Source organism: Agrobacterium radiobacter, from assembly GCF_040801995.1.
GTDB lineage: Bacteria > Pseudomonadota > Alphaproteobacteria > Rhizobiales > Rhizobiaceae > Agrobacterium > Agrobacterium radiobacter.
The window spans coordinates 1,092,501-1,150,171 of record NZ_JBEGHX010000002.1 but is presented as its reverse complement, the minus strand read 5'-3'; the positions used below and the strand labels follow the sequence as shown (position 1 = coordinate 1,150,171).

Sequence of the window (57,671 nt, the reverse complement as noted above, 5' to 3'; positions counted from 1 at the left end):
GGTTTTCGCGCCGGACCGAAGATCATGAAACTGATGGCGGCAAGGAACCAGACGCTGATGCCGGCATAAAGCATGACCAGACCAAAACCGTCCGCAAGCGCCTGATGGACGAGCTCTTCCGAAACACCCTGCGCCGCGCCGGCGGTGCCCGCCGCGATCTTTTCCGCAAGCGACTGCAACGCATTGATGTCAGCACCTGATGGCAGGTTTGCCAGAAGCGAAGCCCGGACGCCCTCGACCAGAATAAAGCCCATGATCGGGATGTTGATGGCGAGCGAGATCATGCGCGCGCTCATGTCGATACCCGAAGCCATGCCGGAACGAGCGGGGGAAACCGCCCCCGTGGTGGTGTTGGTAACAGGCGTATTGGTCAGTCCGAGCCCGATACCGGCAAGGATGCAGCCGGGCAGCATGGTGAGCCAGCTCGCACTTTCGATGCCGCTTCCCAATTTCATCAACATGAAACCGAGGCCGATGGTGAACAGCCCGGCCGGAATGACAAGGCGCGGCTGGTAGCGCAACGACAGGCGCTCCGCCAAAGGCGGCACCACCAGCGCCGGCAGCGTATAGGCAAGCAAACCGAGGCCGGCGGTGACGCTGTCATAACCGAGGCCTGCCTGAAACCAGATCGGCAGATAGATCATGAACGGCCAGAAGCTGATGTTCATCGCCGCCGAACCGATGATCGCCCCCGAAAATGGCCGGATGCGGAAGACGGAGAAGTCGAACATCGGTCTCGCGTTAAGCTTTTCAGCGATCACGAAGGCGATGAAGCTCGCAACCGAGACGCCAAGGATCAGAAGCGCCGCCGGGCCCACAAAACCGAGTTCGGGTCCCTGCGTGATGAAAAAGGCAAGGCAAAAAACGGCAACCGAGAGCGTGACCATGCCGGCAAGATCGAGACGCGCCGCTTCCGGATCTCGCGATTCTCCCACACCACCGGCGGCGAGCAGCCATGTTCCCACGCCAAGGGCGACGTGAACGAGGAACACCCATTCCCAGCTCCACAGCGCGACGATGGCGCCGCCGATGATCGGGCCGAAACCCAGCCCCACGCCCGAGACAATGCCCCACCAGCCGAACGCCATGCCGCGTTCACGGGCCGTGCGGAACTGATGCGACAGGATGGCGATCTGGCACACCAGCATCGCCCCGCCGCTCAGTCCCTGCAGGAAACGCGCGCCGATCAGCACCGAGACGTTTTCCGTCATTCCGCAGGCGAGAGAGGACAGCGAGAAAGCGGCGATGCTGGCGATGAAGACACGTTTGCGGCCGAAGCGATCGGCCAGCGCGCCCGTCGCCATCAGCACCATCGTCACGCCGATCGTATAGGCATTCATGATCCACTGAAGCTGCCGGAAATCCGCGTGCAGCACCTGTTCGAGTGTTGGCAGGATCGCCGGAACGCTGGAAATTTCCAGTCCGAACATCAGGGCGGAGAGACAGACGGCAGCGAGCGCCATGGCGCTTCTGCTGCCCGCTGGTGCGGTAACGGCAAGGGTCATTCTTCAGCCTTTCATGGGTCGGCACGCAATGGCGAAAACCGATCTGTGGAGGAGACAGGCTAGACAAAGCTTGACCATAACTGAATTGGATGATTGGCTATTTCAGAGACAACAAATCGGAATAATCGACATGAGCACGCTGGATGTTGAGGCCGTCGAGGCCTTCGTCACCATCGCCGATATGCAGAGCTTCACCCGCGCTGCCGAAGCGCTCGGCACCACCCAGGGCGCCATCAGCGTCAAGCTCAAACGGCTGGAGGACAGGCTCGGCCAGCGGCTGCTCGAACGCACACCCCGCTCCGTGCGGCTATCCGCACAGGGTGCGGTATTTCTGGCGCCCGCCCGCGAGTTTCTCGCCGCGCATGATCGGGCGCTGGCGGGTCTTTCCTCGCCGCGCCGCCGCTTCGGCCTTGGCATTGCCGCCCACGTGGCGGGACCGGAGGTTCCGACCCTGCTTGCACGTCTCAACGACCACGACCCCGGGCTTACGATTGAAGTACGCATGGATCATTCCAGATCCCTGCTTGACGCCTTCGACCGTGGGGAGATCGATGCGGCGATCATCCGGCGCGAAGACGACAGGCGCGACGGCGAGGTGCTGGGACCGGAACATTTCGGCTGGTATGCAACCCCGCAATTCGAACACCGTCAGGGTGAACCGCTGCGGCTGGCGGCGCTCTCACCCGCCTGTGGTGTGCGTGACATCGCCACCCGCGCCCTGGATGCGGCTGCGATTGCGTGGACCGAAGTGTTTCTTGGCGGCACATCGTCGATGGTGACCGCAGCCGTCTCGGCCGGGCTTGCGGTTTCCGCCTTCTCCTCCCGTCTTGCACCACCCGGCACGGTGGAGGTCAGCCAGCGTTTTGGCCTGCCGCCCCTGCCTTCTACCGAAATCATCATGTTCTCGACCCTGACGGACAGCAGATCCCGGGAGGCGTTACGCACGCTCGCCGCCGCCTTTCGCGAGCATCGGCCGGGATCGTGACCATGATCACACAGATTGACACCGTCCGCTTGTCGACAACTACCGGCGGAAAATCTAGCATCGGGCGAAAATGACCCGGCCGATGTCTCTCTCGGTCCAATCGCTGCAGTGGAGTCCCCTCATGTCCCTTCCCCAGAAAATCGGCTTTATCGGAACGGGTGCCATCACGGATGCGATGGTGCGCGGCCTGCTCGCCAGGCCTACCGCCTTGCCGCATGTCATGGTGTCCCAGCGCAGCGCGGATATCTCGGCCAGGCTTGCAGTCGATTTTCCGCAGGTGATCATCTCCGGCGACAATCAGGCGATCGTCGATGGCTGCGATACCGTCATGCTCGCGATCCGTCCGCAGATCGCCGAAGAGGTCATCCGGCCTCTCCGGTTCCGCGACGGGCAGAAGGTCATCAGCGTCGTGGCGGCAACCAGCCGCGAGTCGCTCCTGGACTGGATCGGCGCGGATGTGCGTCTCACCCAGGCAATCCCGCTACCCTTCGTCGCCCGGCGCAAGGGCGTCACCGCCATCTATCCCGCTGATACGGATACTGCCGCAATCTTCAACGTGCTCGGCAATGCGGTGGAATGCGAGACCAAGGCGGAATACGACCTTCTGGCCGCGGCCAGCGCTCTGATGGCCACCTATTTCGGCATCATGCAGACCACGACCGAATGGCTGGCCGAGAATGGTCTGCCGGAAGAAAAGGCGCGCGCTTATCTTGCCCCCCTCTTCGCCGGCCTCTCCGAGGTGGCGGTGCTTGCTGGAAGCAAGGCGGATTTCAACGAGATCAGCCGTGAGTTCGCGACAAAAGGCGGCCTCAACGAGCAGGTGCTGCTGGACTTCGACGGCAAGGGCGGCTCAAGGGCGCTGAAAGACGCATTGAGCCGCGTGCTGGAGCGGATTACGCAATAGCCGGACAGGTGCAACGGCAACAACAAAAAAGGGGCCTTTCGGCCCCTTTCTGTCTTATGCCTTCCCCGGACGGTTGATTGTTAGGAAGTGCCGCACGACAGGCTTTTCCAGTCCGGAATGGTAAGCCAGCACCTTGCCCTGCAAATCCGCGTCGGCATGGGAAACCCGCTTGTGCTGGCGCAGATGTTCAGCCCAGGATTCCACCATGAACCATTCGACAATCTTCTGCGGATCGGCGGAGTCTTCCGTCACGCCCCAGCCATAGGCGCCATCGCGGCGACGTTCCTGGGAGAGTTCGTCCAGCGCATGCAGGAAATCGGAACGGTGATGCTTTTCGACATTATATTCGATCAGGATCAGAACCGGGCCACGATCATGAGCCACCGGCTCGGCAACGAGCGGTTCGGGCCAATGGTTGGACGGCACCATATCCGCATCGCCCGCAGGCAGTTTCAGACGGTGCATGACGAGGCCCGCAACCAGCAATCCCGCAGCGCCGATCAGCAACGCACCCGGCACGCCTGTGGCTTCACCAACAGCACCCCAGCCAAGGCTGCCGGCCGTCATCGCGCCATTGAAGACGGTGAGATAAACGGCAAGGCCACGGCCACGCACCCAGTTCGGCAGAACTGCCTGGGCTGCGCCATTCAGCGTCGTCAGCGCCGTGATCCATGCCCCACCGAGGAACAGCAGGATGATGATGGCAAGCCACTTTGGCGGTGCGAAGGACAGTCCAGCCATGACGAGCGCAGTCGTGAGAGCCGCACCCAGCAACAGGGCATCGGCATCGAAACGTTCGCGCAGCTTCGGCATGACCAGCGCGCCGCAGATGGCGCCGGCACCGACGGCACCGAGCAGGATACCGTAGAAGCTCGCATCTCCACCGAGCAGTTGCCGGGCGACCAGAGGGAGCAGTGCCCAGACAGCACTGGCGAATGCAAAGAAGATCGCTGCCCGCAGCAGGACGACATGCAGCGGCTTGCTGGCGCGGGTATAACGAAGGCCCGCCCGGAATGCGCCGAAGAAACCTTCCGCCAGTGCATCATTGGCGTTCTTTGCCCGTGGCCACCACAGAAGGGCGGCGATAACCACGAAATAGCTGGCGACATCAGCGCCATAGGTAAAGGCCGCCCCGAAGGCCGCGAGCAGGATGCCGCCGGCGGCCGGGCCGATGGAACGGGCGATGTTGATGCCGAGCGAGTTCAGCGCCACGGCGCTCTTGATATCCTCACGTTTCACCAGCTCCGGCACGATGGCCTGCCAGGTCGGGCCCATCAGCGCGGCGCCGATGCCGCCGAGGAAGGTGAGACCGATCAGCGCGCTAACGGACAACAGGCCGGTTTGGGCCAGAACCATGAGGGTGACGCTGACGGAGGCCAGCAACAGCTGCACGGCGATCAGGAATTTGCGGCGGTCGAGAATATCGGTCAGCACGCCGGCCGGAATTGCCAGAAGAAAGATCGGCAGCGTCCCTGCCGCCTGAACCATGGCGACGGCCGCCGGCGAGGCCGAAAGATCGGTCATCAGCCATGAACTGGCGACATCGCGCATGAAACTGCCGGTATTGCCGAGCACCGTCGCGGCCCAGAGGACGGCGAAAACTGGTTGCGCAAGAGGAGCAAAGCTGCTCGCCGAGGATTTTGCGGCACTCATTTGCCTGTTCCTTTCGTGAGATCGATTGCGGCGACGATGATGAAGGCGCCGGCAAGGCCAAGATGCTCGAAGAAGGCGTTGGTGGCCATCATGCGGTCCATGCCGGGCGCCATTTCCCAAAAGCGGAGAGCGATGAAGGTGGCCAGAAGCGTGAAGCCCGCAAGTGCCAGAGCACCGGCCCAACGCAGGAAGCCCGACACCACCAATGCGGAGGCGGTGAGTTCGAACAGGATGACGACGACGGCGAATGCGGCCGCCGGCTGAAGGCCAAAATGGTTCATCTCGGCAATCGCGCCGGGGAAGTCGAAGATCTTGGTCAGCGGCCCCTGAATATAGGCCGAGCAAAGCGCCAGAAGCGCAAGGGTCTTTGTGGCGGGGGCGGCAACGACATTTGCGAGGAAGCCGCGAAGGCGAAGGGTTGAAGATGGCTCGGTCATTTTTTGCTCCTGCGATCTGGCCGGTCGGTTCGAGCGGCGCTGCGTTCATGTGATGGAGCGATATTGGCGCAAAGGATTACCGCCAACAATTGCATCAATAGTTTCTATATAATTGCGAATTTTGTAATATTCTTTTTATCGCCGGATCTTTCGCAGACAACGGGCAGCGGCAATCCACTGCCCGTTGGATTTATCTTGCCAATCAGCCTCAGACCGCCCAGCAGGAGCAGCCGAGAGCGCCGAAAAAGCCCTTCAGATCGGCAATCGGCAGTTTCGACGTCCATGCGCCGGCATGGTCGTGACCATGCACACCGCAATCACTGGCACAGCCGCAGGACGAGATCGCAGCCCGTCTGAGCGAGTTCTTTCCAGCACCCTGCGGCTCACCCCAGGCGGCATAACCGCCGAAGGTTCGCACAGGCGACCAGTCGGGCATCGCCGGCGGAATATTGCTTTCATCCAGCGTCCTGAAGTCGCCGGCGCCATAGACGATCTTGCCGCCGACCATGGTCAGTTCGGATGTAAGGAAGGAGATTTCATCCTCCGCGCAGGAGAAATAATCCTTGTCCGGCACCACGAGATCGGCGAACTGGCCTTTTTCGATGCGGCCCTTCTTGCCTTCCTCGTTGGAGAACCAGGTGACTTTTTCGGTCCACATGCGCAGCGCCGTCTCGCGGTCGAGGCAGTTGGCGCGCGGATAAAGCTGCATGCCGCCCACCGTCTTGCCCGTCACCATCCAGAACAGCGACACCCACGGATTATAGGAGGCGACGCGCGTTGCATCCGTACCGGCCGAAACGTTCACGCCCTTTTCCAGCATCCGCGCAATCGGCGGTGTGGCCTCCGCCACGCCCTGGCCATACCGTTCGACGAAATATTCGCCCTGATAGGCCATGCGGTGCTGGGTTGCGATGCCGCCGCCAAGCGCGGCGATGCGGTCGATCGAGCGGTCGGAGATGGTTTCGGCATGATCGAAAAACCAGTTCAACCCTTCGAGCGGGATATCCCGGTTGACCTTTTCGAAGACATCCAGCGCCCGCGAAATGGTCTCGTCATAGGTGGCGTGCAGACGCCAGGGCCAGCGGTTTTCCGCCAGAATCCGGACGACGCCTTCAAGCTCGCCTTCCATTTCCGGCGGCATGTCCGGCCGTGGCTGGCGGAAATCCTCAAAATCGGCAGCGGAAAAGACCAGCATTTCGCCTGCACCATTGTGCCGGAAGTAGTCGTTACCCTGCTTGTATTTGACCGATGACGTCCAGTTGAGGAAGTCCTCCTTCTCCTGCTTCGGCTTCTGGGTGAAGAGGTTGTAGGCCAGCCGAACCGTCATCTGGTTCTCATCCGACAGCTTCTGGATCACTTCGTAATCATCAGGGTAATTCTGGAAGCCGCCGCCCGCGTCGATCACGCCGGTCACACCCAGCCTGTTCAGCTCGCGCATGAAGTGGCGGGTAGAATTGACCTGGTAGTCGAGAGGCAGCTTCGGCCCCTTGGCGAGCGTCGAATAGAGGACGCCGGCATTCGGCTTGGCGAGCAGCAGGCCGGTCGGATTGCCATTCGCATCACGGGTGATCTCGCCACCGGGCGGGTTCGGCGTATCCTTGGTGTAACCGACGGCGCGAAGTGCTGCACCGTTCAGCAACGCCCGGTCATAAAGATGCAACAGGAAGACCGGCGTATCCGGCGCCACCGCATTGATTTCCTCGATGGTCGGCAGGCGCTTTTCAACGAATTGATGCTCGGTGAAACCGCCCACGACCCGCACCCATTGCGGGGCCGGGGTAATAGCCACCTGACGCTTCAGCATGTCCATGGCATCGGCAAGCGAGCGCACGCCATCCCAGCGCAGTTCCATGTTGAAGTTCAGGCCGCCGCGCACGACGTGGGTGTGGTTGTCGATCAGGCCGGGCAGAACCCGCTTGCCCTTCAGGTCGATGATCTTCGTATCCGGCCCGGCAAGGGCCATAACCTCGGCATCGCTTCCCACTTCCAGAAACAGGCCATCCTTGATGGCCACTGCAGTTGCATTCGGATTGCCGCGGTCGAGCGTCGTGACGCGGCCGTTGTGAAGGATCGTATCTGGGTGCATGGAAGAACCTCCGGTCTTGATGAGATCAGCGGCCTTAGCCGGTGAAAACAGATTCGGAAAGGCAAGGCTCGAAGCCGCGCCAAGAAAGGTGCGTCGTGTCGGCATCAGCTTCTCTCCCGGTTGATAGGCTGTTTGACCTCGGCAAGGCCAGTTGTTTCAGCGCCACCCTTCGGCATATGGCCGAACATATGCGGCTTGATCTGGTTGATCCACGAAACCACGGCCGGCTCCTTGCCGACGATCGTCTTCGCGAGGGGGATGATCTGCTCTCCAACCAATATGCCGAGCAGGCCGACGAGAGCAATGACGGGCGGTGCGGGAGAACGCACATTAAGCAGGCTGTAAACTATGCCGACCAGCAGACCGGCGCCAAGGGACAGAAGATAGACTTTCATCGAAACCTCCTCGATGGGTGAAAGCCGCACCGGACTGGATGGCGATCCTGCCGGTGCGGCGTGGTTGAAAGCTTATTTCTTGACCGGGTTGGGGCCGATGCGCTTGCCGTGCTTCACGCGTTCTTCACCGCCATGGACATGGGTGACGGCATAATCGATGCCCATGCCGTAAGCGCCAGAATGTTCCTTCACCAGCGCGGTGACGGCGTCATAGGTTTCCTTGCGTGCCCAGTCGCGCTGCCATTCGAGCAGCACCTGCTGCCAGGTCACGGGAATGATACCGGCCTGCACCATGCGGTCCATCGCATATTTATGCGCGTCGAGAGAAGTACCACCGGAGGCGTCCGCCACCATGTAGATCTCATAGTCCGCGACATCATGGAGAGCCGAGAGTGCGAAGGTGGTGTTGCAGACTTCCGTCCATAGGCCGGAGACGACGATCTTCTTGCGGCCACCGGCGGCGTTCTTGGCCAGCGCATCGCGAACATTCTGGTCGTCCCAGGAATTCATCGAGGTACGCTCGAGAATGTCGTTTTCCGGGAAGACCGCGAGCAGTTCCGGAAAGGTGTTACCGGAGAAGCTTTCCGTTTCGACCGTGGTGATGGTCGTCGGGATGTTGAAGATCTTTGCCGCCTTGGCGAGGCCGACGACATTGTTCTTCAGGGTCTGGCGATCGATCGACTGCACACCGAAAGCCATCTGCGGTTGCTGGTCGATGAAGATGAGCTGGCTGTTGGCGGGGGTAAGGACTTCGAGCTTGGACATTTTCAGTTCTCCGTTCAGGTGGTGATTGCCGATCTACGGCGGTGGAAACTAGGAAGGCTTCGCCGGTCGGCTGCCCGGCAGGGGCAGCCGCCTTGAAAAGTATAAATCTGTTTTGGTCAGTGGATGCGGATCAGAGACCCGCTTTATGCCGCAAGGGGAGCGAGGTTGGCCTCGATCTGGTTGCGGAAAGGCTCGTAGCGGCTCGGCAGCTTGAGCGCTTCGCCCAGATGCGCGGTATCCTCGTCACGGTCGAAACCGGGTTCATTGGTGGCGACTTCGAACAGAATGCCGCCCGGCGTGCGGAAATAGATCGCCCAGAAATAATCGCGGTCGATGACGGGGGTGACCTGATAGCCCGTATCCATCAGCGCCTTGCGCACTTCCAGCTGCTTTTCGCGGTTTTCGACTGCGAAAGCGATATGGTGGACCGAACCTGCCCCCGGACGGGCAAAGGGCGTCTTCGGCAGGGCCGCAAGATCGATCGTGTCGGCCCCGTTGCCGCCGGGAATGATGAAGCGCGTCACATTGCCTTCAGCATCAGCCCGTTCATAGCCCATGAAACGAAGGAGTTCCTCAGTCGCGGCCGTGTCGTTCAGATTGAAGCGCGCGCCGGTGAAACCACGTATGGCGCTGTCTTCGGAAATGCCCTCGGCCAGCCAGGGGGCACGGGCGTCATTGTCCGTTTCGATCAGCGCAAGGCCATCGCCATCGGGACCGGTGAAGCGCAGGCGCTCAGCACCGAAGACCGTGTCGGCCTGAAGGCCGGCGGCACCTTTGGCAAGCAGACGCTCTTTCCAGAAGCCCAGCGAACCCTCGGGGATGGAAAACTGCGTCTCGCCCACCTCACCGACGCCGGGACGGCCGGCCATCATGTTGGCGAAGGGAAAATAGGTCATGACCGTGCCGGGCGTGCCATTTTCGTCGCCGTAATAAAGGTGATAGACGCTGGGTTCGTCAAAGTTGACGGTTTTCTTGACCCGGCGCAGGCCGAGCGTATCGGTGAAGAAACTGTTGTTCTGCCGCGCATCCGACGCCATCGAGGTGACGTGGTGCAGGCCCTTGATATCCTTGATCATCGGCGGCGCCTTTCGTTGTTGGTGTGTCCGTTTCGATGGACAGAGATGTAACCCGCTTGATTGCATCGCGGAATTGCAATATTTCTCTCGAATGAATTGCGATTTTTGAAATAATAGAGATGAACGACCATAAAGCTCTGAAAACCTTTCTGATGGCGGCCGAAAAGCGCAACTTCGCGCAGGTCGCCCGTGAACTGGGCATGACGGCGGCTGCCGTCACCCGTGCGATTGCCGCGCTTGAAGACGATCTCGGTGTGCAGTTGTTTGTCCGCACCACCCGACAGGTTTCCTTGACGACGGACGGCGCCATCTTCGCCGCACAGATCCAGCCGGCGGTCGAGGCGCTTGAGAACGCCCGGCGCGATGTCCGCAACGCCCATAAGGCCGATGAGGGGCGCCTGAGGATCAGCGCGCCGACATGGCTTGGCAAGACGGTGCTGCCGCCGATCCTGTCGGGTTTCCGGGAACTCTATCCAAAAATGTGCTTCGAGATTTCCCTGTCGGACGGCCTGATCAATATCGTGGATGACGACTACGATCTGGCGATCCGCATCTCGTCCGCCCCGTCAGACAAATTCACCATCTGGCGCAAGATCAGGGCCGTGCCGCGAATATTGGTGGCGGCACCGGGCAGCCGCTTCACGCAGATGGAACATCCAAGCGAACTGACCCCTGACGATTGCCTTGCCTATAGCGGTGAAAGCCGGCGGGAGAACTGGGTCCTGTCAGACGGCGGATCGAGCATCGCCATCTCGGCCGGCCGCGCATTCAGCGCCAATAGCGGCGAGGTTCTGGCCGATATGGCGGCAGATGGCGCGGGCGTGGCCATGCTGCCGGGATTTAATATCGCCGAGCATATCCATAGCGGCCGGCTCGTTCATGTCCTGCCCGGCTGGGCGCCGCCCGAACTCTGGCTGACGCTCTATTATCCGCCCTATCAGACGCTGCCGCCCCGTATCGCGACCTTCTCGAAATTCTTCGAGGAACAATTGCCGGCGCATATGGTGATGCTGGACTAGAGCCGGCGACCTTGACCCCGCCGACGCGCACGAGCGCGTCGGCCTGATGCGTGGCTTAGCGTGGCGGCAGCAAGAAATGGCAATAGCCGGGGCTGCCGCAACGTTCTGATGGTCGGGCCTCTAGGCCAGATGCTGGCTGAAGAAGGCGGCGATCCGGTCGAACGGGATTTTGTCGGCGCGGTCATACAGGTCCGTATGGTTGGCGTCCGGAATGATCACGAGTTCCTTCGGTTCGGCAGCGGCAGCGAAAGCTGTCTCGCTGAAATATCGGGAATGCGCTTTCTCGCCATGGATGAACATCACCGGGCGCGGCGATATTTCGGCGATATAGGTCAGGATCGGCATGTTCATGAACGACAGGGGTGTCGTCTGCGTCCAGGAATTACCGGAATTGACAGCACGCGCATGATAGCCGCGCGGCGTCCGGTAGTAGTCGTGATAGTCGATCAGGAACTGCGCTTCGCCACCCTTGAGATCGTTATAAGGCGGCTGATAGGCGGGGCTTCCCTTTTCCGCATCCTGCCAGCGCTGCCGGCTCATCTGCTCCAGCGCCTGTGTGCGCTGTTCGAGGGTAACGCTGTCGTTGTAGCCTTTGGACATGGCCCGCGTCATGTCATACATGGTGCTGGCCACGACCGCCTTCACGCGCTTGTCCGCCGCGACAGCGTTCAGCGCCATGCCGCCCCAGCCGCAGATACCGATGACACCGATACGCTCGCGATCCACATAGGATTGCAGCCCGATGTAATCCACCGCGGCGCTGAAGTCCTCGGTATTGATATCCGGCGAGGCGACGTTCCGGGGCTCGCCGCCGCTTTCTCCGGTATAGGAGGGATCGAACGCCAGCGCGGCAAATCCACGCTCCGCCATGGTCTGCGCATAAAGACCGGATGACTGTTCTTTTACCGCACCGAAGGGGCCGCTGATGACAAGGGCGGCCAAAGGCGCACTTTCGCGGTTCTTTGGCAGGTAGAGGTCACCTGCCAGGGTAATGCCGTAGCGGTTCTTGAACGAGACCTTCTGGTGATCGACATTGTCGCTCTTCGGGAAGACCTTGTCCCATGAAGAGGTTTGGGCGAAAGCCTGCGTCGCGCTCGCCATCGGCACCATGCCCATTGCGGCGACGGCGATGCCCGTTGCCTTCATCAGGTTGCGCCTGCCGGTATTGCAGGTTTCATCAGTTTCGACTGGCTTGCTCATGCTGGGAACTCCTGTTGTGGTTCGGTTCATTGGACGCGTTCGATGCGCAGCGGAAATTCCCCGGGGATATGAAGCGCTTCATAGCCTTTATCGAAGCGTCCCAGCCGGATGAGGCCGGGATGCCTGTAGTCGGCATAGAATATCGCGAGATTGCCCCAGGGCATGTAATAACAGAGGTCGTAAGGTCGCTCGTTTTCGAACGGACCGTGGCCTTCGACCGTCAGCTTTCGAGGGAGATAGGCGATCTTCTCGTTGGAGCCGAAGTCAGCGATCCTGACGTCGAGCGGCAGCATGGACGCGAAATCGCGGGCTGACGGATTGTCGTAGAGCGTCGCTATCATCGTGTTTTCTGCGAAAATCAGCTTGATCTTCAAATCGGTCCTCTCCTGATTGTTAGGCCCGCTTTTGCTGAAAGCTCGCCCGGGCAGGATGAAGGCGGCGGCCATCGCCAGCAGGATGCGTCGGGCGAAAACCGCCGGGCGACCATTCACGATCGCCTCCGCGCCAGCCGCCAGGCGACAAAAGAGGCAAGCGAGGAACCGCAGAGCAACAATGCGCTCAGTGTGAAGGCCGACCACCAACCGAAACTGTCGAATAAAATGCCGCCGACCGAGGCCCCCGCCGTGATCGCCAGTTGAATGACGGCAACCTGCAACCCGCCGCCGGTCTCGGCATCATCAGGCAGAATGCGGCTCAGCCAGGTGCCCCAGCCAACGGGTGCGGCGGTTCCAACGAAACCCCAGCCGACAAGTGCGGCTGCGACAGGAAGTTTCGCGTCGCCAAAGGCGACCATGAAGAGCGCGATACCGGCCATCAACAGGGGAATGATCGCAAGAATGCTGAAGAGACGGTGTTGCAGCAGCCGGCCGACGACCCAGGTTCCGACCGCCCCCGCCAATCCCATGATCAGCAGCAGCAGCGACAGCATCGTGATTTCGACCCGCGTGACCTGCTCGAGAAAGGGCCGCAGATAAGTAAAAAGTGCGAACTGACCCATGAACAACAGCAGGATCGCGATCATGCCCGCCGTGACGGCTGGACGTCCAAGCAGCCTGAAGACATTCGCGGATACACGGGCGCGGCGCGGCGGAAGTTCCGGCAGGACGATCCATTGCCACAGGAGCGCAAGCAGGCCGATAGGCACGACCAGAAAGAAGGCGCCGCGCCAGCCGATATAGGCGCCCAGCAGGCTGCCAAGTGGGGCGGAAACCGTTGCCGCAACCGCGTTGCCGGCATTCAGCAGTGCAAGTGCTTTCGGCACCTGATCATGGGAGACGAGACGCATCACGATCACGGTGGACATCGACCAGAAGCCGCCGATCGAAATTCCGAGCAATGCCCGGCCAAGCATCAAGACCGGGAAAGACGGTGCAAGGGTGACCACGATGCCGGACACCATCAAGAGCGCCGTGAGGCCGAGCACGACAACGCGCCGGTCCAGCCGCCGGGTCAGGCCGGTAATCAACAGGCTGGTGATAACCGCAAAGATGCCGGAGATGGAGATCGCCTGCCCCGTATTACCTTCTGAAACGCCGAGATCGGCGGCGATCGGCGTCAGCAGACTGACGGGCATGAATTCCGAGGCGATCAACACGAAGGCGCAGAGCGTCATGCAAAACACGGCGCTCCATGCCGCATGTCTGCTGCCCATCTTTTCGTCATAGGTGAGAGTCATTCGCCAGATCCCACTAAAATCCCGGTTTCTTTCGATGGCGGGAAGATATTGCCGGGCGACTTTGCGGACAATCCGTGCTAATTCGCATGGACTTATCGAAATTCAATATTAATTGGAGGTTTTTGATGCAGCGAGAGGATATGAAGGATCTCCTCTGGTTCATGGAGGTTGCCAAAGAGCGGAGCTTTACGAAGGCTGCGGCGACGCTCGGAACATCGCAATCGACATTGAGCTATACAATCAAGCAGCTTGAAGCCCGGCTGGGCGTGCGCCTGCTGACGCGGACGACACGCAGCGTGGCCACGACGGAAGCCGGCGAACGCCTGCTTTTATCTATCGCTCCGCGATTTCAGGGGATCGAGGCGGATCTGGCGGATCTCGTCGCCTTTCGCGAAAAGCCCTCAGGCACCTTGCGCCTCACCCTGTCCGATCACGCCCTGCAAACAACCGTCTGGCCGAAACTGGGCCGCGTTCTGTCCAACTACCCCGACATTCGTATTGAGCTCTATAGCGACAATGGCATGCGCAATATTGTCGAGGAACGCTTCGACGCCGGCGTGCGACTGGGCGAGAGCGTCGACAGGGACATGATCGCCGTTCGGATCGGCCCGGACTGGCGTCTGAGAGCCGTGGCTTCGCCAGACTATTTCGTCAGACACGGCATCCCTGTCATACCCCAGGATCTGGTCGGCCATGTCTGCATCAATACACGTCAGGCAACCTGGGGTGGATTTTACGCCTGGGAATTTGAAAAGGACGGGCGGGAGCTGCGGGTCAGGGTTGACGGACAACTAAGCTTCAATTCCTCGATCTCCCAGATCGACGCCGCGATGAAAGGCTACGGGATCGCATACGTTCCGGAAGACCTCGTCGAGGCGCACATCGCTGAAGGGAGATTGCAGGCGGTTCTGGACAATTGGAGCAAGCCCTTCACCGGCTATCACCTCTATTATCCGAGCAGGCGTCAGATGTCTCCGGCGATGAAGGTGATCATCGACGCCCTGCGCCATCATGCCTGATACGGAGGGTTGACCTCCTATCGGAACAACCGCCCTGAACCCAAACCGGCCGGCATTCGTGGCGGATCATCGCGGCCCGCGTCTGCCCGCCTAAAGCATTGCCATATCCACGAAACGGGAAATCACAGCTTCCTCTCCCTAAAAATAAACTTCACGGCACCCGATATAAAGGAGACAAAGCAAATTATTGACTGCGGCTGACGCCCGTTACATCAGCGAATCAGCTTGCGACAAGAATTGTTGTTCCGTTTTGACCGACAATAAACATTAAACCCTTGCGCTCCCGCCTGCTCAAACGGGCGCTACTTATACGAGCGCGGACATATCTGGTTTCCCGCAGTGAAAACCGACCGACTGGGTAATTGGATTCGCAATTTTATACTCTATAAAGCTCTAAGATACGCAAACATCAAGAATAAACGCGCCCCCTCCAAATATTAACTAGGCTTTAAATGTTCGCCTGATATGACACGCACGTCGCGAAGATGTTAAGCGGCGGAAATTATTAAGCGGCATTCGCACAAGCTAGCGTGGAAAATCCGGGCCCCCTTCTCCGGCTCGAATTGCATGATGCCTTTCCAGCGCAGGTTCACATGAGCCATGTTCTCCACAATTTCGCTTTATTTGCGGATGTCGGACCGCTGTCATCATGGGCAGTGTCTGGCGGCAGATAGGCGTGACCAGTCGCCATTCGGTAAAGGACACGTTCATGACTTCGATTCTTTCCTCACTGTCTGCTGTGCAGATTTCCAAGCTTTCCACGTCCACCATTGCCAGCCTAACCTCAGAAGACGTGAATGCCCTTGACAGCACCAAGATCAAGGCCCTCTCGTCGTCTCAGATCGCCTCTTTGAGCACAGATAACCTTGCGCTTTTCAGCTCTGAAGACCTCCGGGCCATTTCGGTAAGCGCCTTTAAGGGACTGACCCTGACCCAGATCGCAAAACTGAGCTCAGCTCAGATCAGCGGCCTGTCGGCGTCTCAGGTTACGGCACTTTACACCAGCCAGATCGACGCCCTCTCAACCGACCAGATCAAGGCTCTTAACTCGGCTCAGGTCGCCGGTCTCAACTCCGCACAGGTTGCAACCCTGAACAGCAGCGAACTGGCTCTGTTCTCGACCGACGAAATCAAGGCCATTAGCGCCAATGCAATTGCCGGCCTTTCTGCGGCTGCACTTGCTGCCCTCAGCACCGAAAACGCCGCCGCTCTGACAAAGTCTCAGATCGCCGCCCTGTCTTCGACGCAGCTGAACGCCCTGTCCTCCGACAGCCTTGCCACCTTCTCCGCCGATGAAGTCAAGGCCATCAGCACCAAGCTCCTCGCCAGCCTCGACGTCACCAAGCTGAGCACTGGCAACATCGCCGCCCTGAGTAGAACGCAGATTTCGGCACTGTCCTCGGCACAGTTCGCAGCTCTCTCGACCGATCAGATCAAGGCCCTCAACTCCGATCAGATCGCCGGTCTCAGCTCCGCACAGGTTGCGACCCTGAACAGCAGCGAACTGGCTCTGTTCTCGACCGACGAGATCAAGGCCATCAGCGCCAATGCCATCGCCGGTCTTACCCTGGCTGGTCTCGGCACCGAAAACGCCGCCGCTCTGACAAAGTCTCAGATCGCCGCCCTGTCTTCGACACAGCTGAACGCCCTGTCTTCCGACAGCCTTGCCACCTTCTCCGCCGATGAAGTCAAGGCCATCAGCACCAAGGCACTCGCTGGCATCGACGTCACCAAGCTGAGCACTGGCAACATCGCCGCCCTGAGCAGAACGCAGGCCGCAGCGCTTTCCTCGGCGCAGTTCGCAGCTCTCTCGACCGACCAGATCAAGGCCCTTACCTCCGATCAGGTCGCCGGCCTCAGCTCCGCACAGGTCGCCACCCTGAGCAGCAGCGAACTGGCTCTGTTCTCCTCCGACGAAATCAAGGCCATCAGCGCCAACGCCATCGCCGGTCTTTCCGCCGCAGCACTTGCTGGCCTCGGTACAGAAAACGCCGCGGCACTGACCAAGACGCAGATCGCCGGCCTGTCTTCGGCACAGCTTGGCGCCCTCTCCTCCGACAACCTTGCCACTTTCTCCGCCGATGAAGTCAAGGCAATCAGCACCAGAGCCCTCGCCGGTCTTGATGCCAGCAAGCTGAGCACTGGCAACATCGCCGCCCTGAGCAGGACGCAGATTTCGGCACTGTCCTCGGCACAGTTCGCAGCTCTCTCGACCGATCAGATCAAGGCCCTCAACTCCGATCAGGTTGCCGGTCTCAGCTCCGCCCAGGTTGCGACCCTGAACAGCAGCGAACTGGCACTCTTCTCGACCGACGAGATCAAGGCCATCAGCGCCAATGCCATCGCCGGTCTTACCCTGGCTGGTCTCGGCACCGAAAACGCCGCCGCTCTGACAAAAACGCAGATCGCCGGCCTGTCTTCGACACAGCTGAACGCCCTGTCTTCCGACAGCCTTGCCACCTTCTCCGCCGATGAAGTCAAGGCCATCAGCACCAAGGCACTCGCTGGCATCGACGTCACCAAGCTGAGCACTGGCAACATCGCCGCCCTGAGCAGAACGCAGGCCGCAGCGCTTTCCTCGGCGCAGTTTGCAGCTCTCTCGACCGATCAGATCAAGGCCCTTAACTCCGATCAGGTTGCCGGCCTCAGCTCCGCACAGGTCGCCACCCTAAGCAGCAGCGAACTGGCGCTGTTCTCGACCGACGAGATCAAGGCTCTCAGCGCCAATGCCATCGCCGGTCTTACCCTGACCGGTCTCGGCACCGAAAACGCTGCGGCATTGACCAAGACGCAGATCGCCGGCCTGTCTTCGACACAGCTCAACGCCCTGTCTTCCGACAGCCTTGCCACCTTCTCCGCCGATGAAGTCAAGGCCATCAGCACGAAGGCACTGGCAGGCCTCGACGTCAGCAAGCTGAGCACCGGTAACATCGCCGCCCTGAGCAGAACACAGGCCGCAGCACTTTCCACGGCGCAGTTCGCAGCTCTCTCGACCGATCAGATCACGGCCCTCGGCTCCGATCAGGTCGCCGGTCTCAGCTCCGCACAGGTTGCGACCCTGAACAGCAGCGAACTGGCACTCTTCTCGACCGACGAGATCAAGGCCATCAGCGCCAATGCCATCGCCGGTCTTTCCGCGGCGGCGCTCGCGGGCCTCGGCACCGCAAACGCCGCGGCACTGACAAAGACGCAGATCGCTGGCCTGTCTTCGGCACAGCTTGGCGCCCTGTCCTCTGATAGCCTTGCCACCTTCTCGACCGACGAGGTCAAGGCCATCAGCACCAAGGCACTCGCAGGCCTCGATGCCAGCAAGCTGAGCACCGATAACGTCGCCGCCCTGAGCAAAGCACAGGCCTCAGCGCTCTCTTCGGCACAGTTCGCGGCCCTGTCGACCGACCAGATCAAGGCCCTCAACTCCGATCAGGTTTCCGGCCTCAGCTCCGCACAGATCGCGACCCTGAACAGCAGCGAACTGGCACTGTTCTCGACCGATGAGATCAAAGCAATCAGCGCAAATGCCGTCGCCGGTCTCTCCACAGCTGCCATTGGTGGTCTGAACAGCGCCCAGGCCGGCGCTCTCTCGCCCCAGCAGCTCAAGGTCATGAACGATGCACAGGTCGAGGCGGTCATCAAAGCCTACAAGGCAGTATAAGACTTAAACGACCAGAAAACCTACGACGCGGCTCAGGGCCGCGTCGTAACATTTTAATTGCAGAATGCCCCAGAAGGACATTCAGTCTCTGTCATGGCAAAAATATCCATCATCGTTCCGGCCTTCAACATGGCCAGTCTTATCGGCGAGACACTCGACAGTGTTCTGCGTAATGAAACCGAAATGGATATCGTCGTTGTCGACGATGCCTCCACCGACAATACCTGCGACATCGTTGAGCAATACATGGCGCGGCACGCCAATATAAGGCTGATGCGCAGCGAGACGAACACCGGCCCGGGCGTCGCCCGCAACAGGGCGCTGGCGACAATCGACAGCGAATATTGCCTGTTTCACGATGCTGACGACCTCCTGCATGAGGGAGCCGTCGATACCGTTCTGCCCCTGATGGACGAGACGAATATCGATGTCGCGGCATTCAGATATAGCGTGCTGAGAACGGCCGGTGGCGCTCCTGGCGAAATGGCGCCTATCGACAAGAATATCTGGGATAGCGTCCTCGGTAGTCGCGACAGCGCCATGATCGATCTCGACTCGACCGCGCAATTCCTGGTGACGATCAACTACCCGTGGAACAAGATACTGCGGACATCTTTCATTCACCAGACGAAATGGCGCTTCTCCACGGCGCGGATCAACGAAGACATCCTGCCGCATTGGGCGGCCTATATGAATGCCGGGCGCTTTCTGGCCATTAACAGCAGCCTGACAACACATCGCCTCATCCCGGGACGGGAACAGCATACGAGCACTTTCGACGAGCGCCGACTTGAAATGTTCGCGGCGCTGAAAGACACCGAAAAGCTTTTCCTGGAAAATCCGATCTTCAGGGCAAAATATTACCCGATCTTCATCGTCTTCAAGGCAGGTCTGCTGGAATGGGCGGCCAAGCAGATGCGGGAGGACCTGCACGGTCTTTTCCGGGAATATGTCGCACATTCATACCAATACTTCACAGACGAAGACTTCGACAGTGTCTATAGGATAAACCCGTCAATCGCTCTGGCGAGCTACAGGATGAAACATTCCCGTCGCTAGACATGTGAGTGATCCTTATTGCGGCACGACAGCATCAACGCCTCAGAAGCCGGCGCCTGACTGGGAGAAACCTTCGCCCCGCCGGGCCGCTGGCTGATCTGGACACGCAACCCCGCCTCAAACACATCCAGCCACGGGCAAGTTACCTGCGATAGCTAAATACGGCCCATCAACAGGCCGTTTTTATCTTCGACCCTTTGTCGCCTTGCCGCAGGATGTCATGACCGCCAACCACGTCTCTCCTTCAAATGACGACACCGCTCCCAGCGCACTTGATCTTGCGCGGAACCAACGGTTAAGTCTCATGGATCTGCTGAGCGTGACCGAGGCGCTCAATGCCGCCGGCCAACGAGCCGCTGCTGTGGAACTCTACAAGACCTGGGTCGCATTCAACGACAACAATCCCGTCATTCATCTTGCCTATTTCAACTATGCCGTCGCGCTCAGCCAGCTCGGCGACCGCGCGGGCGCCGTACAGGCATTCCGCGCCTGTTTGAAGGCCAATCCGCAATTCGCTCCCGGCCATATCAATCTCGGCCGTGTCCTTGAAGACAGCGGGTTGATCGGCCAGGCAGTGGAACAGTGGTCGCACTATGCGGAGATGACGAAACATCTCGACGCCGAAGCGGTGGGCCATCGGCATATGGCCCTGCAGAACATCGGCCGGGTCCTCGAAGGCGCTGGAAAGCTTGATGACGCTGAGACCGCCTTGCTGCAGGCGTTCGAGCTGCGGCCGGAATTGCCGGAAGCAGGCCAGCACTGGGTGTCATTGCGGCAGCGGCAGTGCAAATGGCCGGTGCTTGCGCCCTCGAACCACGTCCCTGCCCGCAAGATGCTCGACGCCATGTCGTCGCTGACGCTGAGCTGTTACGCCGACGATCCGATGTTCCAGCTGGCCAAGGCATATCGCTATAGCAAAACGGTGGTCGGCACGCGCCCGGACCTAAGCCGTTTTCCACGCAGATCACCGAAGCAGAAGTCCGGGACCGGTGAGCGGCTGCGCGTCGGCTACCTCTCGTCGGATCTTCGCGACCATGCCGTGGGCTTCGCTCTTTGCGAGGTTCTGGAGTTGCATGACAAGAACAGCCTTGAGGTTTTCGCCTATTATTGCGGTAACGTCCGCAACACTGACAGCACGCAGGAGCGGATCAAGGCGGCGGTTCATTGCTGGCGGGATATCCATGGCCTCGACGATGCCGCGGCGGCATCGCAGATCATTTCCGACGACATTGATATCCTGATCGACGTGAATGGCTACACCAAGGACGCTCGCACGAAGATCTTCGCCTATCGTCCCGCGCCTGTTATCGTCAGTTTCTGCGGCTATCCCGGATCGATGGGAAGCCCCTTCCATCAATACCTGATCTCTGACGGCTACATGATCCCGCCGGAGAACGACATCTATTACTCCGAAAAGGTCCTGCGCATCGCCTGTGACCAGCCGCTTGACCGCAAGCGCCTAATCGCCGCCCGGCCAAGCCGGGCCGAGGTCGGACTGCCGGAGGATGCATTCGTTTATGCCAGCTTCAACGGAATGCAGAAGATTACCGAAAGCTGCTTTGCGCGATGGATGACGATCCTGTCTGAAACGCCGGGCAGCCTGTTGTGGCTGCTGGCGGGCGATGAAGATGTCAATCAACGCCTGCAAGGCATCGCAGAAAAAAGTGGCATCGCACCGGAACGGCTCGTATTTGCGCCGAAGGTCCCGAACCCGCAACATATTGCCCGTATCGGCGTCGCCGATCTGTTTCTGGATACGTTCCCTTATGGCGCTCACTCCACAGCCGCGGATGCGATAACATCCGGCCTGCCCGTCCTCACCATGTCCGGCAAGACATTTGCTGCGCGCTTCTGCGGCAGCATCGTCACTGCTGCGGGTGTTCCGGAAATGATTTGTTCTTCGCCGGAAGATTATGTCGCCCGCGCCATCGGTTTCGAACGCGACCGGAAGAGCCTTCTGGAGGTTAGAGAATCGATCGCCCGGCAGCGCGACACCAGCGTATTGCGCGATATCCCCGCTCTGGCGCAACGTCTGGAAGAGCTGTTCTGGCAGATGCAGGGCGAATGTGAGCGCGGCGAGACACCGGTGCCGGATCTCAGCAATCTCGATCTCTATTACGAACTGGGCGCGGAAGCCGTATTCGAGAACATAGAGTTTGAAGACGAGCAGAGCTACCGCAACCGCTACCTCAAGAAGCTTACCCAGTGGCACGACTATGCGCCAATTCCCTATGACCGTCGCCTCTGGCAGAAACCGGATAACTGAGCGCGGACTATTCTCGACCGGCCGGGGCACGCGCTGCACGGCAGCTCTTCGATGCAAATCTTGACCGCCCGCCGGGCGACGTATGAACAGGACTGATTATCAATGTTCGCGGACGAAAGAATTGTCATTGTGGGCGCCGGGCTTTCCGGCGCAGTCATTGGCCGGGAGCTTGCACTGGCAGGCCATATGGTCGACATCGTCGACGCCCGCGATCACATTGCCGGCAATTGCCACACCGAACGCGACAGTGAGACTGGCGTCATGGTGCATGTTTACGGTCCGCATATCTTCCATACCGACGACAAGGAAGTCTGGGACTATGTGAACGGCTTCCAGACGTTCATGCCCTACAAGAACCGCGTCAAGACGACGAGCGGCGAGCGCGTCTATTCGCTGCCGGTCAATCTGCATACGATCAACCAGTTTTTCGGCAAGAATTTCCGACCCGATGAAGCCCGGGCCTTCATCGAGGAAAAGGCCGACAAGTCGATTACCGACCCACAGACCTTTGAGGAGCAGGCGCTACGCTTCGTCGGCCGCGATCTCTATGAAGCCTTCTTCAAGGGATATACCGAGAAGCAATGGGGCTGCTCGCCGACAGAGCTGCCTGCCTCGATCCTGAAGCGCCTGCCGGTGCGCTTCAACTATGACGACAACTACTTCTTCCACAAATATCAGGGCATGCCGGAAACCGGCTATACGGACATGATCGAGCGCATCCTCGATCATCCGAACATCACCGTCAGGCTTGGCACACATTTCCAGCGCACCGAGGCGCCCGCCTCCGGGCACGTTTTCTATTCCGGTCCGCTTGACGGTTATTTCGACTTCGAATTCGGCCGCCTGGCATACCGGACGCTGAACTTCGAACGCTTCACCTATGACGGCGACTACCAGGGCTGCGCGGTGATGAACTATGGCGATGTTGCGGTACCCTTTACCCGCATCACCGAACACAAGCACTTTTCTCCGTGGGAGGAACATGCAGGCTCCGTCTGCTACAGGGAGTTCTCCCATGAATGCGGCCCACAGGACATTCCCTATTATCCCATCCGGCTGGTCGAAGACAAAGAACAGCTTGCCGAATATGTGGCGCGTGCCGAACGGGAAGCGTCGGTAACCTTTGTCGGACGGCTGGGGACCTATCGTTATCTCGACATGGATGCGACCATTCGAGAGGCGCTCGATACCGCCCGCCTCTATCTCGCCAGACAATCGGAGGGCGCACCCATGCCGGCATTTCTGCATTCGCCCGTCTGAAACGGATCTGTCGCGTTCTTCTCCATAACACGCGCCGGCTTTACCGGAGCTCGCCGACGTTTTGCCGCGACGGCATAACGTCCCTCGCCGGCGGCGTTAAAGACAAGTATCGCAAAGGGAGATCGGCTGAGACGTAGCAACTTCAGGTTCAGGCAAGCCCGATTGCGTAATCAACATCTGAAAAATGGTGGACCCGAATAACCGATGCCCCTTTGGGGGGGCTTGGGCGGAAAATCCACCTGTTAAGCTTGGACTTTAGGATTTTTCAGACATGACGTCGATCATTTCTTCCCTGAATGTCAATCAGATCAGATATCTTTCGACAGAGGCGGTCGCAGCCTGGACAACCGACGACGTGGCGTCGCTTTCCACAACGCAGATCAAAGCGCTCTCGTCGGCTCAGATCGCGGCGTTGGATGTAGAGGATGTCAAAGTCCTCAACTCGCAACAGTTGAGCGCCATTTCGCAGGTCGCCATCGTTGGCCTGACGCTGGATCAACTCAATATTCTCGATCAATACGCCATTAAAAGTCTGAATTCGAGCCAGGTTTCTGCGCTCACCACCACCCAGCTTCAGGCCCTGACGACCGATCAAGCGGAGGCTTTGACCTCATCTCAGGTGCGCGCCCTCAGTGCGACGCAAATTGCCGCCCTGAGCGCGGAAGATATCGCAACATTCTCAACCGCTGATATGGCCGCGATCACGAACAGAGCCGTGCCGGGCCTGAGCACGGAAGTGATTGCAGGTCTGACCCCGGATCAAATCGCGGCCCTGAGCACAAGCGCCGTTGCAAGCCTGACAACCGACCAGATCGCGGTCCTGAGCCCGGATCAGGCCGAAGCCCTTACGCCGGCACAGGTCAGGGTGTTGAGCTCGATGCAACTCGCGGCCCTCGGCACAGATGACATAGCGACATTCTCCACCGCCGACATCGCGGCGATTACCGTCAAAGCCATGCCGGGCCTCAGCACCGAAGCAATCGCAGAGTTTGCGCCTGATCGGATCGCCGCCCTCAATGCAAGTGCGATTGCGGGTCTGACAATCGACCATATCGAAAGCCTGAGCACCGCCCAGATCGCCGCATTGACGACGGCTCAGATTGCCGCGCTCAAAACAACGCACATCGCCGCCTTAAGCACGAGCCAGGTCGAAGCCCTGTCACCGGCACAGGTGAGATCGTTGAGTGCGGCACAATTCGTGGCCCTGAGTGCGGAGGATATAGCGACATTCTCAACCGCCGATATCGCGGAGATTACCGCCAAAGCCATGCCACGTCTGGGCACGGAGACGATCGGCGCGCTTACCAGAGATCAGGTCGCCGCATTGACGACGGCCCAGATGAACGCGCTTGGCGTCGCGCAATTCCAGGCCCTGAGCGCTGCTCAGATCGAGGCCCTGTCAACCGCTCAGATTGCCGCCCTCAACACAGGGGTGATCGCAAACCTGATCGCCGATCAGATCGAAGCCTTTAGTACCCAGCAGGTCGAAGCCCTGTCCTCGGCGCAGGTGAAGCTGCTGAACTCGGTACAACTTGCGGCTCTGAGCGCGGAGGACATAGCAACATTCTCGACCGCCGATATTGCGGCGATCACGAGTAAGGCCATGGCCGGCCTCAGCACGGACGCAATCGCGGCGCTGACCACCGCCCAGATCGCAGCCCTGACCACCAGCGCCATCGCCGGCCTGACGGCCGATCAGGTCGAAGCATTGAGCACCGGCCAGGTCGAGGCCCTGTCGCCGACACAGGTGAAGTCACTGAGTTCAACGCAAATTGCGGCCCTGAGCATTGAAGATCTGGCGACATTCTCGACCGCCGATATCGCAGCCATCACCAATAGAGCCATGCCGGGCCTGAACACGGATGTTATCGCAGCCCTTACCACGGCTCAGATCGGTGCCCTGAGCACCAGTGCTATTACCGGCCTGACCTCCGACCAGATCGAAGCCCTGAGCGGCAATCAGGTCAGCCTTCTATCCGCCGCGCAGATCAAGGCATTGAGCGCAGCACAGGTCGCCGCTCTCGGCAACGATGTGACCGCCTTGTCCACCAACCAAACAGCCATGTTGAGTGCTGCGGGCGTCAAGGGTCTGACCACGGATCAGATTGCAGCCCTCAGCATCGATCAGTTCTCGGCCTTGACCACCGTCCAGATCGGAGCTCTCAGCTCGGGACAGATTGCGGCATTGAGCACGGACAATATCGCATCGCTTTCCGTCGCCCAGCTCGCGGCAATGAGCACCTCTGGCATCGTCGGACTTTCGAGCAGCCAGATCGCCGCCCTCAGCACCGATCAGGTTTCCAGACTGTCGACCAAGCAGATGGGGCGGCTGAGCGCGGCACAGGTCGCCACCCTTGGTACAGACGACATAGCCGCTCTTTCAACCGCCCAGATTGCCTCCCTGAGCGCTGCGGGCATTGCGGGACTTAGCTCGCAGCAACTGGCGACCCTCAGCACCAGCCAGGCTGAAGCCCTGACGAGTGCGCAGATCGTCAATCTCGGCTCCACACAGATTGCGCAGCTGGGAACGGACGATCTGGCGAAATTCACGACCAAGGACATCGCCGCGATCAGTTCAAGTGCGATCTCAGGATTGTCGGCGGAGACCATCGCCTCCCTGACGACAGCCCAGATTGCCGCCCTGAATATGCAAAGCATCGCTGCGTTGAGCACCGTGCAGATCGCCGCCCTGAGCATCGCCCAGGTCGAGGCCTTGACCACCGCCCAGGTCAGCGCTCTCAGCTCCAAACAGATAGCGGCCTTGAGCGCGGACGACATTGCAACATTCTCGACCAAGGACATCGCCGCGATCAGTCCGAATGCGGTCGCGGGTTTATCAACGGAAACCATGGCGTCGCTGACGACAGCCCAGATTGCAGCGCTGAGCACGGCGGGCATTGACGCACTGAGCACCGGGCAGGTCGCCGCCTTGAGTACCGCTCAGGTCGAGGCCTTGACCAGCGCCCAGGTCGGCGCACTCAGCTCGACGCAGGTAGCGGCCCTGGGCGCAGACGATATCGCAACGTTCTCGACCAGAGACATTGCCGCGCTCAGTTCGAATGCGGTCCCGGGCCTGTCAACGCAAACCATAGCGTCGCTGACAACAGCGCAGATCGCCGCGCTGAGTACGGCCGGCATCGGCGCGCTGAGCACGGGACAGGTCGCCGCCTTGACTGGCGATCAGGTGGACGTTCTGACCAATACCCAGATTGCTGCGCTCACCTCCAAACAGGTTGCGGCTCTCAGCGTGGCTGACATTGCCTCGCTTTCGGCGGCCCAGATCGCCGCCCTCAGCACCGGCGGTATAACGGGCCTGACCACTGATCAGATCGCGGCCCTCGACACCACGCAGGTCGAGGCCCTGACCGATATCCAGGTCGGTGCTCTCAGCTCGAAACAGATTGCAGTCTTGAGTACGGATGACATAGCAACGTTCTCGACCAAGGACATCGCGGCGATCAGTTCGAATGCCATCCCAGGTCTGTCAGCGGAAACCGTGGCGTCGATGACCACGGCTCAGATCGCAGCGTTGAGCACGGCCGGCATTGGTGGACTGAACACCGGACAGGTCGCCGTCCTGACCAGTGATCAGGTGGACGCCCTGATCAGTACCCAGGTGGGCGCCCTCACCTCCAAACAGGTTGCCGCTCTCAGCGTGGCCAGCATCGCCTCGCTTTCGGCAACCCAGATAGCCGCTCTCAGCACGGCGGGCATAACGGGCCTGACCACTGACCAGATCGCGGCCCTCAACACCGCTCAGGTCGAGGCCCTCACCAGTGCTCAGATCGGTGCTCTCAGCGCAAAACAGATTGCGGCGCTTAGCGCCGATGATCTTGATACATTCACCGCCGCCGAACTGGCTGCCATCAGCTCGAGTGCAATCTCGGGCCTGTCGACGGCTGCAATCGCTTCGCTGACGACAGCTCAGATCGCGGCCCTGGGCACGGCGGCGCTACCCGGCCTGACCACCGACCAGATCGCGGCACTCAGCATCACCCAGGTCGAGGCCCTCACCAGCGCCCAGGTCGGCGCCCTCACCTCCAAGCAGGTTGCGGCTCTCAGCGTAGCCGGCATCGCCTCGCTTTCAGCAGCCCAGATCGTGGCCCTCAGCACGGCGGGCGCGGCAGGCCTGACCGCTGATCAGATCACGGCCCTCAACACCGCTCAGGTCGAGGCCTTCACCAGCGCTCAGATCGGTGCTCTCGGTTCGAAACAGATTGCGGCCCTTGGCGCCGATGATCTCGATACATTCACCGCCGCTGAGCTGGCTGCCATCAGCTCGAGTGCGGTCTCGGGCCTGTCGGCAGCAACGATCGCTTCGCTGACGACAGCTCAGATCGCAGCCTTGGGTGCGGCGGCAATGCCGGGCCTGACCACGGACCAGATCGCCGCCCTCGGCACCGGTCAGGTGAACGCGCTGACCAATGCCCAGATCGCCGCCCTCACCTCCAAACAGGTTGCGGCTTTGGATACGGCCGACATCGCCTCCCTTTCCGTAAACCAGATAGCTGCTCTGGACGCCAAGGCGATCGCAGGCCTTGGCAGCGCGCAGACCGGCGCGTTGAGCATTGAACAGGTTCAGGCATTATCCACCCGTCAGATCGCATCGTTGAATTCGGATGCACTCAAGGGCCTGTCTGCGGAGATGCTGGAAACCTTCTCGACAGAAGAACTCGCCGCGATCGGCTCAAGCGCGATAAAGGGACTGTCCACGGGCTTTATCGCCGCTCTTTCCACCGCTGAGGTCGCAGCCCTCAGTACGGCTGGCGTCGCCGGATTGACTGGCGATCAGATCAACGCCCTTGGCAGGGATCAGATCGAAGCACTCTCTACAAGCCAGATCACCGCATTAAGTTCGGCCGGACTTGCGGGGTTGACGACTGAAGATCTGGCAACATTCTCGACCGGCGAGCTTGCTGCCATCAATTCGACGGCGATCAGGGGGTTGTCCACCGCCGTTGTAGCGTCCCTGTCGCCTCAGGAGATCGCCGCCTTGACGACAAGCCAGGTGGCCTCGCTGAGCTACGGCCAGATGGCGGCAATGGGATCTGCGCAAATCGGAGCGCTGTCACTGTCCCAGGTCAGCGCCCTCAATGCGATGCAGGCAGCCGCGCTTGGCGGCGACGACCTCACAACATTTTCCACCGAGCAGATCATTAGCTTGAGTTCGAGCGCGATCTCGGGATTGAGCACCGGTACGCTCGCTGCCTTGACAACATCCCAGGCGGCCGCCTTCACGCCAGGTCAGATCGCCGCCATGACCTCGGCGCAGGTTACGGCATTAAATAGCGCAAAGCCCACAAACAGCTCCGTGCAGGATATCGCCTCCTTCATCTCAACCACCGAGCAGCAGGCTGCGACCCCGGACAGTGCGGCCGGGACCGACACATCAGCGAACGCTTCGAGTGAGACGCAGGAGGCGTCTGACGTCGCTGCAACCATTTTGTCCTACCTGGACGTCTGACTTTCGCTCGCGAGCAGACCTGAAAACCGGTGAAGCCCCAGCCGGCTTGACCACCATGCAAGCGCATAGATGGATGGCAGTTCCGGGCTCATGTCGCCCAAAAGCAGAACACCGGGGATCAGGTTCCAAAACCTCCGATCCCCGGTGCCAATGTTCAAAGCGGTGCTTTCAGTCCCTCAGCTGAGGCCGGCATAAGAGCGGGACAGGGATCAAAACTCCTCCCAATTATCCGCCGCGGTATTCAGTGCCGCATTGCCGGAAAACGCAGCCTTGATCCTGCCGCCCAGGGCGCGGGCGGGAGAACGAGCGGGCCTGTCGGCAGGTGAAGCCGAACGCACTGGCGCAGCGGCCTCGCTGAACGAACCTTCCGACAGTTTGAACTGGGCGATGAGCCCGTTCAGCGAAGACGCCTCGCGCGCAAGGCCGTGGCTGGCGGCAGTGCTTTCTTCCACCATGGCGGCGTTCTTCTGGGTGTCCTGATCCATCTGGTTCACGGCCGTATTGATCTGCTGAAGACCTGAGGATTGCTCCTGCGCCGATTCCGCGATGGCCGCAACGTGCCGGTTGATTTCCTTCACCTCCGTCACGATCAGTTCCAGCGCCCTGCCGGTTTCGCCAACCAGCTGTACACCCTGCTGAACCTGACCGTTCGATGTCGTGATCAGGTTCTTGATCTCCTTGGCGGCACCGGCGGAGCGCTGCGCCAGTTCGCGAACCTCCTGCGCGACAACGGCAAAACCCTTGCCCGCCTCTCCCGCACGGGCTGCTTCAACGCCCGCATTCAGCGCCAGAAGGTTGGTCTGGAACGCGATCTCGTCGATCACGCCGATAATGTTGGAAATCTCATTGGCGGATGTCGCGATCTGCTCCATTGCCGCGACGGCCTGCTGCACCACCTCCCCGGACTTTTCAGCGCCGACTTTTGCGCGGCCGACGAGGTGACCCGCTTCCTGCGCCCGTTTCGTGGCGTCTTTCACCGTCGTGGTGATCTCTTCCAGCGCAGCCGCAGTCTCTTCAACGGCGGCGGCCTGCTGCTCCGTGCGTCTCGCCAGATCGTCTGCCGCAGACCTGATCTCGTTGGCGCCGGCATCAATGCCGCGTGCGTTCTGCGCCACCTGGCTCAAGGTCGACTGCAACTGCTCCGCAGCCCGGTTGAAATCACCACGGATACCGTCAAGGCCGGAGACGAATGGCTGAACGATCCGGTAGGTAACGTCGCCCTGGGCAATCTTCGAAAGGGCTGTGGCAAGATTGTCGACGGCAAACTGTACATCGGCAGCTTCCCTGGCCTTCTGTTTCTCGCGCTCGATCCGGTCCTTTTCCGAAGTCGACCGGTTGGCCTCCGTTTCATTCTCAAGCCGGAGGCGCTCGATTGCGCCTTCGCGAAATGCCTGAACGGCGGCGGCCATCTGGCCAACTTCATCCCTGCGATCCATTCCGGCGATTTCGCTCGCCGTATCACCCGCCGCCAGCGATTCCATGCGTGCACGAAGCCGCGCAATCGGGGTGGTGATGCCTCGGGAGGAAACAAGCAGGCCAAGTGCGATCACAGCCAGAGAAACGAGCGCGAGCGTAATCAAACCCGTCCAGATCGTCGTATTGGTGCTGGCTGTGAGGCGCTCTCTCCCCTCATTCATGACCTGGATGAGCTGCTCATTGCCAGCGCTGATCTTTGGCGAGACTTCGGCAATTTTTCGAAGCACGTTGAGCGCCATCTGCTGCGCTTCGGCGCGTTGCCCTGCCTGCATGAGGGCGATGACCTGATTGCCGATCTCTTCGACTTCGACAACACCCTTGAGGATATCGCGGGCGGCATCCGTGCGCGCCGGCACCAGCTCCATGATCTTGTTCTGGCGTTCCTCGAGCTGCTTCCGGTCGGCTCTGAAGGTTTTGACGGCAGCTTCGAAATCACCACTGGCCGGGTCGTTGAGGCTGGCGCGAAGCATCTGCATGCCGAGCGCATTGAGGTTTCCGCTGGTTCTGGCGTTCAGAACCGCAGCAAGGGCCTCATGGCCGATGAAGTCGCTATAGACGTTGTCGGTTTTTTGATATTGCAGGCTGACGTAGCTTATTCCGGAAAGCGACATTAGGCTCATCAGCGAGATGACAAAAACGACCTTCGTTTTTATCTTGGTATTCTTCAGGAAAGACATGAATGGCCTCAAGGCAAGCACTCCTCCAGCCGCCCTCGCGGGAGGCCGGGGAATATATGATGAAACATCGCGGGTAGCTGTTGCCCCTCCTCATAGGGCGACAAGCGAGCGCCATTTTCGAACCGCCGCCAGGCAGGTCGAGGAGGCTTCACTTGTTCTACCGGCTCCGCCGATGAAACCTTGGAACCTGCGTATTTTAGATTTCACAAAATCACTAAATGAAGTGTTACCCGGACTATGCAATTGCTGACAATCCGCTGCACCGCAAACCCGTTCAGGCATCATTTTCACGTGTAGCGGCGGCCTCTGCGGCTATGCCGGAAACCGACGCCGCAAGGCTGACCGACACCGCGGTGACTCAGCCCCGCAACGGATGATTTTTCGGATATTTCTCACGTCAGGTCATGAAGGGCTTTGCCGAGCGGAGGTCCAACACGGAACTCGGAAAACCTGACCTCCAGCCCCTCGCGCTCCGGTGTGCAGCACATGGGCCCGACCTGATAAAATTGCGATTTTGGAAACGGGCAAAGTTTCAGAAGAGGCCAGCGGATTCCATCAGCGGATGTTTGAACGCGCAGCACGCCATCCGCAACGGTGACGCGCAGATACAGATCAGACGCGTCGCCTGCGTAGGCAGTTGTGGACCAGTCCGAGCGACCCAGAGTCAGCACATTGCCGATGCAGGCAACACCGTCCGACAACTCGATGCCTGCCTTGATCCAGTGTGACTCATCGATCCGGACCATGATCCCTGCCTGATCGTACAGTTCCTCATAACGTCCATGGATCCGCAATGAAGCGGTGAAATCCCCCTGCCATTCCATTCCGAAGAAGTGCCCGCTATCCCGCGTAAAGCCATAGTAGGTCTCACGCCAGAAATCGGAGCCTTTATCAGTGGTTACGTAGAGGACCTGGTTATCGAGCGACCATTGCTGCGGCTCATTATGCCAAACACACCTCTCGAACATGGGTATCCCTAGCTTCGTTCATACGACGGAATCGGTGGAGTTATACGTCGAGAGAGGTTGGCTGGCCAGCACACACGCATCTGCGATCGGCAAGCTTAGAAGCCGCGAAGGCACCAGCAGCACAAGCAAAAGCAGCGTAAAGCCTCCGGCCAATAGGAGCATCTCGCCAAAGGCAAGCCAGAAGAGAGCTCGCCATCTGCCTTCACGCGTTACCTTTCAGAACATATTCGTTTATCAGGAGGATGTTCAGCAATATCGCGACCTGCGCGGGTTCAAGCAGCGCGTCGTCGAAGTAGCTGAGGTCCGCGCAAGCCTGCCGGCCCTTGTCGAACAGGGCCGCAAGCAAACGGTGCGCATCAAGATCGATGGAGCCGGCGAGTTCGAGGCAGCCCGAGTCCGGCGGCATGAAGGCGGTGTCGAAATCGGCGCAATAGATGTCCAGCATCGCAATTGGTCTAGCGGATGGAAGGATTTGAACGCCCTATTTTGCGTGCAAGGCTCAGGCATTTAAAAGGGGCGATCAAGGACCGCCCCCGACGGAATATTCCTGTTTCAGTCCGCTTACGCAGGACGCTCCTCGCCTGCATTCGGTCGCCAGGTAATCAACCTCTTCTCCGCAAAGTCCAGAATGAGGTCAATAACAAGAACAAAGACCGCGAGGATGATGATGCCCGCAAAAACGCCGACCGCATCGAAGTTTCCTTCCGAGCGGGCGATCAGGTAACCGAGGCCAGCGGAAGCTCCCAGATATTCGCCGATGATTGCGCCGACCACCGCAAATCCGACGGAAGTGCGCAACGACGATAAGATCCAGCTCGCCGCCGCCGGGAAATAGACATGACGCAGCAGATCCGAGCGCTTCGCACCAAGAATGCGGGTATTGGAAAGCACGACCGGGTTCACTTCGCGCACGCCCTGCATGGCGTTGAAGAACGTGACGAAGAAGACGAGCGTAACCGCAAGCGCAACCTTCGACCACAGGCCAAGACCGAGCCAGAGCACGAAGATCGGGGCCAGAACGACACGCGGAATGGCATTCACGGCCTTGATGAACGGATCAAGCACCCGGGCGACGAAGGGGCTGAGGCCCAGCCAGACGCCGGCGCCGACGCCGAGACCTGTTCCGATGAGATAGCCAAGCACCGTTTCGCTCAGCGTGATGCCGACATGCTTGTAAAAACCGGCATCGGCAACCCAGTCAATCACCTGTTTGACGATGTCATAGGGCGCGGGAAAGAAGAAGCGGTCGATGGCGCCCGAGGTGACACCGAGCTGCCACCCGCCCAAGAGCACGACCAGAAGAACGATCTGGATGATACGAACATTAGCGGCTTGCATAGCTTTTCTCCACTTCGCCACGCAGGGACGCCCATATATCGCGATAGAGCGTCATGAATTTTGGATCGAGTTTGATTTCCGCAACGTTGCGGGGCCGTTCAAGATCGACAGGGAAACTCTCGATGACTCGGCTTTTCGGGCCTGCAGCGAGAACGACAACCCGGTCTCCGAGCGCAATCGCCTCTTCCAGATCATGGGTGATCATCACCACCGCACGGCGATCCTCCTGCCACAGGCGCAGCAATTCGTTCTGCATGAGGTGGCGGGTATGAATATCCAATGCGGAGAAGGGTTCATCCATCAGGATGACCTTCGGCTCGGTAATGAGCGCCTGCGCCATCTGCACGCGTTTGCGCTGTCCACCGGAGAGCTGGTGCGGAAAACGGTCTCCGAAACCCTTCAGGCCAACCTTTTCAAGCCAGGCCTGAACCTTGGCGCGCCGCTCATTTTCGGGAACGCCGCGGAACATCAAGCCAAGCTCGACATTCTGAAACGCGGTCTTCCAGGGAAGAAGCGCGTCCTGCTGGAACAGATATCCGATGTTGTTCTGTACGCCCTTGACGAGCGAACCGTCGATGGAAACCTTGCCCTGCGCTGGCTTCAACAGGCCCGCGATGGCGTTGAGAATGGTGGACTTTCCGCATCCCGTCGGCCCAACGATGGAGAGAAACTCGCCATCGCCGACCTTGAGATTTACGTTTTGCACGGCAACAAACGAACCGAACGCCATGGTCACGTCGTCGATTGCCACCATCGGCTGGGGTTTGAGTTCCGTCACGGGTTCTAGCTTTCTGGCTGGCGAAGACATGGCGGCCTCTCAGTTTGCGGCCTTCGAGGCCGCGGCCTCGACGAACTTGTTGGTGTAGGTGGTGTTGAGGTCGATCGTCGCCTTTGCGACCGCATCGTTGAAGCTTTTCAGGACGGCCAGCGGCGTTTCGAGATCGGCAGGCTCAAACTTGCCATCTTCGGAGAAGATCGCCTTGGCCGCTTCAACTGCCTTGATATAGGTCTGCTTGTCTCCGGACACGAAATCATCGGGAAGCTTTGCGACGATTTCTTCCGCAGAATGCTGCTTCATCCAGTGCAGAGCCCGAACCGTTGCATTGGTGACCTTCTGGATCACTTCGGGATTGGCGTTGATATAATCCTGCGTCGCGTAAAGAACTGATGTCGGATAGATGCCGCCGTAGACATCCTTGGCGCCCTGATCACTACGGGCATCGATGAGGATCTTGCCGAGCCCGCGCTCCACGACGATGGTCGCGGCAGGGTCGTAATTGACGAGCAGATCGATCTTGCCCTGCTGCAGGGCTGCAACGGCCGCAGCGCCCGAACCGACACCGATGATGGAAATGTCGTTGTCGCTGAGATTATGCTGCTTCATGTAGTAGCGAATGAAGAAGTCCGAAGAGGAGCCGGGCGACGTGATGCCGACCTTCTTGCCCTTGATCGTCTCGGGCTTGGCCGGATCGAAATCGGTGTCGCTCTTGCCGGCGAGAACCAGACCCGAGTTACGGGCGAGCTGCACGAAGCCGACCACGTGCTTGTTCTGCGACTGCATCTGGATCGTATGATCGTAGAAACCCACGGCAACGTCGGTGGAACCGGCAACCAGTGCCTGAAGCACCTTCGAGCCGCCCTGGGCAAAGTTCTCGGTCGTTACATCAAGGCCTTCCTCCTTGTAGAAGCCTAGACTGGCGGCCACGGGGAAAGGCAGGTTGTTGAGGTTATACGAGCCAACGCTCATTCTGACGGATTCGGCATTGGCGGATGCCGCCAGCGCACAGAGCGCGGCGGTTGCAAGCAGATATTTACGCATAAGGGTCTCCTCCCGGTTTAACTATATTTTGCGCCACTATGGCCGCGTCTAGGCTGCGTCTTCAATCGCAGCGGTTGGTTTGGCGAAGGCAAAGCCTTCGAAAAGCCTGCGCGCCGTTCTTACAAGTCCGGCCGTTATTGCGCCGTTTCGCATTTCCAGCTGCACGTCGAGGCAGCCGGCGGGATGTTCGATGCGGATCTGGGTGGGCACCGAAAGACCTCCGGCCACATCATATGCGACGGAGCCTTTGGTGACAGCCGCCGTTGCGATGCCAACAGCACCGGTCGTCGCCAATGCAGGATGACACTCGTTGGGCATGAAGTACCGTACCGAGAGAGTGCCACCTTTACGGGCGGGCGCAACGAGCACCGGTTTCGGAATGACCATGTCTTTTACATCACCCATTCCCATCAACTTTCCAGCCTCAATGCGGATGCGCGTCATCCGTTCAATAAGGTCTTTGTTGGCGCTCAGGGTTTGCGGATCCTCGTAACCCGTCATGCCGAGATCTGCTGCGCGGATGAGAACCATCGGAATGGCGCAGTCTATGGCAGTCACGTTGACCCCATCGATCACGTCAACCGGCTTTCCGGTGGGCAGCAGCTTGCCGGTTTTCGCACCTGCTGCATCCATGAATGTCAACGCGATGGGCGCCGCCAGGCCCGGAACACCGTCGATCGAGGCGTCGCCGAGATAAATAACCTCGCGGCCGCGTGTCGGGACCTTCGCCTCGATCAGCTTGCCGGTATTCACGTTATGAATTCTCACAAGAGTATCGTTGCCCTGCGCTTCGACAAGCCCCGCTTCGATGGCGAAGGGGCCGACGGCGGCCAGCATGTTTCCGCAGTTTGGCGAATAGTCGACATACTGCCTGTCGGTCCGAACCTGTGCGAACAGATAATCTATGTCGGCGCCCCTGACCGTGGAAGGTCCGATAATCGCAACTTTGGACGTGACCGGATTGCCCCCGCCAATGCCGTCGATCTGCAACGGATGGCCCGACCCCATGATGGAAAGAAGGGCCGCGTCCCGGTCTGCTCGATCACGCGGAAGATCGGATGCAAGAAAGAACGGTCCACGCGACGTTCCACCGCGCATCAGCACACAGGGTATCTTCAGCAGATCGTTCATGGGTTGCCTCAATATTGCATTTGGCGGATCAATACGCCGTGTTGTTGCAATATGAGCAAAAGAGTCTAATCTGTTAAATGCAATGTTTTGGAGTTTTATTGCGTTATGAGCATCAATTGTGAAATTCTGGATCTGCGGGCATTTCAAGCGGTGGTTGAACTCGCCAGTTTCCACAGGGCCGCCGAGGCGCTGCACATCTCGCAACCGGCGCTCACCCGCCGCATCCAGAAACTGGAGCAGGCCATCGGGGCGCCACTTCTGGAAAGAACGACGCGCCACGTCGCGCCTACCGCCATGGGGCAGGAAGTCATGCCGCTCGTCCGGCGTATGCTCGAGGAATTTGACGGATCGCTTTTTGCCATGAAGGACGGCGCGCAAAGGCGCGGGCTTATTACGATGGCCTGCGTCCCCACTGCCGCTTTTTACTTTCTTCCGACCGTTATCAAGACCTTCAGCCAGCAATATCCCCACATAAGGCTGCGGATCAGGGATCTGACAGCCAATGAGGGTCTGCAGGCGGTCGCCAGAGGCGAGGTGGAATTCGGCATCAACCTGATGGGCAATTCCGATCCCGAGCTTTCATTCGAGCCACTCATCGATGACCCCTTCGTGCTGGCAATGCGAAAAGACCACCCTCTGGCAGCGTTCGAAACGATCGAGTGGGACCAGCTGGAGGCCTATCCGCTGGTCGTCGTGGATCGTTCAAGCGGCAACAGGACGCTTCTGGACAGCGCGCTTGCACGGCACAATCTGAAATTGAACTGGTTTTATGAGGTCACGCATCTCAACACATCGCTCGGTCTCGTCGAAGCCGGTCTTGGGATTTCAGTCCTGCCGCGGCTGGCAACGCCGCAGGACGATCATCCATTCCTCATCACCCGGCCGATCGTCAACCCGGTGGTCTCCCGTACGATCGGCATCGTGCAAAGGCGAAGCAGTGCTCTTTCCCCAGCCGCCGAAAAATTTGTGAGGATGCTGCTCGAGACCTGGAAAACACAATGATCTCTTTAGAAAATACCTTCTACGACATCCCGGCTGGTGGCGGCGCAAACCGTAGGTGCGCGGTAACAGCCTCTGATTTGCACCAGAAGCTACACCCGGGCCTCGATATCCAGCACCAGTTTTTTCAGCAGCGCCGCGAGGTTCTCGCGCTCGTCCGGAGTGAGGCCCTGCAGGAAATTCAGTTCGCTTCTCATGTCCCGGCGAAACGCCTTTTCCGCCAGCTCGATGCCGGCCGGCATAAGGCACACAACGACGCTGCGCCCATCAAGCTTCGATTTTCTGCGCTCGATGAGGCCGGCCTTTTCCAACCGGTCGAGCCTGTGCGTCAGGCCGCCTGAAGAGAGCATCAGCGTCGTGTACATCTCCGTCGGCGTCAGCTGGTAGGGCGGTCCCGACCGGCGCAATGTGGCAATAACATCGAACTCGCCGCGATCGAGACCAAAGCCGGCGAATGTCTCTTCTATTGACGGTGCCAGAAGGTTGCTGAGCCGTTTGGCGCGCCCGAAGATAGCCATCGGCTCGGTATCGATATCAGGCAGTTCCCGCACCCACTGGCCACGGAGACGATCCACATGATCTTCCCTGTCAGTTTCAATCGTCCGATCCGCCGTCGTGTCCGGCATCGCCTGCTTCATCTCATCACCCCATTACCACTCTGAAAACCATATACGGCTTTGCCTGCTCCGTGAATATATCTTTGCGAGAAGATAGATATCTTGACAGGAAGATAAATCGCACATATATCTTCTCGCGAAGATAGTTTTGTCTCAGGGAGGAGACCAGATGTTTTCCATACGCCGTCATCACGAGCCGAAGCCCGGCGAGAGCCGGACAGTGCGTTATGAAGGATGCGAATACGGAAGCGCCGTATCCATCTTTCTCGTCAATGCCGATCCGGGTCGCGGCCCTGATCTGCATGTTCACCCCTATGCCGAAACCTGGGTGGTGCGCAAAGGCGAGGCCGAGTTCACAATCGGCGATCAGAGGGCGCGGGGCTCGTCGGGAGACATCGTCGTCGGGCCTGCCAATATCCCCCATCGCTTCGAAAATATCGGTACGGACCGGCTGGAGATCATCTGCATCCATCCGAGTGAGACCTTCCAGCAGACCTTCCTGTAATTCCGTTCCAGCAAGAGGAGAAAGACAATGGCCAGAATGATTTTCCTGAACCTGCCGGTCAAAGACCTGGCTGTTTCAACCGCCTTCTACGGGGCAATCGGCTGCGTGAAGAACGAGGAGTTCTCCAACGAAGACGCAAGTTCGATGGTGTGGTCGGACACGATTACATTCCAGCTACTGCGGCATGACTATTACAAGACCTTCACCGCCAAACCGATCGCCGATGCTCACAAAACAAACGGCATGCTGATTGCTCTTTCGCGCGACAGCCGCGAAGAGGTGGATGCCATGGTTGACGCCGCGGCAAAAGCGGGCGGACAGGCGGATGTTCGAGAGCCGCAGGATCTGGGTTTCATGTATCTCCGCACCTTCGCCGATCCCGATGGCCACGAGTTTGAACCCGCTTACATGGATTTGAGCAATGCGAGCTGACGTCACTATACGTTATCCACAAAGGGATGATCCCCATTGATAGCGTAAAGCGTGCCTCCCGAATGGTTTTGATATCAGGAAGGCGCTTCGCACTTGACCGTGGGCTACGAACAGCAGCCGGAAACTAAAGCACGTCCGCCCCTTCACCTAATCGCCGGTGCCCGATACGGCTGCGGCCAGCGCCCTGATCGCCGATGCGTGTGCCGGCGTTCTTGCACGGGAGAGAAGAACGATCTCGGAAGGCGGCAACGAAGGCAGCCCGAGTTCCGCACCCCTGTCGGGCAGGCCACGGGCGCTAATATCGCCGAGCGGCGCGACACCCGCTCCCGCAAGAATTCCTTCATGGAGCGCCGAGCAGCTTCCGGCGGTGAACGCATCGCGCCAATCCACGCCGGCTCTTCTAAGCTCCGACACCGCAATTTCCCGGACTCCACACCCGGTTCCCAGCGACACCAGCGGGATGGCGCTGTTCGCGCGTGGCCGCCAGTCTGGAGCGGCCCGCCATCCCAGCTTGTCAGTACGCAGGATTTCGCCGTCAGAGCCACCGCCGTTGCGCCTGAAAATGACGGCGTCCGCCTGTCCGGACGCGAAATTTTCCTTCACGTGCCGGGAAAAGCCTACATTCACTTCAATCACCGCATTGGCAGGAAGTGCCGCACGCACCGCTCTTATGGCCGTCGAAAGGCGGCCCCCGATCGCATGGTCACTCGCAGCCAGGCTGAAGTGCAGCGGTGATTCATGATTGAAGGTCAGTGCTTCCTCGTGTTTGGCGAGCAGCTCGCGCGCCTTCGGCAGAAACACCTCACCATCCTCCGTGAGCCGCAGATGACGCGGCGAACGGTCGATCAGACGCCTGCCGACACGCTGCTCCAGCATCTTCAATTTTTGGCTGACGACCGGTTGCACGGTTCCCGCCGCCTCCGCCGCCTTTGTCAGGCTGCCGAGCTCGACGGAGAAAATGAACAGGCGAACGCTCTCAAGATCAATCATATGAAATCACTATGTATGGAATATCTATCCTCATCTTCTCATTATGAAGAAATTTGCGCAAGGTGTCTCGGCAACAAGGAGACAAGACCATGCCCATGATCAAAGCGCGTTACACCAAACCCCAAAACGGAAGCGACCCAAAGCTGGAAGTCGCGGCGCTGCTCTCTCGCCTCACGGCGGAAATCCTGCACAAGGACCCGGCCGTCACCGCGGTTCTCGTCGAGAGTGCCGATCCCGAGGACTGGATCATTGCCGGATCGAGTGTCGCCGACCAGAAGATCGGAAGCTTCTATGTCGAGGTTTCGATTACCGAGCACACCAACATAAAGGATGAAACGACCGAATGGGTCCGGCGGGTCTATGACGGGATGAACGCGCTGGTAGGCCCCGTGCACGAGGCGAGCTATGTCCTGGTTCACGCTGTTGATGGCGACGCCTATGGTTATGGCGGGCAAACCCAGAACCTGCGGTGGGCGCGCAAGCACGGATAACGCCGGCAACCAGATGAGGCAGGCCGACAAAGTCAGCGGCGCGGCCCCGGATATACGAAACCTGCCCTAGGAGGAGGATTACAGCCGCCCCACCTCCTCATCCGGGCGTCGAGCAAAACCGCCCAACACCCGTCATCCAAGTCTACGCTCGCGGGATCAAATCCGCGCACCGCCTGTCGCATCGATCATCTGCCCGGTCGTCCAGCGGGCATCATCCGAGGCAAGGAACGTGATGACGTCAGCAATATCGTCGGCGCGACCGATACGTGAAAAGACGGACAGGGCCTCGGCACCGGCACGGGCCTCCGGCGCTGCCAGCCATTCGGCGTTCATGTCGGTTTCAGTAACACCCGGCAGAACCGAATTGACCGTAATTCCGCGCCGGCCGAATTCCGGGGCGAGTGCCAGCGTCAATGTCTCAAGCGCACCCTTGGATGCCGCATAGGCCGGATGCGTCGGCGCCGCAATGCGCGTGAAACCGGTCGAAACATTGATAATGCGGCCATTGTCGCGGAGATGATCAGCGACAGCCTGAATAAGGAAGAATGGCGCCTTGAAGTTGATCGTCATCAACTCGTCGAACGCGGCTTCCGTTGTTTCTTTCAACGGTGTCGCCGGGGCAATGCCCGCATTGTTGACGAGAATATCGAGCGATGGCGCGCCGGTGAAAGCGATCGCGGCTTCCTTAAACTGCTCCCACAAGCTGTCGGTTGCTGCTTTCCCTGCCCGCAGATCGGCATTGAGCGCGACCGCCTTCGAACCGAGCGCCTCGATCTCGCGGATCGTTGCCTGTGCGGCATCGGGATTTGCGCCGTAATGGACGCCGATAAGACCTGCACCTTCTTTCGCAAACGCCAGGGCGGCGGCGCGGCCAATACCGCGTGAACTGCCCGTTATGAGGGCGACTTTGTTGGATAGTTTCCGGGACATGGATCACTCCGTTGCGATTTAACTAGCGATCGATATAATAAAAGCCAATCATGATCTGTCAATATTTTTATAGTGATCGATATAATAATGGCTGAAACAACGCGAAAACGCGGCAGACCGCGTCTGCTCGATCGGAATGCAGGGCTCGATGTCGCAGCCCGGCTGTTCTGGGAACGCGGCTATGAGGGAACCTCGATAGCGGACCTTACCCATGCGATGGGCATCACCCCGCCGTCCCTCTACGCGACCTTCGGTTCAAAGGAAGAATTATTCCGGCTGGCGCTCGATCATAGCATCGCGCAGCAAAGCCAACGCCGTTCCGAAATGCTGCAGGCGAAAATACCGGCCTACGAGGCGCTCGCCACTTATCTCTACGACATTGCCGAAGGAGACACCCAGCCAGACAAGCCGCGCGGATGCATCGTGTCTACCGCCGTTCTCCAGCATTCGGAAGAAAACGCCTCTGTCGCCCGCACAGCGGCAGCATGGCGCGAGGCGGCAATACAGATTCTCAAGACGCGGTTCGACCGCGCCGTCAGCGAAGGCGAACTGCCCGAGCAAACGGACACGGATACCCTCGCGCGCTTTTATGGCGCCATCATTCAGGGCATGTCTGCGCAGGCATGTGATGGCGCATGTACGGCAAGATTGAAGGCTCTGGTCGACGTCGCGCTGACGGCCTGGCCGGGGAAACAGGGCCGTCAGGATTGAGTCCGGAAGCTCTCTTGAACAGGCAGATTGAGGCTCAGTCGGAATAGGCTGAATAGAGCCGACAGGCGACTCTCCATCAAAACTTGTTCAAGCCCCACCTGCGCTTTAGTGACAGCATTCCCTTTATGATTATTGGTCGAAGGTCTTGAGATACCTGGCCGGAGATGTACCGAGTGCTTTCTTGAACATCGTTATGAAGGCAGATACGGACTCATACCCAAGGTCGCCCGAAACCTGCTGCACTGTTGCCCCCGCTGCAAGACTTCGCAGCGCGATGATCAACTGTAACTGCTGCCGCCAACGCCCGAAAGTCAGGCCGGTCTCCCGTTGAACGAGACGGGCGAGGGAATTTTCGCTCAACGCCACTCGTGTCGCCCATCGCGCTATCGTGCTTCGGTCAGAAGGATCGTCGACCAGTGCCGACGCGATCCGAGCAAGCCGAGGTTCATCGGTTATCGGCAGATGCAAATCCTCTATGGGCATACGCGACAAGGCCGATAGAAGCAGTGTGGTGAAGAGTTCGGCATCCACCATCGCGACTTCGGACTGGTCAGCCATCTCGATGATAAGTTCCCTGACAAGCGGGGATAGGGAAAGCGTGCAGCACCGGTCCGGAAGGTCGGCGGCGCCCGGCTCAATGAACAGGAAGAACAGACGAGCATTGGCGGTCGCGACATTGCTATGCGGCATGCCCCCTGGAACCCAGACACCACAATGAGGCGGCACCATCCACATCCCGCTTGGAACGCGACAGGTGATCCCGCCTCGCAAAGCCATGACGAGTTGGCCCTTGCGATGTTGGTGCTCGGGAGCTTCGCGCTCGTTTTGCGATACGTCGATCCTGAAGGCATGCGCTCGCGCCGTGGACTCTTCGAGCTCATGGTCGAAGAGAGCTGCGGAAAGAGACATCGGAGGCTGGTTGGATTTAGTGATCATTTGAGAGGATATCTAAATTCCTCCGACTGCCTTGTCGATAGGATCATCCGAAAAGATTTCGGAGAATGACGATGGCAATTCAAAAGAACGACCCTCACTGGTGGTCCGATATAGTACGGACTGAAATTCGATTGCCTCACAGGTGCTCTCGCAGACTTTGCATCCTGCCCGCACCGCGCAAGCGGGTCGGGTCCACGCGCATAACCTTTTTGAGGAAGCTTACACGCACCTTCCTCTTGAAAATCCACACGTTCCTTGCCCGCCGGCCCAAAGCCACCTCGACTGTTTCGTGTGCCGACCCGGCTGAAGCCTATATGAATGCCTGCCTGGCGGCACCGCCCTTCTGCTATGTTTCACCGGCAATCTACGCTCTCACCGATGCCGACAACCAGCGAGACCTCCCCACCGGAAGCTCCCGGCCGGGAGATGAGGCGTGAGCACCCGCCCGGTCGTCACCACCGCCAACGTCATTTTTTCCTTGAAGACGTTCGCAGCGGCAATGCTGGTTTATTTCATCGCCATCAGCTTCGATCTGCCTCGACCGTTTTGGGCGGTAGCTACGGTCTACATCGTCGCTCATCCGCTTTCGGGCGCGATCTCCTCCAAGTCAGTCTATCGACTGCTCGGAACTCTCATCGGCGGCGGCGCGACGATCCTCATGGTTCCCACCCTCGCAAACGAGCCTATACTGCTTTCTGCCGCGATCATTGCCTGGGTCTCGGTATGCACCTTCATCAGTCTTCTCGACCGCACGCCCCGAAGCTATGTTCCGCTACTGGCCGGATATACGGTGCTTCTTGCGGGTTTGCCGCTGGTCACGGCTCCCGCAAACACGTTTGATACGGTCGTATCGCGCATTGAGGAGATCGGTCTTGCCATCACGTGCGCCTCGATCGTCAGCCATGTCGTCTTTCCTGCCCATGTGGGCAACGTTCTCGTCGGTCGGATCGACGCATGGATGGCAAAGACGCGAACGCTCCTCGCCACGACGGCAGTCGGAGAGGTAAGCGAAATCCAGAGCAGGATGGAGCGACAAGGTCTCGCGGCGGATGCTGTGGAAATGCGCTCGTTTACGACGCATCTTCAATATGACGGCTCCAGATATCGACGTGCTGTTTCGTTGACCCGATCGCTGCAGCACCGAATGGTGTCCTTGCTTCCATTACTGGCTGAACTCGAAGATTTGCGGCGCTCATTGACCAGGCTGAATACCTCCGGCGCGCAATGGGCTCTGGTTGTGATTGCACGGGTGGCTTCTCGTTCGACGAATACCCCAGAACGCCTGAAAGTCGAGATCGATGCGCTTGCTCCGTCCGATACGCTTCATTCCTGGGAAAATCTTCTCCTCGCCAACGCTTCGCGGAATCTCGTGAATATTCTTCGGATATCCGACGAGTGCCGCACTCTTCGAGAATCTCTGGAAGAAGAGAATACGGCGAGAGCGACCCGCCGCTTCACGGCGCCCGAGACAATGCCAGCCCAGCATCGCGACATCGGAATGGCTTTGCTGTCGGCGCTTTCAGTGGCGATCTGCCTGGCGACATCAATCTTCTTCTGGATCGCAAGCGGCTGGCCAGATGGAATGACGTTTGCGCAGATATCAGGGGTCACTTGCTGCCTCCTTGCCACAATGGATGATCCGGTTCCGGCGATGCGCAAGTTTGTCCGCGTAACGATTGGCTCTGTCACCGCAGCATTCGTCTACGGTTTCGCGATCCTTCCGGCGATCGACGGTTTCGTGCCGCTCGTCGCGGCACTTGGGCTATTCCTGATCCCGGCGGGAATAAGTCTCGCGGTGCCGTCGCTGGCACTCGTCGGCATGGGATTGTGCATAAATTTTCCCCTTCTCCTCACACTCCAGGCACACCAGAGCAGCGACTTCATCACATTCTCGAACACGGGGATTGCCACCGTACTTGCCATGGTCTGGACGATTATAGTCTGCGGTATCTTCCGGTCCGTAAGGGCGGAGACAAACGCCAGAAGGCTTTTTTCCGTTACACAGGGGCACGTTGCGAAAATCGCCGCCGGCAGACATGCAGACGCTCATGTCACGCACCATCACGTCATCGATATCGCCGGTCTGTTTGCTTCGCGAGCGGCAAAACTCCCATCGACTTCCGATGCCGCGAATGCCGATCTTATTCGGGATTTGCGCACAGGCCTTCATGTGGCGGAGATGCAGCGGCTTGCGGATGAAGCGTCCGAGCCAGTTCGTTGTAAAATGGAAGCCGTCTTCAAGGCAGTGGAAGGGCTATACGACCTGAAGTCCACCAGACGCCGTGAGTCATTGGAAAATGCCCTTGCGGTTTTGGACGAGCTTGTTCTTTCCGCTCCGGGCACTCTCACGGCGGCTGCGGAACGGGAGCTTCTGGTGCAGGTCGTCGCCCTTCGTGTTTGCCTTGCGCCGGACGCTGATCCGCCGGGCTTCTCGACGCCACCTGCAAGCGAGATGGCAGCATGACCGGACAATTCGATCTCTATGGCGCCTTCCTGCCATCGTTCGCGGCGCTCGCCCTGTTCACCTACGGCGTCCTCCGCGCTCTTGCATCGGCTCTCTCCAAGATCGGGTTCTATCGGCTGGTATGGCATCGTTCGCTGTTCAACGTCGCACTCTACGTCACCCTTCTCGGCGTGTTTTCAATTGCTATGAGCTGGTTTCAAAGATGAAGAATGTCACACATATTTCGGGTCGGGTTCTTTTGACCCTGTCTATGGTCGCTTGTGCTGCGGTGCTGAGCATGCACCTATGGTCGTTTTACATGGAAGCGCCATGGACCCGCGACGCTCATGTCCGTGCCGACATTGTCAGGTTGGCTCCCGATGTCTCCGGCCCCGTCACGGAAGTTCTGGTGTCGGACAACGAGTGGGTGGAGAAAGGCGCAACGCTATTTCGTATCGAAACACTTCGTTTCGAGCTTGCACTGCGTGACGCGGAAGCTCAGGTGCGGAGCGCCAGGGCTTCCGCGGAACTGGCAAGAGCCGATTTCGAACGATATCAGTTGCTCGCCTCGAAAGAGGCTGCCAGCCTGAAGCAGCAGCAGCAGGCGGAAAGCCAGATGCATCAGGCAGACGCTTCATATCAATCTGCGCTTGCCGCCCGGGATCTCGCCGCGCTCAACCTGGAGCGGACAACCGTGAAAGCGCCCGCAACTGGGGTCGTCACGAACTTCTCTCTGCGCCGCGGAAACTATGTCTCTTCGGGTAATGCCATCGGGGTGCTGGTAGAAAGAGAATCCATCTATGTCGCAGGATATTTCGAAGAGACAAAGCTTCCCCGGCTCCACGTCAACAATCGGGTGAGGATCGACATCATGGGTGAGCCTGAACCTGTGATCGGGCACGTCGCAAGCATCGCGGCCGGCATCGAGGATCGGGAGCGCAGCGATTCCGCAGGTGCTCTCGCAAGTGTGGCACCAACATTCTCATGGGTTCGTCTGGCCCAGAGGATTCCGGTGCGGATATCGATCGACGAGATCCCTGATGGCGTGCAACTGATAGCGGGCCGGACTGCAACGGTTTCGATTGAACAAAAAAGGGACTAGGTCTTATCTGGCTCTATCAACGGCGTTGTGTGATCGCTAACCGGGTTTAGTCGTAAGGTTCCTGGAACCTTTCGCAGCCGATTACGACTCGGTTTGCAGCATTGGAGCCACCTATTGCCAGCCGCCTGGGAGATACCGAGAACGACGACGCCGGCCGGCGTTCCCCGGATCGGGCCGAGGCCGCCAGGAATCACTGCTTCAAAGGCAGACAGCATACGCTCGGGGCCGGTCAACGGATCGAACGTCCCCAAGCGTATGCTGCAAAAGATTGCCGCAACGGCGGAGATGGAGCGGAACTTGCAGCCGCCGTAACGAGGCTTTCGCAATAGGACACTGTTGTCCGAATGCGAATTTTCTGCGGAACAATCTGTAGATGGTGAAGTTACCCTTCTTCAGGAGGAGGACCATCTATGACCACCAAAGCCATTTTTGCCGGAGCAGCCACTGCCCTGTCGATGCTTTTTTCCACTGCCGCATTGGCACAAACCGACCTGACGATGTGGTATCATGGTGCGGGCAATGTTGAAGAACGCAAGATCCTGGCGGGCATTATCGAAGACTTCAATTCGTCTCAGTCAGACTGGCGGGTCTCGCTTCAGGAATTTCCCCAGAGCGCATATAATGAGTCCGTCACCGCCGCTGCGCTCTCCAACAAGCTGCCTGACATTCTGGATGTCGACGGCCCGAACATGCCAAACTGGGCGTGGTCCGGTTATCTGCAGCCACTGCAGATCGATGAGGCAAAGCTTGCCAATTTCCTGCCGGGCGCCGTCGGGAAGTGGGGAGACAAGCTCTATTCAGTCGGCCTGTGGGACGCAGCCGTCGCGGTCTTCGCCCGCAAATCGGTTCTTGATGACAATGGCATTCGCATTCCAACGCTGGACCAGCCATGGAGCGGCGAAGAATTTAATGCAGCACTCGAAAAGCTCGCGGCCAGCGGCAAGTTCGACTATGCGATCGACCTCGGCATGGCCGATAAAACCGAATGGTACAGCTATGCCTTCAGCCCGTTTCTGGAAAGCTTCGGCGGCAGTTTGATCGACAAGGAAAATTATCAAACCGCCGAGAACGTCCTTAACGGAGACAGTGCCATCAAGTTCGGAGAATGGTGGCAGTCCCTGTTCCAGAAGAAGCTCGCACCCGGAACATCGCAGTCGCCTGCCGACCATGAAACCGGATTTCTGGAGGGCCGCCACGCCCTCCAATGGATGGGCAACTGGGTTGCGGTGAAGGCTCTGGAGAAATATGGAGACGACCTGCTGTTCCTGCCGGCCCCTGACTTCGGGAACGGTCCGAAGATCGGCGCCGGGTCCTGGCAGTTTGGCGTGTCGGCCACCAGCAAACATCCCGAAGGCGCATCCGCCTTCATCGAATTCGCCATACAGGACAAATATCTCGCGCAGTTCTCCGATGCGATCGGCCTGATCCCGGCCACGTCTTCGGCGGCCCAGATGACGAAGAATTACAAGCAGGGCGGCCAGCTCGAGGTTTTCTTCGAGCTCTCCAAGCGTCAGGGAACATTGCGTCCGGTGACGCCAGCTTACGCCTTCATCTCGCCGGTCTTTTCCAAGGCTGTGTCCGACATTGCCAACGGCGCGGATGTTGCCGACACGCTGGACAATGCAACCGACGAGATAAACAACAACATAGAGCGCAATTCCGGTTACCAACCCAAATAGGGGCATGTGATCGATGGCGCTCTTTTCCTCAAAGGGGAAACTGACCCGGGACGGTTTCACGGGCTGGTTCATGGCTGGACCGGCCATGGTGCTGATCGGGCTGTTCCTGATCACGCCCTTTCTGCTGGGGCTCGGTTTTTCCTTCACCAACCAGCGGCTGACATCTCCCAATCCCACCGAGTTTGTCGGCGTTGAAAACTACACCCGGCTGCTGGGTATCGGCGTGCTCACGCTCGAGCCGGAAAGGGAGGCGGATGGGAGCCTCAAGCAGGGTGCGGATGGCGCCATCTCCTATCCGCGAATTCGCAATTTCACCCGCAACAATCCCGACTATCCCCATCTGGAAGGGATGCGGGAATATAAGAGCTTCACCTGGGGCGAGAACCAGATCGTCATTCTGGCGCGCGACGTTGTGTTTTTGACAGCACTCGTCAATACGCTTTCCTTCGTGGCGGTCGTTGCGCCGGTTCAGGCAGCACTTGCGTTGTTTCTTGCCCTGTTGGTGAACCAGAAAATTCCCGGCGTCACGATTTTCCGTGCGATCTACTTCATGCCTGTGGTGCTGTCGGTGGTGGTGGTGGCCCTGCTCTGGCGGTTTATCTATGCGGCGGATAACGGTCTTCTGAACAGCCTTTTGAGTTACATGAGCTTCGGGCTGTTCCAGCCAGTCGACTGGCTGGGCAGAACCGATACCGCCCTGTGGGCCATTCTGGTGATGTCAGTCTGGCAGGGCGTCGGTTTCCACATGGTCATATGGCTTTCCGGCCTGCAAACAATCTCTCCGGATCTTTACGAGGCGGCTGATATCGAAGGAGCGAGCCGCTGGCAGAAGTTCAGCATGATAACCTGGCCGCTGCTGCGCAACACGGCCGTGCTGATTATCATCGTCATTACCATGCAGGCTTTTGCCCTTTTTGCGCAGATCGATGTGATGACCAAGGGCGGACCCCGCGATTCGACGCAGAGCATCGTCTATCAGGCGGTTGAGCGGGGATACCGACAGCAGGACATCGCGGCAGGTTCGGCAATCTCGGTCGTCCTGTTCCTGCTTGTCCTGTGCATATCGCTCACCCAGCGATACCTGACAAGGGAGAAGCAATGATGCAGGCCGGACAACGCAAAAGCCTCGCTTTTCTCATCGGCAACTATGTACTCATGCTGGCTTTCGCGGCGATCTTCATTTTGCCCCTGCTCTTCATGGGCTTCTCGTCACTGAAACCGAACGACCAGCTGCTCAGTGATGCCACGTCGATACGAGCTTTCCTGCCGGTGGGAGACCTTTCGCTCGAAAACTACACTGCGGCTTTTGCCCGAGCGCCGATTGCGACCTTCATATTCAACTCGGTGCTGGTAACGGGCGTTACCGTCTTTCTCGCCCTGATGCTTGGCTCGCTTGCCGCCTTCGCTTTCACCTTTTTGAACTGGCGTGGAAAGGATGTGCTCTTCTCGGTCATCCTCGCCACCCTCATCATTCCCTTTGAAACCATTGCCGTGCCGCTGCTGCTGGAAGTCAACAATCTGCCATGGATCGGCAGCAATGGGTTCACCTGGGGATGGCTCAATTCCTGGCATGTGCAGATCATTCCATGGATCGCAGACGGGCTGACGATTTTCCTCTTCGTGCAATATTTCAAGGATCTGCCGAAGGAGTTGCTGGAGGCCGCACGCATCGACGGGGCTGGCTGGCTGCGGATTTACGCGCAGGTGGTGATGCCGCTCAGCGGCCCGGTCATCGCAACGGCTGCGATCCTGAAGTTTCTCGTCATGTACAGCCAGCAATATCTATGGCCGCTTCTCGTCACCCAGTCCGAGGCCTACAGGCCGGTGATGGTGGGGCTGCAATATTTCTTCCAGCTCAATACACCCTGGGGTGAAGTGATGGCTTATCTCACCATCATCACGCTGCCGGTGCTGATCTTTTATCTCTGCCTGCAGAGGCTGTTCATCTCCAGTATCGCGGCGAGCGGGATAAAGGGATAATGCATCGGCAAGGTCGCGGCACGAACCGTTCGGCCCCCCGAAGGCCGGCATTTTCGCTGCGCGACAGCCTGCCGCCGGACGAGTTCCCACCAAAGTTTTCTACAAGAAACTCTCGGGTCAAGCGCGGGAGGCTGGATACGTCATCCCAAGTGAAACGCGCGGTTTCCCCAGAACTCACAATTTATTGTGGTTGCGTTATTGTGGTTGCGCTTTGAAGCAATTTGGCCTTGTTTGTGGGCTCAAAATATTCACGGGGAAAGAAAACAATGTCGATAACAACAAAAGTTCGCATCACTCTGCTGGCAGGATCGCTTCTGATCGGCGCCAGTTCCGCACTAGCAGAAACAGTTCTGCACCGTGGTAATGCTGGGGAACCACAGACGCTCGATCAGGCACAAACCTCGATCAACATCGAAGCTTTTATCCTGAAAGACCTTTATGAAGGTCTCACCATTTACGATGCTGCCGGCAAGATCATTCCCGGTACGGCGGAAAGCTGGACGCTGTCTGAGGATGGCACAGTCTACACGTTCAAGCTGCGCGCGGATGCGAAGTGGTCGGATGGTACTCCGGTAACGGCTGGCGATTTCGTTTTCTCCTACCAGCGCGTCGAGGACCCGAAGACCGCGGCAAAATATGCGAATATTCTCTACCCGATCAAGAACGCCGAAAAGATCAACAAGGGCGAAACGCCGGTTGAGCAGCTCGGCGTGAAGGCGGTGGATGACAAGACCCTTGAGATCACACTCGAGCGCCCGACACCCTTCTTCGTTGAACTGCTTGCCCATCAGGCGGCTCTGCCCATCTCAAAGGCGAGCTACGAAAAGAACGGCACGAACTTCGTAAAGCCGGGTGTCATGGTCTCGAACGGTGCATACAAGCTCGAAGCGCATGTCCCGAATGACAGCCTGACGGTCGTCAAGAATACCAGTTTCTGGGACGCAGCAAACACCAAGATCGATAAGGTCATCTTCTACCCGGTGGATGACCAGGCCGCATCCGTTCGCCGTTTCGAAGCGAAGGAAATGGACCTCGCCTACAATTTTTCCGCAGATCAGATCGACCGTCTGCGCAAGGCCTATGGTGAACAGGTTCACGTTTCGCCGACCCTTGCGACCTATTACTACACCTTCGATACGCGCGAAGCGCCCTATAACGACGTCCGGGTCCGCCGAGCCCTGTCGATGGCGGTGGACCGCGATTTCCTCGCCAAGGAAATCTACAGCGGCTCTCAGGTTCCGGCCTACTCGATGGTTCCCCCCGGTATGGCTTCCTACGGCGAGCCAGCCAAGGCCGACTTTGCGACGCTGTCCCAGCTTGATCGCGAAGACGAAGCCCTAAAACTCATGAAGGAAGCCGGTTACGGTGAGGGCGGCAAGCCTCTTTCCGTCGAAATCCGCTACAACACCAACCCGAACCATGAGCGTGTTGCCACCGCTATTGCAGATATGTGGAAGAACACCTTCGGCGCAAAGGTGTCGCTGGTGAACCTCGACGTCGCCTCGCACTATGGCTACCTGCAGGAAGGCGGCAAATTCAACGTCGCGCGTGCTGGCTGGGTTGCCGACTACGCGGATGCGGAAAACTTCCTCGCGCTTTCCATATCCTCCAACAAGACCTTCAACTACGCGAAGTTCAACAACGCCGAATATGATGCGTTAATGAAGAAATCCTATGACGAAAAGGATCCGGCAGCGCGCTCCAAGCTGCTGCATGAGGCAGAAACGATCCTCATGAAGGAACAGCCGGTTGCGCCGCTTCTGACGCAGGCAGACCTCTGGCTGGTTTCCAACCGCGTCAAGGGTTGGGTCGACAATGCTGCCAACGAACACCTCAGCCGCTTCCTGAGCGTTTCCGAATAAGCAGCACTGGCACGGTGGCCGAAACCACCGTGCCATGCCGGAGCCCGAAAAACCATGATCTCGTTTATTCTGCGCCGTTTGGCGAGCGCCGTGCCGACGTTGTTTATCGTCGTCACGATTTCGTTTTTCCTGATGCGTTTCGCACCGGGTGGTCCGTTCAATCTTGAGCGTCCCCTGCCGCCGCAGACGATGGAAAACCTGATGAGAACCTATCATCTGGATGAACCATTGTGGCGCCAGTATCTCATCTATCTCGGCAATGCCGTCACCGGCGATTTCGGTCCGAGCTACATCTACAAGGACAACACCGTCGCCCAGTTGATCGGCAAGGGTCTGCCCTATTCGCTGGAACTCGGCAGCTATGCTCTTCTATTGGCGCTGGTGGGCGGCGTTCTTGCCGGCACCTTCGCCGCGCTCAAGCAGAACAGTGCCTTCGATTTCTCGATCATGTCGATTTCGACGGTCGGCGTCACCGTGCCGAACTTCGTTGTCGCACCGGTTCTGACGCTGATCTTCGCCGTCATGCTCGGGCTTCTGCCGGCAGGCAGCTGGGGCGACGGATCGCTGCGATATCTCATTCTTCCAATGATCGCGCTCGCTTTGCCGCAGCTTGCGGTTATCGCGCGCCTGACGCGCGGTGCCATGATCGAGGCTCTGCGGATGGACCATATCCGCACCGCCAAGGCTTATGGTCTTCCAGCGCGCAGCGTGGTGGTGTTCCACGCCATGCGCGCGGCGATGCTTCCGGTCGTTTCTTATCTCGCGCCCTGTGCCGCAGCCCTGCTCACCGGTTCGGCGGTCGTCGAGACGATCTTCACGATCCCCGGCGTCGGCCGCTACTTCGTTCTTGGCGCCATCAATCGTGACTATACGCTGGTCATGGGAACCGTCGTTCTCGTCGCCATTTTTGTCATCGTGTTCAATCTCGTGGTCGATATTCTCTACGGCCTGCTCGATCCGAGGGTCAGACATGACTGATATCTCCGGCAATATTGCCCCTCAATCGTTGGTAAAAAGCCGAAGCCTGTTCCAGCTGGCAGCCCTGCGTTTCAAACGAAACAAGGCGGCCATGGCTGGCTCCATCATGCTCGTGCTGATTACGCTTTTCTCATTTATCGGTCCGAATTTCCTTACGCACACCTATGATCAGGTGTTTTCGTCCTATGTCTCCGTGGCGCCAAGCCTTGAGCCACGCCCGGATGTGAACAACCTTCAGGGCGTGATGGAGGGCGTCGCAGGCCGCGCGCGCGTGGAACTGAAGGAATTTTCCGTGGAGGGGCAGACCTTCACGGCAACCATCACCTCCAGTAGCCCGATCGACCCGCGCGCGACACGTTATTTCGACCGCGCCAACGAATTCGAAAATACGAAGGTCGTCGCCACCGAAGATGAAGGCCGGACGCTGAAGCTGGAAGGCGAGGTAAACCGCGAATACTTCTTCTTCGGTACGGATTCGAACGGTCGCGACATGCTGGCTCGCGTGATGCTGGGTGGGCAGATCTCGATTACCGTCGGCGTTCTCGCCAGTCTCGTTTCGCTTGGGATCGGCGTCGTTTACGGTGCTACGGCGGGGTATATCGGGGGGCGCGTCGACAATGTGATGATGCGTTTCGTCGAAATCCTCTATTCGCTGCCTTTCGTCTTTCTGGTGGTCGTTCTGGTGGTCTTTTTCGGCCGCAGCTTCATCCTGATCTTCCTTGTCATCGGCGCCGTGGAATGGCTGGATATGGCGCGTATCGTGCGCGGCCAGACGCTCGCCTTGAAACGGCGGGAATTTGTGAGTGCTGCCCAAGCCTTGGGTTTGAGCGACTGGCAGATCATCCGCCGCCACATCATTCCCAATACGATCGGGCCCGTCGTCGTCTTCGTCACCGTTGTCGTGCCTAAGGTCATTCTTCTGGAAAGCTTCCTCTCCTTCCTCGGTCTTGGCGTGCAGGCGCCGTTGACGAGCTGGGGCGCGCTGATTTCCGAAGGTGCCAACAATATCCAATCGGCACCATGGCTCCTGATATTTCCGGCGATCTTCTTCGTGCTGACCCTGTTTTCGCTCAATTTCGTGGGCGATGGGTTGCGTGATGCGCTCGATCCCAAGGATCGTTGATATGACCAAGACATCTGAAACCATCCTCACCGTCCGCAATCTCAAGGTCGATTTCACCACGCCTGATGGCACGGTGAATGCCGTTAAAGGCATCGATCTTGACGTCAAACCGGGGGAAACGCTCGCCGTTGTCGGCGAATCCGGTTCCGGCAAAAGCCAGACCATGATGGGCATCATGGGGCTGCTTGCATCCAACGGCGTTATTGAGGGCTCGGCAAAATATCGTGGGCGCGAGCTGATCGGTCTGCCGGTCAGCAAACTGAACGACATCCGCGGCGCGAAAATCACCATGATTTTCCAGGAGCCGATGACCTCGCTCGATCCCCTCTACAGGATAGGCGCGCAAATCGCCGAACCGATCGTCCACCACAAAGGTGGCAGCAAAAGACAAGCGCGTGCACGCGTTCTCGAACTCCTGAAGCTCGTGGGAATTCCTGATCCGGAGCGGCGCATAGACAGCTACCCACACGAACTCTCCGGCGGCCAGCGCCAGCGAGTCATGATTGCCATGGCTCTCGCAAATGAACCGGACATTCTGATTGCAGATGAGCCGACGACTGCGCTTGATGTAACGATCCAGGCGCAGATTCTCGACCTTCTGAAGTCGTTGCAGCAACGCTTCGGCATGGCCATAGTCCTGATCACGCATGATCTCGGCGTTGTCCGCCACTTTGCCGATCGCGTCGCCGTTATGCGCCGCGGCGAGATTGTCGAGACCGGCACGACGGAGGATATCTTCGATCGTCCGCAGGCGGAATACACCAGGATGCTTCTTGACGCAGAACCCAGCGGGCACAAGCCTGCAGTCGGTAAAGAGGCGCCGATCGTTCTTTCCGGCCAGAACGTGACAGTCGATTATAAAATCCCCGGCGGCTTCCTGTCGAAGCCGAGCAGGTTTCGGGCCGTCGATGACGTCAATCTCAGCCTTCACCAGGGACAGACCATCGGCATCGTCGGTGAATCGGGATCGGGCAAGTCCACGCTCGGTCGCGCGCTTTTGCGTCTTGCCCATGCAAATGGCCGCATTTTCTTTGGCGCGACGGAAATCAGCGGCCTCGACCGAAAGGCCATGCGGCCTTTGCGACGGCATCTACAGCTGGTGTTCCAGGATCCCTATGGCTCTCTCTCGCCGAGACAGACTGTCGGAGAAATAATCACCGAAGGTCTGTTCGTGCATGAGCAGCAACTCAGCCGGGCGGAGCGTGACAAACGCGCAATCGAAGCGCTGAAAGAGGTCGGTCTCGATCCCGCCGCCCGCAACCGTTACCCTCACGAGTTTTCAGGCGGGCAACGCCAGCGTATCGCAATTGCCCGCGCGATCATCCTTAAGCCTGATGTCGTCATTCTCGACGAACCTACATCGGCGCTGGACCGATCCGTTCAGGGCCAGGTTATCGACCTGCTGCGCGATTTGCAAAAAACGCACGGCCTTTCTTACATCTTCATCAGCCACGACCTTTCTGTCGTCAAAGCCATTTCGGATTACGTCATCGTCATGAGAAACGGGAAGATTGTGGAGGAGGGAGAAACGGACGACATATTCAACAGGCCGACGGCGGAATATACCGAAACACTCATCAAATCCGCGTTCTCGGCGGGAGTCGCACGGTAGATTAGCGCCCGACAGCGCCGGACTACCCCTCTTGCAGCGCACAGAGGACGATCACGTCCGCGCTGTTCTTCCGGGTCTCGTTCTTTCGTCGAGAGCGGTCTATCCCCGCGATCCTGCAAATCCAGCTTCTGTATAATCTCAGGCATTGAGAGGCAGGAGATCTGGCCGACCATCGCGGTTTGACGGAATATCGTAATTTCCGCGGTCCAGAAACGCAAAAAAGGGCTCGGAGTTGTCACGGAGCCCTTTGATATATTTGGTGGGGTTTGGTTGCGGGGGCAGGATTTGAACCTGCGGCCTTCAGGTTATGAGCCTGACGAGCTACCGGGCTGCTCCACCCCGCGGAATGATTTATTATAGCATAAAGGCCGCTTTTGGCGGCCTTTTGATTTGGGCTTGTTGCCCATTTTTGTGATTGAGAAGATTTTGTGTTGCGTTTTGCAGACCTGGCAGCGACCTACTCTCCCGCGTCTTGAGACGAAGTACCATTGGCGCTGGGGCGTTTCACGGCCGTGTTCGGAAAGGGAACGGGTGCAGCCGCCCCGCGATAACCACCAGGTCGGCAAAACGCAACGATTTCCATTTTTGAGATGGAAACAGTTTTCGAGAAGCTGGAGAGCCGAAGCTCTATTTAATTTAACACGTCTTTCTTTGACTGGTCCGTTTGCCTGCCTTGCTCGAGGTTGAGCGAGGCAGCCATACAGGACGCTAGTCCGTCGCGCCTTCCGGTTTTTGCTGTCAAGCAAAATACCTGTGGCGCGCGCCGTCTGCAGGGCCTTGGCCCGTGAAGACAGAAGATGATGTCATCAAGCTTGGCTTGATGAACATGAACAATGGGAACGAAGAAGTCGATCGAGCTATTAGTAACGGTAAGCTTCACACATTGCTGTGCTTCCACACCCGTCCTATCAACGTGGTCGTCTTCCACGGCTCTGATAGGGAACACTCGTTTTCAGGTTGGTTTCCCGCTTAGATGCCTTCAGCGGTTATCCATTCCGTATATAGCTACTCTGCTATGCCCTTGGCAGGACAACAGATCCACCAGAGATACGTCCATCCCGGTCCTCTCGTACTAGGGACAGATCCTGTCAATATTCCTACACCCACGGCAGATAGGGACCGAACTGTCTCACGACGTTCTGAACCCAACTCACGTACCGCTTTAAATGGCGAACAGCCATACCCTTGGGACCTGCTCCAGCCCCAGGATGCGATGAGTCGACATCGAGGTGCCAAACAACCCCGTCGATATGGACTCTTGGGGGTCATCAGCCTGTTATCCCCGGCGTACCTTTTATCCGTTGAGCGATGGCCCTTCCACACGGGACCACCGGATCACTATGACCGACTTTCGTCTCTGCTCGACTTGTCAGTCTCGCAGTCAGGCTAGCTTATGCCATTGCACTCGACGACCGATTTCCGACCGGTCTGAGCTAACCATCGCGCGCCTCCGTTACTCTTTCGGAGGCGACCGCCCCAGTCAAACTACCCACCATACACTGTCCCGGATCCGGATAACGGACCGCGGTTAGACATCCACGAAGATAAGGGTGGTATTTCAAGGATGGCTCCACAGAAACTGGCGTCCCTGCTTCAAAGCCTACCACCTATCCTACACATGCCTTGGCGAATGCCAGTGTAAAGCTATAGTAAAGGTGCACGGGGTCTTTCCGTCTGACCGCAGGAACCCCGCATCTTCACGGGGAATTCAATTTCACTGAGTCTATGTTGGAGACAGCGGGGAAGTCGTTACGCCATTCGTGCAGGTCGGAACTTACCCGACAAGGAATTTCGCTACCTTAGGACCGTTATAGTTACGGCCGCCGTTTACTGGGGCTTCAGTTCAGAGCTTGCACCCCTCCCTTTAACCTTCCAGCACCGGGCAGGCGTCAGACCCTATACGTCGTATTGCTACTTCGCAGAGCCCTGTGTTTTTGATAAACAGTCGCTACCCCCTGGTCTGTGCCACCCCATCATAGTTGCCTAAAATGGGGTCACGCTTCTTCCGAAGTTACGCGTGCAATTTGCCGAGTTCCTTCAACATAGTTCTCTCAAGCGCCTTGGTATACTCTACCTGACCACCTGTGTCGGTTTCGGGTACGGTCTATACGGTGGAGCTATTTCCTGGAACCTCTTCGCCGCACAACCAATCCAATAAGGTTGTACAACACACGAGATCCGTCACTACCACCAGGCCCACGAATATTAACGTGGTTCCCATCGACTACGCGTGTCCGCCTCGTCTTAGGGGCCGGCTAACCCTGCTCAGATTAACTTTAAGCAGGAACCCTTGGTCTTTCGGCGAGGGAGTCTCTCACTCCCTTTATCGTTACTCATGTCAACATTCGCACTTCCGATATCTCCAGCAGCCCTCACGGGTCCGCCTTCACAGACTTACGGAACGCTCCGCTACCACTTGCATTACTGCAAATCCTCAGCTTCGGTGCATGGC

The 57,671-nt window shown here is 58.7% G+C and carries 45 protein-coding genes, 1 tRNA gene and 2 rRNA genes (2 of these 48 cut by a window edge); 24 read left to right on the top strand and 24 right to left on the bottom strand.

Translation table 11 applies throughout. From position 1 onward, the window contains the following. Nucleotides 1-1,505: the 5' portion of an MFS transporter gene (locus tag MRBLRC7O_RS19120; RefSeq protein ID WP_020813630.1), read on the bottom strand. 13 nt of this gene lie to the left of the window's left edge; 1,505 of the gene's 1,518 nt are visible here — the first part of the coding sequence; its start codon is at nt 1,503-1,505; its stop codon lies off the left edge, out of view. A 130-nt stretch (nt 1,506-1,635) separates the two neighbouring features. On the opposite strand from MRBLRC7O_RS19120, the gene MRBLRC7O_RS19115 reads away from it, so the two are divergent. Together MRBLRC7O_RS19115 and MRBLRC7O_RS19110 are read left to right on the top strand one after the other, a co-directional pair. Then, nucleotides 1,636-2,490: a LysR family transcriptional regulator gene (locus MRBLRC7O_RS19115; protein WP_003522061.1), complete on the top strand. Its 855-nt coding sequence runs from the start codon at nt 1,636-1,638 to the stop codon at nt 2,488-2,490. A gap of 121 nt (nt 2,491-2,611) precedes the next feature. Continuing rightward, entirely contained in the window at nt 2,612-3,394 is a 783-nt protein-coding gene (locus MRBLRC7O_RS19110; protein ID WP_031234595.1) for a pyrroline-5-carboxylate reductase, read from the top strand. A gap of 54 nt (nt 3,395-3,448) precedes the next feature. Here MRBLRC7O_RS19110 and MRBLRC7O_RS19105 read toward each other — a convergent pair whose 3' ends face one another. The 6 genes from MRBLRC7O_RS19105 to MRBLRC7O_RS19080 form a co-directional block, all read right to left on the bottom strand. After that, nucleotides 3,449-5,047, bottom strand: a complete 1,599-nt coding sequence (locus tag MRBLRC7O_RS19105) for an MFS transporter (protein WP_003508354.1) — start codon at nt 5,045-5,047, stop codon at nt 3,449-3,451. Further along, entirely contained in the window at nt 5,044-5,484 is a 441-nt protein-coding gene (locus MRBLRC7O_RS19100; protein WP_020813628.1) for a DoxX family protein, read from the bottom strand. The genes MRBLRC7O_RS19105 and MRBLRC7O_RS19100 overlap by 4 nt, the downstream gene beginning before the upstream one ends. A 208-nt stretch (nt 5,485-5,692) precedes the next feature. Then, nucleotides 5,693-7,675, bottom strand: a complete 1,983-nt coding sequence (locus MRBLRC7O_RS19095) for an amidohydrolase (protein WP_080867042.1) — start codon at nt 7,673-7,675, stop codon at nt 5,693-5,695. Next, nucleotides 7,675-7,965 carry a XapX domain-containing protein gene (locus tag MRBLRC7O_RS19090; RefSeq protein ID WP_020813626.1) on the bottom strand — a complete coding sequence of 97 codons (291 nt, stop codon included), beginning with the start codon at nt 7,963-7,965 and terminating at the stop codon, nt 7,675-7,677. The genes MRBLRC7O_RS19095 and MRBLRC7O_RS19090 overlap by 1 nt, the downstream gene beginning before the upstream one ends. Nucleotides 7,966-8,037: 72 nt before the next feature. After that, nucleotides 8,038-8,730, bottom strand: a complete 693-nt coding sequence (locus tag MRBLRC7O_RS19085; protein ID WP_111820886.1) for a hydrolase — start codon at nt 8,728-8,730, stop codon at nt 8,038-8,040. A 143-nt stretch (nt 8,731-8,873) separates the two neighbouring features. Next, the gene (locus tag MRBLRC7O_RS19080) at nt 8,874-9,806 is read right to left on the bottom strand and encodes a VOC family protein (protein ID WP_111820885.1); all 933 of its coding nucleotides are present in this window, start codon (nt 9,804-9,806) and stop codon (nt 8,874-8,876) included. A 119-nt stretch (nt 9,807-9,925) separates the two neighbouring features. Here MRBLRC7O_RS19080 and MRBLRC7O_RS19075 point away from each other — a divergent pair, with 119 nt between their 5' ends. Beyond that, entirely contained in the window at nt 9,926-10,825 is a 900-nt protein-coding gene (locus MRBLRC7O_RS19075) for a LysR family transcriptional regulator (RefSeq protein ID WP_003508348.1), read from the top strand. A gap of 120 nt (nt 10,826-10,945) precedes the next feature. Here MRBLRC7O_RS19075 and MRBLRC7O_RS19070 read toward each other — a convergent pair whose 3' ends face one another. Genes MRBLRC7O_RS19070 through MRBLRC7O_RS19060 form a run of 3 tightly spaced genes read right to left on the bottom strand, consistent with a single transcriptional unit; the run spans nt 10,946 to nt 13,700 of the window. Further along, a complete protein-coding gene (locus MRBLRC7O_RS19070; RefSeq protein ID WP_020010110.1) occupies nt 10,946-12,025 on the bottom strand; it encodes an alpha/beta hydrolase in 1,080 nt (359 codons plus the stop codon). 26 nt (nt 12,026-12,051) lie between these two features. After that, nucleotides 12,052-12,516 carry a cyclophilin-like fold protein gene (locus MRBLRC7O_RS19065; protein WP_020813624.1) on the bottom strand — a complete coding sequence of 155 codons (465 nt, stop codon included), beginning with the start codon at nt 12,514-12,516 and terminating at the stop codon, nt 12,052-12,054. Then, a complete protein-coding gene (locus tag MRBLRC7O_RS19060) occupies nt 12,513-13,700 on the bottom strand; it encodes an MFS transporter (RefSeq protein ID WP_111820884.1) in 1,188 nt (395 codons plus the stop codon). The genes MRBLRC7O_RS19065 and MRBLRC7O_RS19060 overlap by 4 nt, the downstream gene beginning before the upstream one ends. Nucleotides 13,701-13,825: 125 nt before the next feature. Between MRBLRC7O_RS19060 and MRBLRC7O_RS19055 the strand changes: the two genes are divergently transcribed. The 6 genes from MRBLRC7O_RS19055 (at nt 13,826) to MRBLRC7O_RS19030 (ending at nt 28,420) form a co-directional block, all read left to right on the top strand. Next, nucleotides 13,826-14,719 carry a LysR family transcriptional regulator gene (locus tag MRBLRC7O_RS19055; protein ID WP_020813622.1) on the top strand — a complete coding sequence of 298 codons (894 nt, stop codon included), beginning with the start codon at nt 13,826-13,828 and terminating at the stop codon, nt 14,717-14,719. A gap of 709 nt (nt 14,720-15,428) precedes the next feature. Further along, entirely contained in the window at nt 15,429-18,371 is a 2,943-nt protein-coding gene (locus tag MRBLRC7O_RS19050; RefSeq protein ID WP_367727529.1) for a beta strand repeat-containing protein, read from the top strand. A gap of 93 nt (nt 18,372-18,464) precedes the next feature. Beyond that, the gene (locus tag MRBLRC7O_RS19045; RefSeq protein WP_060727542.1) at nt 18,465-19,430 is read left to right on the top strand and encodes a glycosyltransferase; all 966 of its coding nucleotides are present in this window, start codon (nt 18,465-18,467) and stop codon (nt 19,428-19,430) included. A 220-nt stretch (nt 19,431-19,650) separates the two neighbouring features. After that, a complete protein-coding gene (locus tag MRBLRC7O_RS19040) occupies nt 19,651-21,696 on the top strand; it encodes an O-linked N-acetylglucosamine transferase, SPINDLY family protein (protein WP_077998768.1) in 2,046 nt (681 codons plus the stop codon). Nucleotides 21,697-21,798: 102 nt separating this feature from the next. Beyond that, nucleotides 21,799-22,956, top strand: a complete 1,158-nt coding sequence (gene glf, locus MRBLRC7O_RS19035; protein ID WP_003510423.1) for a UDP-galactopyranose mutase — start codon at nt 21,799-21,801, stop codon at nt 22,954-22,956. 271 nt (nt 22,957-23,227) lie between these two features. Beyond that, on the top strand, nt 23,228-28,420 hold the full coding sequence (locus MRBLRC7O_RS19030) for a beta strand repeat-containing protein (protein WP_112540336.1): 5,193 nt from the start codon (nt 23,228-23,230) through the stop codon (nt 28,418-28,420). Nucleotides 28,421-28,629: 209 nt separating this feature from the next. Here MRBLRC7O_RS19030 and MRBLRC7O_RS19025 read toward each other — a convergent pair whose 3' ends face one another. The 7 genes from MRBLRC7O_RS19025 to MRBLRC7O_RS18995 all read right to left on the bottom strand — a co-directional run bounded on the left by MRBLRC7O_RS19025 (nt 28,630) and on the right by MRBLRC7O_RS18995 (nt 35,829). Further along, nucleotides 28,630-30,573, bottom strand: a complete 1,944-nt coding sequence (locus tag MRBLRC7O_RS19025; protein ID WP_060727545.1) for a methyl-accepting chemotaxis protein — start codon at nt 30,571-30,573, stop codon at nt 28,630-28,632. A 392-nt stretch (nt 30,574-30,965) separates the two neighbouring features. Beyond that, complete coding sequence (locus MRBLRC7O_RS19020) at nt 30,966-31,541, bottom strand: DUF1349 domain-containing protein (protein WP_060727546.1); 576 nt, start codon at nt 31,539-31,541, stop codon at nt 30,966-30,968. A 202-nt stretch (nt 31,542-31,743) separates the two neighbouring features. Beyond that, a complete protein-coding gene (locus MRBLRC7O_RS19015) occupies nt 31,744-31,986 on the bottom strand; it encodes a hypothetical protein (protein ID WP_003510191.1) in 243 nt (80 codons plus the stop codon). A 116-nt stretch (nt 31,987-32,102) separates the two neighbouring features. Continuing rightward, nucleotides 32,103-32,879, bottom strand: coding sequence for an ABC transporter permease (locus MRBLRC7O_RS19010; protein WP_060727547.1), 777 nt, complete (start codon nt 32,877-32,879; stop codon nt 32,103-32,105). After that, nucleotides 32,866-33,633, bottom strand: a complete 768-nt coding sequence (locus MRBLRC7O_RS19005; protein ID WP_003510194.1) for an ABC transporter ATP-binding protein — start codon at nt 33,631-33,633, stop codon at nt 32,866-32,868. The genes MRBLRC7O_RS19010 and MRBLRC7O_RS19005 overlap by 14 nt, the downstream gene beginning before the upstream one ends. 63 nt (nt 33,634-33,696) lie before the next feature. Next, nucleotides 33,697-34,698 (bottom strand): ABC transporter substrate-binding protein, encoded by a 1,002-nt coding sequence (locus MRBLRC7O_RS19000; protein WP_060723752.1) that lies wholly within the window; start codon nt 34,696-34,698, stop codon nt 33,697-33,699. 48 nt (nt 34,699-34,746) lie between these two features. Beyond that, a complete protein-coding gene (locus MRBLRC7O_RS18995) occupies nt 34,747-35,829 on the bottom strand; it encodes a 4-oxalomesaconate tautomerase (RefSeq protein WP_003510198.1) in 1,083 nt (360 codons plus the stop codon). A gap of 105 nt (nt 35,830-35,934) precedes the next feature. On the opposite strand from MRBLRC7O_RS18995, the gene MRBLRC7O_RS18990 reads away from it, so the two are divergent. Next, nucleotides 35,935-36,831 (top strand): LysR family transcriptional regulator, encoded by an 897-nt coding sequence (locus tag MRBLRC7O_RS18990; protein WP_003510199.1) that lies wholly within the window; start codon nt 35,935-35,937, stop codon nt 36,829-36,831. Between the two features lie 89 nt (nt 36,832-36,920). Here the strand turns inward: MRBLRC7O_RS18990 and MRBLRC7O_RS18985 are convergent, their stop codons facing one another. Continuing rightward, nucleotides 36,921-37,466, bottom strand: a complete 546-nt coding sequence (locus MRBLRC7O_RS18985; RefSeq protein ID WP_111821098.1) for a MarR family winged helix-turn-helix transcriptional regulator — start codon at nt 37,464-37,466, stop codon at nt 36,921-36,923. A gap of 148 nt (nt 37,467-37,614) precedes the next feature. Between MRBLRC7O_RS18985 and MRBLRC7O_RS18980 the strand changes: the two genes are divergently transcribed. Both MRBLRC7O_RS18980 and MRBLRC7O_RS18975 read left to right on the top strand, forming a co-directional pair. After that, nucleotides 37,615-37,950 (top strand): cupin domain-containing protein, encoded by a 336-nt coding sequence (locus MRBLRC7O_RS18980; RefSeq protein WP_003510203.1) that lies wholly within the window; start codon nt 37,615-37,617, stop codon nt 37,948-37,950. Between the two features lie 27 nt (nt 37,951-37,977). Beyond that, entirely contained in the window at nt 37,978-38,382 is a 405-nt protein-coding gene (locus tag MRBLRC7O_RS18975) for a VOC family protein (RefSeq protein ID WP_060723749.1), read from the top strand. A 147-nt stretch (nt 38,383-38,529) separates the two neighbouring features. Here MRBLRC7O_RS18975 and MRBLRC7O_RS18970 read toward each other — a convergent pair whose 3' ends face one another. Next, complete coding sequence (locus MRBLRC7O_RS18970; protein ID WP_060727550.1) at nt 38,530-39,372, bottom strand: LysR family transcriptional regulator; 843 nt, start codon at nt 39,370-39,372, stop codon at nt 38,530-38,532. Between the two features lie 89 nt (nt 39,373-39,461). Between MRBLRC7O_RS18970 and MRBLRC7O_RS18965 the strand changes: the two genes are divergently transcribed. Continuing rightward, on the top strand, nt 39,462-39,863 hold the full coding sequence (locus tag MRBLRC7O_RS18965; RefSeq protein ID WP_060723747.1) for a tautomerase family protein: 402 nt from the start codon (nt 39,462-39,464) through the stop codon (nt 39,861-39,863). A 156-nt stretch (nt 39,864-40,019) separates the two neighbouring features. Here MRBLRC7O_RS18965 and MRBLRC7O_RS18960 read toward each other — a convergent pair whose 3' ends face one another. After that, nucleotides 40,020-40,793: an SDR family NAD(P)-dependent oxidoreductase gene (locus MRBLRC7O_RS18960; RefSeq protein ID WP_003510207.1), complete on the bottom strand. Its 774-nt coding sequence runs from the start codon at nt 40,791-40,793 to the stop codon at nt 40,020-40,022. 87 nt (nt 40,794-40,880) lie between these two features. Here MRBLRC7O_RS18960 and MRBLRC7O_RS18955 point away from each other — a divergent pair, with 87 nt between their 5' ends. Next, nucleotides 40,881-41,504, top strand: a complete 624-nt coding sequence (locus tag MRBLRC7O_RS18955) for a TetR/AcrR family transcriptional regulator (RefSeq protein WP_060727551.1) — start codon at nt 40,881-40,883, stop codon at nt 41,502-41,504. Nucleotides 41,505-41,633: 129 nt separating this feature from the next. Here the strand turns inward: MRBLRC7O_RS18955 and MRBLRC7O_RS18950 are convergent, their stop codons facing one another. Then, complete coding sequence (locus MRBLRC7O_RS18950) at nt 41,634-42,440, bottom strand: AraC family transcriptional regulator (RefSeq protein WP_003510209.1); 807 nt, start codon at nt 42,438-42,440, stop codon at nt 41,634-41,636. A gap of 433 nt (nt 42,441-42,873) precedes the next feature. On the opposite strand from MRBLRC7O_RS18950, the gene MRBLRC7O_RS18945 reads away from it, so the two are divergent. The 10 genes from MRBLRC7O_RS18945 (at nt 42,874) to MRBLRC7O_RS18900 (ending at nt 55,219) form a co-directional block, all read left to right on the top strand. Further along, nucleotides 42,874-44,904 (top strand): FUSC family protein, encoded by a 2,031-nt coding sequence (locus tag MRBLRC7O_RS18945; protein WP_111821096.1) that lies wholly within the window; start codon nt 42,874-42,876, stop codon nt 44,902-44,904. Beyond that, nucleotides 44,901-45,110, top strand: a complete 210-nt coding sequence (locus MRBLRC7O_RS18940) for a DUF1656 domain-containing protein (RefSeq protein WP_060723741.1) — start codon at nt 44,901-44,903, stop codon at nt 45,108-45,110. The genes MRBLRC7O_RS18945 and MRBLRC7O_RS18940 overlap by 4 nt, the downstream gene beginning before the upstream one ends. Beyond that, a complete protein-coding gene (locus MRBLRC7O_RS18935; RefSeq protein WP_060727553.1) occupies nt 45,107-45,985 on the top strand; it encodes an efflux RND transporter periplasmic adaptor subunit in 879 nt (292 codons plus the stop codon). Before MRBLRC7O_RS18940 ends, MRBLRC7O_RS18935 begins: the two co-directional genes overlap by 4 nt. Nucleotides 45,986-46,395: 410 nt before the next feature. Continuing rightward, nucleotides 46,396-47,664, top strand: coding sequence for a sugar ABC transporter substrate-binding protein (locus MRBLRC7O_RS18930; protein ID WP_060727554.1), 1,269 nt, complete (start codon nt 46,396-46,398; stop codon nt 47,662-47,664). Nucleotides 47,665-47,677: 13 nt separating this feature from the next. After that, the gene (locus MRBLRC7O_RS18925) at nt 47,678-48,766 is read left to right on the top strand and encodes a carbohydrate ABC transporter permease (protein ID WP_060723737.1); all 1,089 of its coding nucleotides are present in this window, start codon (nt 47,678-47,680) and stop codon (nt 48,764-48,766) included. Next, entirely contained in the window at nt 48,766-49,644 is an 879-nt protein-coding gene (locus MRBLRC7O_RS18920) for a carbohydrate ABC transporter permease (RefSeq protein ID WP_060727561.1), read from the top strand. The genes MRBLRC7O_RS18925 and MRBLRC7O_RS18920 overlap by 1 nt, the downstream gene beginning before the upstream one ends. A 266-nt stretch (nt 49,645-49,910) precedes the next feature. Next, nucleotides 49,911-51,506, top strand: a complete 1,596-nt coding sequence (locus MRBLRC7O_RS18915) for a peptide ABC transporter substrate-binding protein (RefSeq protein ID WP_060727555.1) — start codon at nt 49,911-49,913, stop codon at nt 51,504-51,506. Nucleotides 51,507-51,560: 54 nt separating this feature from the next. Continuing rightward, nucleotides 51,561-52,484 (top strand): oligopeptide ABC transporter permease OppB, encoded by a 924-nt coding sequence (gene oppB / locus MRBLRC7O_RS18910; protein WP_003510218.1) that lies wholly within the window; start codon nt 51,561-51,563, stop codon nt 52,482-52,484. After that, nucleotides 52,477-53,607, top strand: coding sequence for an ABC transporter permease (locus MRBLRC7O_RS18905; protein ID WP_060727556.1), 1,131 nt, complete (start codon nt 52,477-52,479; stop codon nt 53,605-53,607). The genes oppB and MRBLRC7O_RS18905 overlap by 8 nt, the downstream gene beginning before the upstream one ends. A 1-nt stretch (nt 53,608) precedes the next feature. After that, nucleotides 53,609-55,219 carry an ABC transporter ATP-binding protein gene (locus MRBLRC7O_RS18900; RefSeq protein WP_060727557.1) on the top strand — a complete coding sequence of 537 codons (1,611 nt, stop codon included), beginning with the start codon at nt 53,609-53,611 and terminating at the stop codon, nt 55,217-55,219. Nucleotides 55,220-55,486: 267 nt separating this feature from the next. On the opposite strand, the gene MRBLRC7O_RS18895 is transcribed toward MRBLRC7O_RS18900, so the two are convergent. The 3 genes from MRBLRC7O_RS18895 to MRBLRC7O_RS18885 form a co-directional block, all read right to left on the bottom strand. Then, nucleotides 55,487-55,563: transfer RNA gene (locus tag MRBLRC7O_RS18895), tRNA-Met, on the bottom strand. Nucleotides 55,564-55,663: 100 nt separating this feature from the next. Further along, nucleotides 55,664-55,778 (bottom strand): 5S ribosomal RNA (rrf, locus tag MRBLRC7O_RS18890). A gap of 280 nt (nt 55,779-56,058) precedes the next feature. Next, nucleotides 56,059-57,671 (bottom strand): 23S ribosomal RNA (locus MRBLRC7O_RS18885); it runs 1,274 nt beyond the window's last position.

What these genes read in the sequence shown, in the direction of transcription:
- MRBLRC7O_RS18900 (WP_060727557.1), top strand. Translation starts at nt 53,609, where the DNA reads ATGACCAAGACATCTGAAACCATCCTCACCGTCCGCAATCTCAAGGTC.
- MRBLRC7O_RS19085 (WP_111820886.1), bottom strand. Translation starts at nt 8,730, where the DNA reads ATGTCCAAGCTCGAAGTCCTTACCCCCGCCAACAGCCAGCTCATCTTC.
- MRBLRC7O_RS18985 (WP_111821098.1), bottom strand. Translation starts at nt 37,466, where the DNA reads ATGAAGCAGGCGATGCCGGACACGACGGCGGATCGGACGATTGAAACT.
- glf (WP_003510423.1), top strand. Translation starts at nt 21,799, where the DNA reads ATGTTCGCGGACGAAAGAATTGTCATTGTGGGCGCCGGGCTTTCCGGC.
- MRBLRC7O_RS18965 (WP_060723747.1), top strand. Translation starts at nt 39,462, where the DNA reads ATGCCCATGATCAAAGCGCGTTACACCAAACCCCAAAACGGAAGCGAC.
- MRBLRC7O_RS19010 (WP_060727547.1), bottom strand. Translation starts at nt 32,879, where the DNA reads ATGCAAGCCGCTAATGTTCGTATCATCCAGATCGTTCTTCTGGTCGTG.
- MRBLRC7O_RS19095 (WP_080867042.1), bottom strand. Translation starts at nt 7,675, where the DNA reads ATGCCGACACGACGCACCTTTCTTGGCGCGGCTTCGAGCCTTGCCTTT.
- MRBLRC7O_RS18930 (WP_060727554.1), top strand. Translation starts at nt 46,396, where the DNA reads ATGACCACCAAAGCCATTTTTGCCGGAGCAGCCACTGCCCTGTCGATG.
- MRBLRC7O_RS19015 (WP_003510191.1), bottom strand. Translation starts at nt 31,986, where the DNA reads ATGCTGGACATCTATTGCGCCGATTTCGACACCGCCTTCATGCCGCCG.
- MRBLRC7O_RS18950 (WP_003510209.1), bottom strand. Translation starts at nt 42,440, where the DNA reads ATGATCACTAAATCCAACCAGCCTCCGATGTCTCTTTCCGCAGCTCTC.
- MRBLRC7O_RS19100 (WP_020813628.1), bottom strand. Translation starts at nt 5,484, where the DNA reads ATGACCGAGCCATCTTCAACCCTTCGCCTTCGCGGCTTCCTCGCAAAT.
- MRBLRC7O_RS18970 (WP_060727550.1), bottom strand. Translation starts at nt 39,372, where the DNA reads ATGATTGATCTTGAGAGCGTTCGCCTGTTCATTTTCTCCGTCGAGCTC.
- MRBLRC7O_RS19115 (WP_003522061.1), top strand. Translation starts at nt 1,636, where the DNA reads ATGAGCACGCTGGATGTTGAGGCCGTCGAGGCCTTCGTCACCATCGCC.
- MRBLRC7O_RS18995 (WP_003510198.1), bottom strand. Translation starts at nt 35,829, where the DNA reads ATGAACGATCTGCTGAAGATACCCTGTGTGCTGATGCGCGGTGGAACG.
- MRBLRC7O_RS19060 (WP_111820884.1), bottom strand. Translation starts at nt 13,700, where the DNA reads ATGACTCTCACCTATGACGAAAAGATGGGCAGCAGACATGCGGCATGG.
- MRBLRC7O_RS18990 (WP_003510199.1), top strand. Translation starts at nt 35,935, where the DNA reads ATGAGCATCAATTGTGAAATTCTGGATCTGCGGGCATTTCAAGCGGTG.
- MRBLRC7O_RS18955 (WP_060727551.1), top strand. Translation starts at nt 40,881, where the DNA reads ATGGCTGAAACAACGCGAAAACGCGGCAGACCGCGTCTGCTCGATCGG.
- MRBLRC7O_RS19045 (WP_060727542.1), top strand. Translation starts at nt 18,465, where the DNA reads ATGGCAAAAATATCCATCATCGTTCCGGCCTTCAACATGGCCAGTCTT.
- MRBLRC7O_RS18980 (WP_003510203.1), top strand. Translation starts at nt 37,615, where the DNA reads ATGTTTTCCATACGCCGTCATCACGAGCCGAAGCCCGGCGAGAGCCGG.
- MRBLRC7O_RS19080 (WP_111820885.1), bottom strand. Translation starts at nt 9,806, where the DNA reads ATGATCAAGGATATCAAGGGCCTGCACCACGTCACCTCGATGGCGTCG.
- MRBLRC7O_RS18935 (WP_060727553.1), top strand. Translation starts at nt 45,107, where the DNA reads ATGAAGAATGTCACACATATTTCGGGTCGGGTTCTTTTGACCCTGTCT.
- MRBLRC7O_RS18925 (WP_060723737.1), top strand. Translation starts at nt 47,678, where the DNA reads ATGGCGCTCTTTTCCTCAAAGGGGAAACTGACCCGGGACGGTTTCACG.
- MRBLRC7O_RS19075 (WP_003508348.1), top strand. Translation starts at nt 9,926, where the DNA reads ATGAACGACCATAAAGCTCTGAAAACCTTTCTGATGGCGGCCGAAAAG.
- MRBLRC7O_RS18940 (WP_060723741.1), top strand. Translation starts at nt 44,901, where the DNA reads ATGACCGGACAATTCGATCTCTATGGCGCCTTCCTGCCATCGTTCGCG.
- MRBLRC7O_RS19040 (WP_077998768.1), top strand. Translation starts at nt 19,651, where the DNA reads ATGACCGCCAACCACGTCTCTCCTTCAAATGACGACACCGCTCCCAGC.
- MRBLRC7O_RS19110 (WP_031234595.1), top strand. Translation starts at nt 2,612, where the DNA reads ATGTCCCTTCCCCAGAAAATCGGCTTTATCGGAACGGGTGCCATCACG.
- MRBLRC7O_RS19070 (WP_020010110.1), bottom strand. Translation starts at nt 12,025, where the DNA reads ATGAGCAAGCCAGTCGAAACTGATGAAACCTGCAATACCGGCAGGCGC.
- MRBLRC7O_RS19055 (WP_020813622.1), top strand. Translation starts at nt 13,826, where the DNA reads ATGCAGCGAGAGGATATGAAGGATCTCCTCTGGTTCATGGAGGTTGCC.
- MRBLRC7O_RS19105 (WP_003508354.1), bottom strand. Translation starts at nt 5,047, where the DNA reads ATGAGTGCCGCAAAATCCTCGGCGAGCAGCTTTGCTCCTCTTGCGCAA.
- MRBLRC7O_RS19025 (WP_060727545.1), bottom strand. Translation starts at nt 30,573, where the DNA reads ATGTCTTTCCTGAAGAATACCAAGATAAAAACGAAGGTCGTTTTTGTC.
- MRBLRC7O_RS19050 (WP_367727529.1), top strand. Translation starts at nt 15,429, where the DNA reads ATGACTTCGATTCTTTCCTCACTGTCTGCTGTGCAGATTTCCAAGCTT.
- MRBLRC7O_RS18915 (WP_060727555.1), top strand. Translation starts at nt 49,911, where the DNA reads ATGTCGATAACAACAAAAGTTCGCATCACTCTGCTGGCAGGATCGCTT.
- MRBLRC7O_RS18975 (WP_060723749.1), top strand. Translation starts at nt 37,978, where the DNA reads ATGGCCAGAATGATTTTCCTGAACCTGCCGGTCAAAGACCTGGCTGTT.
- MRBLRC7O_RS19005 (WP_003510194.1), bottom strand. Translation starts at nt 33,633, where the DNA reads ATGGTGGCAATCGACGACGTGACCATGGCGTTCGGTTCGTTTGTTGCC.
- MRBLRC7O_RS18920 (WP_060727561.1), top strand. Translation starts at nt 48,766, where the DNA reads ATGCAGGCCGGACAACGCAAAAGCCTCGCTTTTCTCATCGGCAACTAT.
- MRBLRC7O_RS19030 (WP_112540336.1), top strand. Translation starts at nt 23,228, where the DNA reads ATGACGTCGATCATTTCTTCCCTGAATGTCAATCAGATCAGATATCTT.
- MRBLRC7O_RS19020 (WP_060727546.1), bottom strand. Translation starts at nt 31,541, where the DNA reads ATGTTCGAGAGGTGTGTTTGGCATAATGAGCCGCAGCAATGGTCGCTC.
- MRBLRC7O_RS19000 (WP_060723752.1), bottom strand. Translation starts at nt 34,698, where the DNA reads ATGCGTAAATATCTGCTTGCAACCGCCGCGCTCTGTGCGCTGGCGGCA.
- MRBLRC7O_RS19090 (WP_020813626.1), bottom strand. Translation starts at nt 7,965, where the DNA reads ATGAAAGTCTATCTTCTGTCCCTTGGCGCCGGTCTGCTGGTCGGCATA.
- MRBLRC7O_RS18960 (WP_003510207.1), bottom strand. Translation starts at nt 40,793, where the DNA reads ATGTCCCGGAAACTATCCAACAAAGTCGCCCTCATAACGGGCAGTTCA.
- oppB (WP_003510218.1), top strand. Translation starts at nt 51,561, where the DNA reads ATGATCTCGTTTATTCTGCGCCGTTTGGCGAGCGCCGTGCCGACGTTG.
- MRBLRC7O_RS18905 (WP_060727556.1), top strand. Translation starts at nt 52,477, where the DNA reads ATGACTGATATCTCCGGCAATATTGCCCCTCAATCGTTGGTAAAAAGC.